Below are 57,671 nucleotides of genomic sequence, written 5' to 3'. Positions count from 1 at the left end.
TGAACCCTATCAGGACCGCCTGGCCAGTCTGCGTGAAAGCCAGCAGAAGGGCCTGCTGTCCGAGGCGCAATACAAGACGCAGTCCGAAGACCTGGGTGCTCAACTGCAAATTGAAGAGGCTGCACTGATCGAGCAATTCACTCGTGAGGCGTTGGCCAAACACCCGTACTGACGGACAGTAATGTCTGACAAACCATAAAAAGAAAGGCCTGGATCTGCGCGAGCATCCAGGCCTTTTTTGTGCGGCTCAACTCATCAGAACAGGAAATACCGCTGGGCCATCGGCAGCACATCGGCGGGTTCGCACCACAGCAAAACGCCGTCGGCCTTGACCTGATACGTCTGCGGATCGACATCAATGTTCGGCAGATAGTCGTTGTGGATCAGGTCGGTTTTCTGCACCTCGCGACAGCCTTTGACCACGGCGATTTTCTTCTTCAGGCCCAAGGCTTCGGGCAACCCGGCGTCCGAAGCAGCCTGGCTGATGAAGGTCAGGCTGGTAGCGTGCAGCGAGCCGCCATAACTGGCGAACATTGGACGGTAGTGCACCGGTTGCGGTGTCGGGATCGAGGCATTGGCATCGCCCATCAGGCTGGCCGCGATGGCGCCGCCCTTGAGGATCAGCGTCGGCTTGACCCCGAAAAACGCCGGGCGCCACAGCACCAGGTCGGCCCATTTACCCACTTCGACCGAGCCCACTTCATGGCTGATGCCATGGGTGATCGCCGGGTTGATGGTGTACTTGGCGATGTAGCGTTTGGCGCGGAAGTTGTCGTTGCCCTCGCCATCACCGGGCAACGGGCCGCGCTGCTTTTTCATCTTGTCGGCGGTTTGCCAGGTGCGCGTGATGACTTCGCCAACGCGGCCCATGGCCTGGCTGTCGGAGCTGATCATCGAGAACGCACCGAGGTCGTGGAGGATGTCTTCGGCGGCAATCGTTTCGCGACGGATGCGGCTTTCGGCGAAGGCCACGTCTTCGGCAATGCTCGGGTCCAGGTGGTGGCAGACCATCAGCATGTCGAGGTGTTCGTCGATGGTGTTGCGGGTGAACGGCCGGGTCGGGTTGGTCGAACTCGGCAGCACGTTGGCAAAGCCGCACGCCTTGATGATGTCCGGTGCATGACCGCCGCCCGCGCCTTCGGTGTGATAGGTGTGGATGGTGCGGCCCTTGAACGCGGCGAGGGTGGTTTCGACGAAGCCGGATTCGTTGAGCGTGTCGGTGTGGATCGCCACCTGAACGTCGTATTGGTCGGCAACGCTCAGGCAGTTGTCGATGCTCGCCGGGGTCGTGCCCCAGTCCTCGTGCAGCTTGAGGCCGATGGCGCCGGCCTTGACCTGTTCGATCAACGGTTCCGGCAGGCTGGCGTTGCCCTTGCCGGTGAGGCCGATGTTCATCGGGAACGCGTCGGCGGCCTGAAGCATGCGCGCCAGGTGCCACGGCCCGGAGGTGCAGGTTGTCGCGTTGGTGCCCGTCGCCGGGCCGGTGCCGCCGCCGATCATGGTGGTGACGCCGCTCATCAGGGCTTCTTCGATCTGCTGCGGGCAGATGAAGTGGATGTGCGTGTCGATGCCGCCAGCGGTGAGGATCATGCCTTCACCGGCGATGACTTCGGTGCCGGCGCCGATGGCGATGGTGACGTTGGGTTGCACGTCCGGGTTGCCGGCCTTGCCGATTCCCGCGACGCGGCCGTCCTTGAGACCGACGTCAGCTTTGACGATGCCCCAGTGGTCGATGATCAGTGCGTTGGTGATCACGGTGTCGACGACGTCCGCGGCCAGCAGTTGRCTCTGGCCCTGACCGTCACGGATGACTTTGCCGCCACCGAACTTCACTTCTTCGCCGTAGGTGGTGAAGTCTTTTTCGACCTCGATCCACAGTTCGGTATCGGCCAGGCGGACCTTGTCGCCGACGGTGGGGCCGAACATGTCGGCGTAGGCCTGTTTAGAAATTTTCATGGGCTTGCCTTGGGATTCAATTGTTTTTGAGACCGCTTGCATAGCTCGCTATCGCAGCCTCGCTGCGCTCGACAGCTCCTACAGGTGTTCACGCAGCCTGTGCGCACGCGGTCCCTGTAGGAGCTGTCGAGCGAAGCGAGGCTGCGATCTTTTGAAAGCACTGCAAATGTCAGTCGAGATCACCCATGATCCGCCCGGCAAACCCGAACACCCGGCGATGCCCGGCCAGGTCGACCAGTTCGACGTCGCGACTCTGCCCCGGTTCGAAGCGCACGGCGGTGCCGGCCGGGATGTTCAGGCGCATGCCGCGACTGGCGGCGCGGTCAAAGGTCAGGGCGTCGTTGGTTTCGAAAAAATGGTAATGCGAGCCGACCTGGATCGGCCGGTCACCGCTGTTAGCCACTTTCAAACTGACGGTGCGACGACCCGCGTTGAGTTCGATGTCGCCGGACTGGATCTGGTATTCACCGGGGATCATCAATGGGCTCCTTGGAGAATCTTGTAGTAGAGGGCGGTGGGTTTGTAGCGCCCGCTCGGATCGCAGGCGTAGTCGGGGATTTCCCCCGCCCGGGTGTAACCCAGCGCCTTGTAGAAATCTTCCGCCGGCGACCCCGCTTCGGTGTCGAGGTAAAGCATGCCGCGCTTGTGCTGCAAGGCCGCCGCCTCAAGCGCGCTCATCAATTGCTGACCCAAGCCGCGACGGCGCGCGTGCTCACGCACCAGCAGTTTTTGCACTTCGGCGCGGTTCAGGCCATTGGCTTTCTGACACAAGGTCAGCTGCACGCTGGCCTGCACTTGTTCGTCCTTGACCACCACCCACAGCAGCACGTTGTCCTTGTTCAGGTTCTCCTGAACGTCATCGAAATAGGCGCGTGCCTGGGTGGCATCCAGATTYGCCATGAAGCCGACGCTGGCGCCATAACCGACGGCGTCGAGCAGCAGATCAATCAAACCCTGGCGGTAGTGCGCAAAGCTTTCAACATTGACGCGTCGCAGTTGGGCGGCGTTCATCGGGCGTTACTCCTTGCTGGCGACAGGCGGCTCCGCGCCAGGATTGAGGGTCAGTTGCATGAAGGTCAGGTCCAGCCAGCGACCGAACTTGGTACCAACTTGCGGCATCTGCCCGGTGGTGATGAAACCGGCGCGTTCGTGCAGGCGAATGGACGCCGCGTTACCGCTTTCGATGGCCGCAACCATCACGTGTTTGTCGCAGCCCTTGGCGCGCTCGATCAGTACGCTCATCAATTGCGGACCGAGGCCGTTGCCACGCTGGTCGCTGCGCACATAAACCGAGTGCTCGACGGTGTGGCGGAAGCCGTCGAATGGCCGCCAGTCACCAAAGGAAGCGTAGCCGAGCACGTTGTTTTCAGCGTCGACGACCACCAGGATCGGGTAATTCTGGACTTGCCGGGCGCTGAACCAGGCCTGACGGTTGCCCAGGTCGACGGCTTGTTCGTTCCAGATCGCCGTGGTGTTGAGCACGGCATCGTTGTAGATATCGCGGATCGCCGGCAGGTCGGCGTATACCGCATCGCGGATGTGGTAAGTCATGGCGGCTCCTCAGGCGATGGGTTGGTGGACGGTGACCAGTTTGGTGCCGTCGGGGAACGTCGCTTCCACCTGGATTTCCGGAATCATTTCCGGGATGCCTTCCATGACTTGTTCGCGGCTGAGCAGCGTGGTGCCGAAGTGCATCAGCTCGGCCACGGTCTGGCCGTCACGGGCGCCTTCGAGCAGGGCCGCGGAGATGTAGGCCATGGCTTCCGGGTAATTGAGTTTCACGCCGCGCGCCAAACGCCGCTCGGCCACGAGGCCGGCGGTGAAGATCAGCAGCTTGTCTTTTTCGCGTGGGGTCAGGTCCATCGTTGGAATCCATATCGGCAGTTAAAAGGTCACTCAACCTGTAGGAGCAAGGCTTGCCCGCGATTGATACGCTGCGGTGTATCAGATGCACCGCGTTATCGTTCATCGCGGGCAAGCCATGCTCCTACAGGGGGATTGTGTTTCAGGTGCTCCATATTCTCGGTGGGACCGCTTCCCGGCCAAGCAAGGCAGGCCGGAGCAGTCGCCACAAATCAATCAACCAACCGCGCGCCAACAGCGCTTCACTGGCCAGGCACCGAGCCACCAAAAGCCCCGGCAACTGGGTCAAATCCCCGCGCACGGCATTGGGCAGCGAGCGACAGGATTCCAGCAGCTCACTGTCGATCTCCCCCGTCACCAGCAACGTCGCAAACACCGGTTGCCCGTCCAGCCCGATCGGTGAATCCAGCAAGCCGTCATTGCCGACAATGCGCTGGCGTTCGTGCCAGAGCAACTGACCGTCGCGACGGATGTCCAGCTGTGCCTGGAAATGCCCAAGGTCAAAACGCTCGCCGCTGGCCGGACGACCCAGCGCCACCACGTCCCAGTAGAACAACCGGGCGTCGCCTTGCAGGTCAATCGAGGTGCTGAGTTCGGCCTGTGCATCGCTGAAGATAATCGTCTCTTGCGGCAACCATTCCAGTGTCGCGCCAGCGCCTACTTTCAAGTCGAGCGTCTGATAGGCGGCCCCCGCCGCGCGATACCACTTGGCCGCGCCGGGGCTGGTGATTTGCGCCCAGGCATCGGTGCCGACACTGGCCGAAATGTCCAGCCGATCACCGCCGGCAATCCCGCCCGGCGGATGAACGATAATGTGCTGGCACACCTCGGGACCTTCGGCATACAGGTGCTTTTGCACTCGCAGCGGGCCTTTGTGGCGGCGCTGAACCGGGCGCGTGCTGTCGCCGAATCGGGCGTAACCCAACTCCAGTTCGGCGTGCCAGCTCGGGGTAAACGGGGCAGTGGGAAGAGGTGAATTCATGATGTCTAATTATCGTTAGGACGCTACAGATTAGATTGTAACCAGACCGCGTACACCCTCGGCTTCCATATTTTCGCCGCGACCTTGTTGCACGATCTCGCCCCGGGACATCACCAAATATTGATCGGCCAGTTCAGCGGCGAAATCGTAAAACTGCTCCACCAGCAAAATCGCCATGTCGCCGCGGGCCGCGAGTTTCTTGATCACCGCGCCAATCTCCTTGATCACCGACGGCTGGATGCCTTCGGTGGGCTCGTCGAGAATCAGTAACCGTGGGCGGCTGGCCAAGGCCCTGCCGATAGCCAGCTGCTGCTGTTGCCCGCCGGACAAGTCGCCGCCGCGACGCTGTTTCATTTGCAGCAGCACCGGGAACAGCTCGTAGATGAACGCCGGGACTTCCTTGGCTTCGCTGCCGGGAAAACGCGACAGCCCCATCAACAGGTTTTCTTCCACGGTCAGCCGGCCGAAGATTTCACGGCCCTGCGGCACGTAGGCGATGCCGGCATGCACGCGTTGGTGCGGCTTGAAGGAGGTGATCGGTTTGCCTTCCCAATTCACCGCACCTTCCTTGGCTGGCAGCAGACCCATCAGGCACTTGAGCAGCGTGGTCTTGCCCACCCCGTTGCGGCCGAGCAGGCAGGTGACTTCGCCGACCTTCACCTCAAACGTCAGGCCCCGCAGGATGTGACTACCGCCGTAATACTGGTGCAGCTTGTCGACTTGCAACATTCTCAAATTCTCCTCAGTGATCGTTCCCACGCTCTGCGTGGGAATGCATCCCGTGACGCTCCGCGTCACATAACGGCGGACGCGGAGCGTCCATGGCGGCATTCCCACGCGGAGCGTGGGAACGATCAAGGTGTTTGCAGGTTCAGCGACCGAGATACACTTCAATCACCCGCTCATTCTCCTGCACCTGTTCCAGCGACCCTTCGGCCAGCACGCTGCCCTGGTGCAACACGGTGACGTGGTCGGCAATCGAGCCGACGAAACCCATATCGTGCTCCACCACCATCAGCGAATGCTTGCCGGCCAGGCTTTTGAACAACTCGGCGGTGAATTCGGTTTCGGCGTCGGTCATGCCCGCCACCGGTTCGTCGAGCAGCAGCAGTTGCGGGTCTTGCATCAGCAGCATGCCGATTTCCAGAAACTGCTTCTGACCATGGGACAACAAACCCGCCGGACGATTGACCGACGTCGTCAGGCGAATGGTTTCCAGCACGTCAGTGATGCGATCTTTCTGTTCGCCACTCAGGCGCGCGCGCAGGCTGGCCCACACCGACTTGTCGGTTTTCTGCGCCAGCTCCAGGTTCTCGAACACGCTCAAAGCCTCGAACACCGTTGGCTTCTGAAACTTGCGCCCGATGCCGGCCTGGGCGATCTGCACTTCGCTCATCTGCGTCAGGTCCAGGGTTTCACCAAACCAGGCCTTGCCGTGACTCGGGCGGGTCTTGCCAGTAATCACGTCCATCAGCGTGGTTTTGCCCGCGCCGTTGGGGCCGATGATGCAGCGCAGTTCACCGACGCCGATGTACAGGTTCAGCGCGTTCAGCGCTTTAAAGCCGTCGAAGCTGACGCTGATGTCTTCCAGGGTCAGGATCGTGCCGTGGCGGGTATCGAGGCCCGGACCGACGCGTTGGCCAAGACCAATGGAATCGCGGCTGGTGCCGGCATCCTTATTCGGTTCCACAGGAAAAAARGCAGGTTCGAGCATGAATTCCGCCGTCGGTGTGATTCTCATTGTTCGCCCCTTTTCTTCAGCAGACCGATCACGCCTTTAGGCAGATACAAGGTCACGACGATGAACAGCGCGCCGAGGAAAAACAGCCAGTATTCCGGGAACGCCACGGTGAACCAGCTCTTCATACTGTTGACCACGCCGGCGCCCAGCAGCGGGCCGATCAAGGTTCCGCGACCACCCAAAGCGACCCACACCGCTGCTTCGATGGAGTTGGTCGGCGACATTTCACTCGGGTTGATGATCCCGACCTGCGGCACGTACAGCGCCCCGGCCAAGCCGCACAACACTGCGCTCAACACCCAGACAAACAACTTGAAACCGCGCGGGTCGTAGCCGCAGAACATCAGGCGGTTTTCCGCATCGCGCAGCGCCGTCAGCACCCGGCCGAACTTGCTCTGCGCCAGGCGCCAGCCGATGAACAAACTGGCGACCAGCAACACCACCGTGGCGAAAAACAACACGGCGCGGGTGCCCGGTTCAGTAATGCCGAAGCCGAGAATGGTGCGGAAATTGGTGAAGCCGTTGTTGCCGCCAAACCCGGTTTCGTTGCGGAAGAACAGCAGCATCCCGGCGAAGGTCAGGGCCTGGGTCATGATCGAGAAATACACGCCCTTGATCCGCGAGCGGAAGGCGAAGAAGCCGAACACCAACGCCAGCAACCCCGGGGCCAACACCACCAGGCACATCGCCCAGAGGAAGCTGCTGGTGCCGGTCCAGTACCACGGCAATTCAGTCCACGACAGGAACGTCATGAACGCCGGCAAACCATCGCCCGAGGCCTGGCGCATCAGGTACATGCCCATCGCGTAACCGCCGAGGGCGAAGAACAGGCCGTGGCCGAGGGACAGCAGTCCGGCGTATCCCCAGACCAGATCGAGTGCGAGGGCGACGATGGCGTAGCAGAGGATTTTGCCCACCAGCGTCAGCGTGTAAGCCGACACGTGAAATGCACTGTCCGCCGGCAACAACGACAGCAGTGGCAATGCCAGCAACAGAACGAGGACGACCGCACCGACGGCAATCGTGGCGGTGGGGCCGGCTTTTTGTGTGGCAGTAACGAGCAGGGGCTGGTTCATCAGTCGATCACCCGTCCTTTCAGTGCGAAGAGGCCTTGCGGACGCTTCTGGATGAACAAAATGATCAGCGCGAGGATGAGGATTTTGCCGAGTACGGCGCCGATTTGCGGTTCGAGAATCTTGTTGGCAATCCCCAGGCCGAACGCGGCCAATACGCTACCGGCCAACTGACCGACACCGCCGAGCACCACCACCAGGAACGAGTCGATGATGTAGCTCTGGCCGAGGTCCGGGCCGACGTTGCCGATCTGGCTGAGGGCCACGCCACCAAGGCCTGCAATGCCCGAGCCGAGGCCGAAGGCGAGCATGTCCACGCGCCCGGTGGGTACGCCGCAGCACGCGGCCATGTTGCGATTCTGGGTGACGGCGCGCACGTTCAGGCCCAGTCGTGTCTTGTTCAACAACAGCCAGGTCAGCACCACCACAAACAGCGCGAAGGCGATGATGACGATGCGGTTGTACGGCAGCACCAGATTCGGCAGCACTTGAATCCCGCCCGACAACCACGCCGGGTTGGCCACTTCAACGTTCTGCGCACCGAACACCAGGCGCACCAGTTGAATCAACATCAGGCTGATGCCCCACGTGGCGAGTAGCGTTTCCAATGGGCGGCCGTAGAGGTGACGAATCACCGTACGCTCCAGCGCCATGCCGATGGCGGCGGTGACGAAAAACGCCACCGGCAAGGCAATCAACGGGTAGAACTCGATGGCCTGCGGAGCGAAGCGCTGGAGCAGCATCTGCACGACGTACGTCGAGTACGCGCCGAGCATCAGCATCTCGCCGTGCGCCATGTTGATCACGCCGAGCAGGCCGAAGGTGATCGCCAGGCCCAGGGCGGCGAGCAGCAAAATCGAACCGAGGGACATGCCGCTGAACGCCTGACCGAGCATCTCGCCGATCAGCAGTTTGCGTTTGACTTGGGCGAGGCTGGTTTCGGCGGCGGTGCGCACCGTGGCGTCGGCTTCGACACCCGGTTCCAGCAGGCTTTCGAGGCGAGTGCGGGCCAACGGGTCGCCGGTTTCACCCAGCAGCCGGATGGCGGCGAGGCGTACAGCCGGGTCGGTGTCGACCAGTTGAAGGTTGGCCAGCGCCAGGCTGAGAGCGGCATGGACGCTTTCGTCCTGTTCGCCCGCCAGTTGCTGACCGAGGAATTTCAGCTGTGCGGGTTTGGCACTTTTCTGCAGTTGTTGCGCAGCGGTCAGACGGGTTTTGGCGTCGGCGGCGAGCAATTGGTGGCTGGCCAGTGCGGTGTCGATCAGACCCCGCAGGCGATTATTCAGGCGCAGGGTTTTGGCTTGGCCGTCGACGGTCAACTCACCTTGTTGCAGGGCGTTGATCAGTTCGATACGGGCCGAATCGGGCTGCGCGGCCCAGGCTTCCAGCAGTTTGGCTTGCTGCACGGGGTTGGCGGCGACGAAGTCTTCGGCGTCGCTGGCGTGGGAAACCATCGGCAACAGCAAAAAAGTTATGGTGAGAAGCAGGCGATAAAGGGACATAGCTACGTCCTGAAAGGCGACGATGGACCCTGTAGGAGCCGAGATTGCTCGCGATGGCGGTGTGTCTGACGTACCGCAATCGCGAGCAAGCTCGGCTCCTACAGGGTTAGGGGCTTATTCCCGGGAATCAGTTGCTCTTCATCGCATAGTCAGGCTTTTTGTCGTTGCCATCGATAAACGGGCTCCACGGCTGGGCGCGGATCGGCCCTTCGGTCTGCCACACCACGTTGAACTGACCGTCGGCTTGGATCTCGCCGATCATCACCGGTTTGTGCAGGTGGTGATTGGTCTTGTCCATGGTCAGGGTGTAGCCGGACGGCGCGGCAAAAGTCTGGCCGGCGAGGGCCTCGCGGACTTTGTCGACGTCGGTGGACTTGGCTTTCTCAGCCGCTTGCGCCCACATATGAATGCCGACGTAGGTGGCTTCCATCGGGTCGTTGGTCACCGCTTTGTCGGCGCCCGGCAGGTTGTGTTTCTTGGCGTAGGCTTTCCAGTCGGCGACGAATTTCTTGTTCTGCGGGTTCTCGACGGACTCGAAGTAGTTCCACGCCGCGAGGTTGCCCACCAACGGCTTGGTGTCGATGCCGCGCAGTTCTTCTTCACCCACCGAGAACGCCACGACCGGCACGTCGGTGGCTTTCAGGCCCTGGTTGGCCAGTTCTTTATAGAACGGCACGTTGGAGTCGCCGTTGACGGTCGAGATGACGGCAGTCTTGCCACCGGCCGAGAATTTTTTGATGTTGGCAACGATGGTCTGGTAATCGGCGTGACCGAACGGGGTGTAGACCTCTTCGATGTCCTTGTCGGCCACACCTTTGGAGTGCAGGAACGAACGCAGGATTTTGTTGGTGGTGCGCGGGTAGACGTAGTCAGTGCCCAGCAAGAAGTAGCGCTTGGCGCTGCCGCCTTCTTCGCTCATCAGGTATTCAACGGCGGGGATCGCCTGCTGGTTCGGTGCGGCGCCGGTGTAGAACACGTTCGGCGACATCTCTTCGCCTTCGTATTGCACCGGGTAGAACAGCAAGCCGTTGAGTTCTTCGAACACTGGCAATACCGATTTACGCGACACGGAAGTCCAGCAACCAAACACCACGGCCACTTTGTCTTGAGTCAGCAACTGTCGGCCCTTTTCGGCAAACAGCGGCCAGTTCGACGCCGGGTCCACGACCACTGGCTCCAGCATCTTGCCGTTCACGCCGCCCTTGGCGTTGATCTCGTCGATGGTCATCAACGCCATGTCTTTGAGCGATGTTTCAGAGATCGCCATGGTGCCGGACAACGAATGCAGAATACCGACCTTGATGGTCTCGGCGGCCTGGACGGTCCAGGTCATGCCCATCGCGGCAATGGATGCCGAGAGTGTGAAAGCCTTGATCAAGCTACGACGCTTCATTGTGCGATCTCCATGAACTTATGAATTTTCTTGGTTGGCAGATGCGGACTACTGAAGGGTGTTTTGCAAGGGCTGTGCCCGGTCGGCGAAAGGCAGGGAAATGTCGGTTTAGAGCGGTTGCGCGAGTTGGCGGCGCACCAGGAAGGGACGAGGGCGGGGCGGTGGTGCGACGAGGTGCGCCACATTGGGGCGTAGTCCTTGCAAGCAACATCGATCAAATGTGGGAGCGGGCTTGCTCGCGAAAGCGGTGTGTCAGTCACATTGATGCTGGATGTGCCGCCGTCTTCGCGAGCAGGCTCGCTCCTACATTTTTTTGCGGTGTTTCTAAGTGGGGACGACGTTATCCACCGCGCGGTTCACGGCCAGTTCCGCGAGCATGATGATCTGCTGGATCGCCATCGCCTTGTGGCGTTGCGGGCCGATCAGGTCGGTGGCGAAATCGCTGGCCATGACGCTGGCGGATGCCAGGGATTCACAGGCGTTGACCAACAGGCTTTCGGTGTCGTTGTTCGGGGCGATCATGAACATGGTGCTGGGGCGGCGGGGTTTTTCGGTGTAGTGCGCCGGGGGATCGAGGTAGTAGTCGAGGGCGCGTTTGATGGCGTCGCGGTCCCTGAGCAGATCTTCGTCGCGAGATGTTTCGGGATCGGAGATGGTGGTGTCGATGGGTGGATCTGGTACGAGCTTCTTATTCATGTGAATACCTTGGTTTCAAGTTGGAGCCACCAATTGCCGTTTCTCACGCGGCGAAGAGGGAGGCAGCTATGTGCAGGGTGAGAAACCGGGAAGCCAAGAAACCGGCCGGACCGAAGTCCGCCCACACACAGCCGCCATAACGCATTTGCAGGCAGCGGATAAGCTGACGGCAATTATGCTGATACGAGTACTGCGTGGCTATATTTCCCGGGTTCTCACGCCCGATCACTGATGTGCAGTGACGGCCCCAGACTAGACAGCTCACGTCCGACGAACAACCTGAAAAACCCGTGGGAAACGTCCTGACTTTTTGCGTCCGTATAAACACACATAAACAAGCCCAGAATCACAACTCCCCTGCGAGAGCGGGTTTGTGCGTATTTGCATGGACTTGAGCACCCATTTGCATTGCCCCTGACCGGTCAATTGCATCCGTGCTGACCAATTGTTTGTATTCGACTTGACCAGCACACGCCGTAGTGACGACCGGCAGAGAGCGCCCCATTGCTGCCCTCCGCTAAGGGCAGCCAGGGACTGTGGATTCAGCAGGTCGATGCAACACAACTAAATTCTGTGTAAGTAGAAGGCGTGTTGCAGATGAAAGAGATCTCGGATCTATTACACCGAAAGCCAGAAAAAACTGATGTGGGATCACTGGCAGTAAGGCGACTGCTCTCCAGCAGATCGCCCAACTATTTGATCGAAACCATTCATCGATACAGCGCATCTTGGCGCAAACAGGGGGTGTCAGTTCAACTAAGCCCCTCCGGTACGCAGGACATGCTGGTTAGCGACTGAGCTTGGTAATTTTTGAACCCTGCAATCCCAGCCCGGCCATTAAGCCCTTTTGATCAAAGATGAACGCATAGACATCGGACTGAGCCGTTGAGGTAGTCATCGACTTGGCCATGCCTGAATCTACGACCACGATGCTTGGGCCCACGCCGACCTCAAATCCATTAACATTTTTCAGATCGTTCATCGCTGAATAGGTCATGAAGAACATCACGTAACCAAACCTCTGCACGCCCGCCTGAAGGCCGTATGAGGCTGCTGTGGTGGCGTAGTATCCCGTGACTTTTCCGTTCTCGATCAATTCGCCTTCGCCATGATGTGCGCCGGCGATGAGGCCCGCTTTCAGCACATCAGGGAAAACGAGGATACCCTTGGCTCGCTGCGCGAGGGCGCGCGCTTGCGGCGTTTTGGTATACAAACTCTGTAACGCCGCCTTCGCGTCGCGGTCCATTTCCGCGTTAGCAGCCTTCGCACTAGAGGCGGAAGTTGATTGATTCATTTGGCAGCCCGCAGCGATCGCGAAGATTGAAATCATTGCGATCATTCGAAGGTATTTGATCATGAGCAATACTCCGTTTTTGTACCTGCCGTTGAGGAACCTGCGTGGCGACAGCCGTTGCGGCTCAAAGACCGACGGGGTCGACCTTTCACTTAGACTGTAATCCTATTAAGCGGTTGGTCAAATGCTATGCGAATTGATAACAGGGCCATCCGGTGGACTGATGGCTTTTTATTGCTTGATGCAAAAAAACACCGGTAAACGAAACTGAGGTGCCGGTGGTTTTCAGCGCTGTAAACAGCTGTCGCCCCATGCCGGGATGACTCCGATGGCACTCGGACAGCGCGGGTTGAACCGGTGACGAGGCCAACACCAAACAACATTCAAACCCGCAAACCGACGAGACCCGCCTTAGTGGCGTTGTGGTCAATGGCGAACTAGGCTCAGCCAGCAGTCATGTGAATAGGGTGTTGTTTCACATCAACGTCGAGCCAGGAGTGGGATGTATGAAAGCCAGCACGCGTGTTTTCTGCCTGATGTTCTCCGTGGCCCTGGCATCCGTGGCCCATGCAGAGGATCCGCCCGCGACGCCGAGCAACCCGCTAATCAACACACGTGTTGTCGACAAGCTCATTGATATGGGCAATTACCTGCGCAGTTTGCCGAAGTTTCAGGTGGACGCCGAAGTGACGCGGGACTCGGTTCTTGAGTCTGGGCAGAAGATCAAAACCCAATCCACCAATACGCTGAAAGTCCTCGACCACAATCGGTTTTACGCTAAGGCAGACGGCGACGTGCGCAACCGGGAGCTGTTCTACAACGGCAAGCAGCTGACCCAATACGCCCCATTCCTCAAGTACTACACAACAGTAGACGCGCCGCCAACACTGTCCGAAGCCCTGCACCTGTTCGAGGAACATTACGGTATTCAAGTGCCCATGGAGGACCTGTTCCTGTTCGGCAGCGATCAGTCGCAAATTGATGCACTCAAGGAAGCGGCCTACGTTGGGCCTTCGACGATCGACGGCAAGCTGTGTGACCATTTGGCGTTCAGGCAGGAGGGCGTCGACTGGCAGCTGTGGATCACTCGTTCGCAAACACCGCTACCGTGCAAGCTGGTGATTACCACCACCGATGCACCCAGTTTTCCGGAATACAGCGCGGTATATCGCTGGAATCTGAAACCGCAGTTGAAGGAGTCAATGTTCACCTTCAAACCGGGCAAAGGCGATGCAGCTATTCCGTTGAAAAAAGTGGCTGAGCAGGGAGGGCAATGACATGAAACGCACATTGGCGTGGAACCTGTTGTTTGCGTTCGCAACCGCATCGGTACTCACCGTCGGTACAATCCCCATGGCCGATGCCAGACCTCAACGTGCTCAAGGGCAGGCCAAGACTTCGGTGAACCGGCCACCGCCAGCCAACGCGCAAAGGGCTCAACGGGTCAATCCGCCACAGCAACGCGCGAACACTGCCAAACCGAGTAATCGCGCCAACGCAGGGGACAAAGCCAATACGGGTCAACGCGCCAATGCGGGGAATAACGTCAAGGCCGAGAACCGTGCCAATGCGGGGAATAACGTCAAGGCCGAGAACCGTGCCAATGCGGGGAAAAACGTTAACGCCGAGAACCGTGCCAATGCGGGGGAAAACGTCAAGGCCGAGAACCGTGCCAATGCGGGGAAAAACGTCAACGCCGAGAACCGCGCCAATACGGCGAACAACCTCAATGCGACCAACCGTACTGGCAATAATGTGAATGCCGGCAACCGCACCGCTGCCGGGAACAACGTAGGCAACCGGGCCAACGTCAACAATGGCAACGTCAACCGCAACGTCAACAATGGCAACATCAACCGTAACGTCAACGTCAATGCGGATGGTTACGGCCACTATGACGACGATGATGACTTCGATAATCCGCTCGCGGCGGCATTAGTGGTAGGCGCTACGGTAGCGGTTACCGCAGCGGCTATCGGGTCAATCATGGAGCCTGACGAAATGCCCAACGATTGCTCGCAGGTCATGCGCAACAACACGACGTATTTACAGTGCGGGTCAACCTGGTATCAGCCACAGTATCAAGGGAGCAACGTGAACTACGTTGTGGTTCCAGCGCCCTGAAGCAAAGCGCGGGCCGTTGGGGTACTGATGGTCGAGGAGGTTCTTGAGTGTCATCCGCTCGGCGAACATCGCATCGGCCTTGCCTTTGGCCGCCAGCTTGAGGCCTGCGGTGGTGGAGTCGACGGTGATCAAGGTGGCGACCACGCCCAGCAGTCGCATCTGCTGTCGGATCCACTCCTCGGTCACGCCTCCCGCTACGGAGACATACGTCTGGTTGGCCAGTCCCCGATTGATGTGCCGTCGTCTTCGCGAGCAGGCTCGCTCCCACAGAGTTCAGTGGTGTTCTTGTGAGCGTCAACGGCGGCGCATCAGGCCGATGAAGAACAACCCGCCGATGGCCGCCGTGGCGACGCCGATGGGCAAGTCCTCGGGGGCGATGAGGGTGCGGGCGGCGACGTCGACCCAGACCAGAAACACGCTGCCGAGCAACACGCACACCGGCAACAATCGCCGGTGTTCCGCCCCGACCAGGCGCCGCGCAATGTGCGGCACCATCAGCCCGACAAAGCCGATGGACCCGCTGATCGACACCAGCACCCCGGTCATCAGTGATGCAATCAAAAACACCCGCAACCGCACGGTGCGCGCATTGAGCCCCAGGGTCACCGCCGTCTGTTCGCCGGCCATCAACGCATTCAGCGGTCGGGCCATGCCCAGCAGCAACACCAACCCCAGCAACACGCTGGCTGCCGGCACCGCCAGTAATTCCCAACGCGCCAGCCCGAGCCCGCCGAGCATCCAGAACATCACCGCGGAACTGGCACGGTGATCGCCGAGAAACAGCAGCAGATTGGCAATCGCCATCATCACGAACGACACCGCCACGCCACACAGCAGCAACCGGTCACTGTCCAGTCGCCCATTGCGGTTGGCGATCATCAGTACCAGCAACATGCTCACCAGCGCGCCGATAAACGCGGCCATCGGTAAGGTCAGCAGGCCGACGATTTCACCGACATGCAGCACCACGATCACCGCGCCGAGGGTGGCACCCGAGGTCACGCCGAGCAGGTGCGGGTCGGCCAGTGGATTGCGCGTCACCGCTTGCAACACCGCGCCAATCAACGCCAACCCAGCGCCGACCAATGCACCGAGCAACATGCGCGGCACGCGGATCAGCCACACAATGTGCTCCTGCCCGGCGCTCCAGTTCACGTCGCCAACACCCAATGCCTTGTGCAGCAAAATCCGCCACACCACGTCCACCGGCACCCGCGCCGGGCCGAAGCCCAGCGACACCACGCACGAGACCAGTAACAACGCGCCGAGGGCCAGCAGCCACAACGCGTAACGATGGTTGATCATTCGCCGTGGAAACCTTTGGCCAGGGTTGCGACCGCCAACACGTTGTCGATGCCCGGCGTCGCCTGCACGTAGGGAATGATGATGAAGCGCTGGTGCTTGATCGCGTCCACTGATTGCAGCGCTTGATTGTTGAGCAGGAATTGCACCTTCTGTTCGGCGGTGACTTCGCCGTAGTCGACGATCACGATCACCTGCGGATTGCGCTCGACCACGTTCTCCCAGTTGACCCGGGTCCAGCTCGCGTCGACGTCATCGAGAATGTTGCGCCCGCCCGCCGCATCGATCAGCGCTTGCGGCATGCCGAGGCGGCCGGAGGTCATGGCGCGGTCTTCACCGCTGTCGTAAAGGAACACGCGCGGTTTGTCCGCCGGCAGGTCCTGGCGCACCTCGTCGACTTGCGCCTGCATCTGCGCGATCAAGGCGTTGGCGCGGTCCTGCACGTCGAAGATTTTGCCGAGGTTGCGCAGGTCGTTGTAGGTGTCTTCCAGGCTGGCGGCGGGGCGCCTCATCACGAACGCGCAGGACTCGGTCAGTTCATAGACGTTGATGCCCAGCGGTTGCAGGGTTTGCGGCGTCAGGTCTCCGCCCACGCGCATGCCGTAATCCCAACCGGCGAAGAAGAAATCGACGTTGGCGTTGAGCAGGGTTTCCACCGACGGGTACTTGGCCGCCAGCTCTGGCAAGCCGTCGAGGATGCTCTGCATCTCGGGCGTCACCGACTTCCAGCCAGTCACGCCGCTGTAACCGGCCATGCTCGGCTTGAGGCCGAGGGCGAGCATCATCTGGGTCATGTTGATGTCGTGGCTGACCGCGTGTTTCGGCGCGTGCTGGAAGGTGACTTCGCGATTGCAGCTTTGAATCGTCAACGGGTAATGAGTGGCCTCGGCCAATGCCTGGGCGCTGCCCAGCAACAGGGCGGCGCACAGCAGGGAACGCAAAGTCATGGTTGGGTTATCCAGGTGATTCGTGGGTAGCCGTGCAGGGGGTGTTCATCGATCAAGGCGTCGACGCCGAAGACGTTGCGCAGCAATGCCTCGGTGAGCACTTCCCGGGGTGTGCCGCTGGCGACGATGCGGCCGTGATTGATCACGTACAAGCGGTCACAGAAAGCAGCGGCGAGGTTGAGGTCGTGGATGCTCGCCAGGGTGCCGATTTGCAGGCGTTTGACCAGTTGCAGCAATTGGAGCTGATAGCGCGGGTCGAGGTGATTGGTCGGCTCGTCGAGGATCAGCAGTTGCGGTTGCTGGGCCAGGGCGCGGGCGAGGATCACGCGTTGTTTTTCGCCGCCGGAGAGGGTGGCGAAGGCGTGGTCTTCGAAGCCTTTTAGGCCTACCGATTCCAGCGCCTGGGTCACGAGGTTCCGGTCATCCAGGGTGTCGCCATCGAACAGGCCTTTGTGTGGCGTGCGGCCCATGGCGACAACTTCGTCGACGGTCAGGCCGAACGCGTCCGGGAATTCTTGCAGCACCACGGCGATGCGTTGCGCGCACCAGCGCGAGGACTGTTTCCAGACGTTTTGATGGTCGAGCCGGACCTCGCCGCTTTCGGGTTTGCTGAAGCGCCAGGCACACCGCAACAGGCTGGTCTTGCCGCTGCCATTGGGGCCGATCAACCCGACGAACTCACCGGCGGCCACGTGCAAGGAGGCATCACGCAGCTGCTACAGGGTCACGCAGCGCCATCGCGATACGGGTTCATGCAATTCCTGTAGGAGCCGAGCTTGCTCGCGATGGGGTCTTAGGGTCAGAGCGTCATTTTGCGTTACACAGTAACACTAAAAATGACCGCAAGATAAGCGCGGGGAGTCTACAGACCTCTCTAATCCGCGCATCTCGCCTGTTTCATGATGAAGATGAGACCGATTCAGTTTGCTGGTTTGAGATTCATTCAATCGCCAAAAGTTATGCCGGACTGTCATTTGTGACAGTAGACCGTGGTCCTCGCGAGCGTTAGCGTTAAATCTCTTCATGGGCAGAGAGATACTGATCATGCCGATCTTCACCATCACAACATTGGCCTGTGTGCTGGTTCTATGGAGCGCTGCCGCGGCCACTGCCGGACAAGACTGCATCAGCGCCTGGAAGCAGAATCCTGTTAGCCAAAGCTGCAAGGAGTACTCAAATGCTACCTCGCCAGATCAGGTCGTGCCGATGGTCATCGACCTGCAGAATGGCCAGTGTCGAATGACCGTTACTTGCGAGAATCAGTACGGTGGTGGCGTACCCAATCTGTCCCGGGACATCGACATGGACGCATTGAGTAGTGTCCACAATTGCAACGGCTACCTTCAGGTTGATCCTTGCTGAGGCGGGTAACTTGAACGGGGCCAGAGCGAGCACCAGCCCCTATTCCTCATGTTGCTTGCACGGTTCGGTATCCGTTCATTACTCAGACAACCGGGCCCGTTTCAGTTTGTCGAGTCAGGCGTGCCAGCAGCACCCGGTCCAGCGCCCAGACCACCACCATGGAAGCCCCCACCAGCGGAAACATCACGCCCAGTGCGAGCATGATGACCGTCGCGGTTTTCCACTTCGGCAGGTCGTGGCGCAGCGGTGGAACGCCGAACTTGCCTTGCGGACGGCGCTTCCACCAGATCACCACGCCGCTGACGGCGCTGAGCAGAATCATCAGGCAAATCAGCAGGACGATGATCTGGTTGACCACGCCGAACATCTTGCCTTCATGCAGCATCAYGCCGATTTCGGTGGCGCGGGCGACGGTGCCGTACTGTTCGAAACGCACATCGGCGAGGACTTCACCGCTGTATTGATCGACATGCAGCGTGGCGTCGTTGCGCGGGTCGTCGGCGAACACGGCGATGGTGAACACGCCCGTCGCGGTTTTCGGGAAGGTGATGCTGTAACCCGGCTCGACGTTGCGTTGCTCGGCGATGTCCTGCACGTCTTGCAGGCTGATGGTCGGTGCGGCGGGGCCGGCTTGCGTGCCGCCGTGGGCCATGTGTTGGGCGTGGTCGCCAGACATCGGCATCGGCGTGTTTTCCATCGCCCACGGCACGGTCTGGCGCGTGGCGGTGTTGAGGCTGCGGGCCTGTTCATCGGATTTGGGCACGTTGTCCCACATGGCGGCCGGGAACACGTTCCAGACGCCTGCGTATTTCTCTCCCCAGAAACCGGTCCAGGTCATGCCGCTGAGCAACATCACCAACAGCAACGACGCGCCCCAGAAACCGGTCACGGCGTGCAGGTCACGCCACAGCACACGACCGCGACTGCTCAGGCGCGGCCACAAAATGCCCGCTGCCTGGCCGCGCGGCCACCACAGGAACACACCAGACACCACCAGCACGATGCCCCAACCGGCGGCCATTTCGATCAGTCGATCACCGACGGTGCCGATCATCAGCTCGCCGTGAATCGCCCGTGCGATGGCTTGCAGGTTCTTCTTGGCGTCTTGCTCACCGAGGATGTCGCCGTGGTACGGATCAATGAACACGTTCAATTCGGTGCCGCCGTTGATCACGACGAATTGCGCACTGCGTTCGGCGTTGACCGGCGGCAGGTACTGTTTGATCGTTGCCTGTGGATAAGCCTCTTTCACGCGCTTGAGCAGGTCATCGGCGGACACGGTGTGGTGGCCGGCCGGGACGTTCATCAGGCTGCCGTACATCAACGGATCGAGTTGCGGTTTGAACAGGTAGAGAGTGCCGGTCAGGGCCAGCATCACCATAAAAGGCGCCACGAACAGACCGGCATAGAAATGCCAGCGCCAGGCCAGGTTGTAGAAATTCACTTTGGGCTGTTTCATCGGTTGTGCTCCGCTTGGCGTTTTAATTGTTTGTGAAAGATCGCAGCCTCGTTTCACTCGACAGCTCCTACAGGGGGTGCGCGTGGCGTAGCCTGCGATCTTTTACTTTTCTTGTTAGAAGCTCATGTCCACCTTGGTCCAGAGCGTTCGCCCCGGTTCTTTAATGGCTTGCGGGTCATTGGCCGGGTAGCCAAAACCGGCGTTGCCGGCCAGGTTCAAATGCTCGGCGTAGGCCTTGCCGAACAGGTTGTCGACGCCCGTGCTGACCTTCCAGTTCTGGTTGATCCGGTAGGCACCGTTGAGCGAGAACACGCCAAAACCCGGGGTCTTGCCGAAGTCCTTGCCGACCACATTGCCCTTGTTCAGGTCGATGCGGTTTTGCGCCGCGACCACGCGCCACAAGGCCCCGGCGCTCCAGTTGTCTTCGCTGTAGGTCAGGCCGAAACGCGCATCCAGTGGCGGCATTTGCGGCAGCGCGTTGCCGTCGCTGCTGTTCTTGCCCCAGGCGTAGGCCAGGGTGGCGTCGGTTTTCCAGTTGGACGTCAGTTGATACGCCGCACCGAGCTCGCCGCCCATGATTCGCGCGTCGATGTTCTGTGCCTGGGAGGTGGTGCCCATCATGGTCGGGGTGTAGTTGAACAGGATGTAGTCGTGCACTTTGCCGATGTAACCCGAGGCCCAGGCTTCGAGGTCTTGGTTTTTGTATTGCAGGCCGAAGTCGATCTGCGTGGTTTTCTCGGGCTTGATCGAATCGAAGGCATTCACCGAGCCGGCGGGGCCGTTCTTGGGTGAAAAGAGTTCCCAGTAATCCGGGAAACGCTCGGTGTGGCCGAGGCCCGCATACAGGGTGGTTGGGCTGTCAGCCAGGTCATGTTCATAACGCACGAAGCCGCTGGGCAGGGTGTCAGCGCGGGTGTCGTCGGCAGTCGGGTTGGGGCGCGTCATCATCCCCGAGCCGATGGTTTGCCGGTAATCCTTGACCGTCGCGCGATCCAGGCGTGCGCCGGTAATCAGCCGGTCACGGTCGGCGGCGTACCAGGTCAGTTCGCCGAAGACGCCGTAGTTGTGGAAGTCGGCGTCCTCGGTGTATGGCAGGTTTTTGTAGGTGTCGATGCCCATGCTGCCGCGCTGGCGGTGTTCGCTGGTTTGCGCGTCGATGCCGCTGATCAGCTGAATGTCGGCCCAGCGCCAGGTGCCTTTGATTCGTGCGCCGAGGGTTCGGCGGTCCACGTTCGACGCCATCGGCCCGGACATCATCCCGGTGCCGGAGGGCGTGCGCAGGGTGTAGTTGTCCATCACGTGGTCGGCGTAGTTGTAGTAAATCTGCGCCTCGACCTTGTCCAGCACGTCGCCGATGTTCGACTTCTCGAAACGCAGGCCCAGGCTTTCGCGCCTGAACTGCGAACCGTCCATGCCGCGCCCGGCGTAACGCGCTTCACCGTCGCCTTTGCCGGCGGTCAATTCCAGCAGTGTGTCGGCGTCCGGGGTCCAGCCGAGCACGACGTCACCGTTCCACTTGTCGTAGCGCGACGGCACGGTGTCGTTGTTGCCGTCGCGGTAGTCGTCGGAATGCGCGGTGTTGCCGATCACCCGCACGTACCCCAGCGAGCCACCGGCAGCGGCGTCCACTACTTTGTCGAAACGACCGTTGGAACCGCCCAATACGCTGGCGTTCACCCGCGAGCCGAGTTCGCCGAAGCTTTCCGGTTCACGGTCGAACAGGATGGTCCCGGCCGAAGCACCCGGGCCCCAGAGCACGGTTTGCGGGCCTTTGATGACGGTGAGTTTGTCATAGGTTTCCGGCGAAAGGTAGGAGGTGGGGGCATCCATCCGGCCGGGGCAGGCGCCGAGTAACTGGCCGCCGTTGGTGAGGATGTTCATCCGCGAGCCGAACATGCCGCGCAGCACCGGGTCGCCATTGGTGCCGCCGTTACGCACGAGGGCGAAGCCGGGGATGGTTTTCAGGTAGTCGGCACCGTCGCTGGCCGGCACGGGTTGGCGCGGGTCCTTGGGGTTGGTGACGATGGTCAGCGGTGAACTCGGGGCGATCGCGGTGATCACCGTCGGGCTCAGTTCTTCAGCGTGGCCGGCGTGTTCATTAGCCATCGCCATCGGGGTCAATAAGGCGCCACACAGCAATGCGGTGGCGTGCCTGAAACGAACACTGGATTCGTTCAGGGCGAAAGTTGCTTGGGCAGCGCTCAAGCGTGAGTCAGCAGAAAACCTGGACATGACAATTTCCATCGAACAGTCGTAAACGACACGGCCGGCAGCCTTTGGCTGTCTTCTAAACCGTGTGAAATCAGCGGTGGGGTGTTTACGCGACGACGGGTGGGGCGCGGGTTCGGGCGCCGGGGAAGACGGTTTGCCGGGCGTGGCCCAGGCGGGTGGACGGGGTGGTGAACGTGGGGGCTGGCGGGGTATCGAAGGCGGTAAACGAAACACCGCCGGTCAGCGCCGGGCAATTGAACAGCAGGCTGCAATAGCCGCATTTTTCCCAGATCGCGTGGTGCGACGTGGTAGGCGGGCAATGCTCGGCAGTGGGTTGCGCGCCGTGGTCGGCGTGCTCCATTGCCGACATATCCATGTCCATGCTCATGTCCATCGACATGTTCATGGTCATTGAAGAGGCGCGTTGATCCATCGGCATCGACTGAGAAATCAGCGGTCCGATAAAGATCATCAGCATGGCGAACAGGCTGATCCAGCTGCCGCGCGTCAGGCTCAAGGACTGACGACGTGACGCGGATGACTTGGCGCTAAGCGGGCGCATGGGCGTGTTCAGCTCAGTCGATTACTGGGCGTGGGCGTGCATCTGCGTATCTTCCTGTGGCTTCTTCTGCACCGCGACTTCGACGGTCACGTCACCGGCTTTTTCGAAGTGCATTGTCAGCGGGAAGTGTTTGCCATCGCTCAGCAGGCTGCGGTCTTTCAGGTTTACCAGCATCACGTGATAGGCCATCGGCGCAAACGTGACGTTGCCGCCGGCAGGGATGTCGACGCTCGGCACCTGCTGCATTTTCATCAGATCCTTTTGCATGATGTGTTCATGCAACTGGGCTTCGCCGGCAATGGGCGAGTCAACGCTGAGCAGTCGGTCAGCCGTTTTGCCTTTGTTGTCGATCACAAAATACGCAGCAACGGTCGGCGCGTTGGGCGGCAATTCTTGCGACCACGGATGAGCGATTTCCAGTTCGCCGACTTTATATTCGTGGGCATTGGCAAAGCAGGCAGGCAGCAGCAACGCGGCCAGAACGATGAGTTTGTTCAACATGGCAGTTCTCCAGAGCGATTCAAAACGCAGGTCAATTGCGAGAAGGAATCACACCAGAGGGGAAGCGCGGGGGTTGAGGCTGGGCCATTGCTGGCGCGGTGTAGGGGTATCGAGTGTGGTGGCGGGCAGGCTTCGATTGGATTCGAACTGCGCGAAGTACAACTGTGGTTCGTGCCCCGGCAACGCCACCAGTGGCGCGGAGCCCGAGCAGCACCAGCAATGCTGCATGTTGGAATGATCGTCGCCTTGTGGTGCTTTCTGCTCCAGCGTGCCTAGGGAAATCGCCACCATTTTGGTGCCGCTGGACGTGCAGAAACTGCCCCACAACAACTGCTCGGCCGGCGACTTCGCCGTTTGTGCCATCGCGTTGCTCATCGGCATGGCGAGCATGTTGAACAGCACTGCGAAGCAGGCGATCCAGGCAATTGCAAGCCGATGTCGGGACATGGGACAAATCCGGTTGAGTGGGCGATCAAGCGCGGCTATTTAGCCTGATCAGGGGCGATAAGTAAAAAAGCGGCGTGCGGTGTGGTGTCGCAGTGCCATGCATTTATAAATTTATGATAGTCGCGAATTTCAGATTGCCAGTGCCGTCCAGCGCCGATCACGAACTTTTTGTAGCAGCTGCCGAAGGCTGCGTCCGGCTGCGAAGCAGTCGTAAAATCAGGCACCTCGATTTTTCAGGTTAACCGTGGATGCAGGATTTACGACTGCTTCGCAGCCGGACGCAGGCTTCGCCAGCTGCTACGGGTCATGTGTTGATCTCAGCTGTCAGGGCGGCCAGCACGTCTGCCACCGCCCCAAACTCCCGATCAACCCCCGGCAACACCGGTCGCTTCAACACAATCACCGGCACCCCGCGCTCCCGTGCCACGTCCAGCTTCGGCTCGGTGGCGGTGCTGCCGCTGTTTTTGCTGATCAGCACATCGATCTGCCGACGTTCGAAGAGCTCGCGTTCATCGCCAAGCAGAAACGGCCCGCGTGCGCCGATCACTTCGCAGCGCTCGTTGCCGGGGTAAACGTCCAGCGCACGCAAGGTCCAGAATTGCTCCGGCGGGATTTCGTGCAGGTGCTGCAAGGGTTCGCGGCCGAGGGTGAACAGGGGGCGGTGGAAGGGTTTCAGGGCGTCGATCAGTTCGGCCCAGTCGCCGACTTCGCGCCAGTCATCCCCGGCCTGAGGTTGCCAGGCCGGACGGCGCAGTGCCCAGCAGGCGATGCCGGTCAACTGCGCGGCAGTGGCGGCGTTCTGGCTGATTTGTGCGGCGTAGGGATGGGTGGCGTCCAGCAGCAGGTCAATGCCTTCATCGCGAATGAACTGCGCCAGACCCTCCGCGCCGCCGTAGCCGCCGACGCGCACCTGGCAGGTCAAATCGCTCGGCACGCGACCCACGCCGGCCAGGCTATAGAGGTGTTGCGCCCCGAGGGTTCGAGCGATGGCCAGGGCTTCCGTCACGCCGCCGAGCAGCAAAATGCGCTTCATTGAAAAGCCCCCGCATGACCGACGATCCCGCCCTGGCGGTCGATGGCAAACACTTCGACCTGAACCTGCGCCGGCACCACGCTGCGAGCAAAATCCAGGGCGTGCTGGCACACCGCATCACCCAGCGCGATGCCTGCCGCGCTGGCCATGGCCAAGGCCTGCTGGCTGGTGTTGGCCTCGCGAATGGCCTGTTGCAGCGTTTCATCAGCGCCAACCGCCGCTGCCCATTCCGCCAGTTGCGGCAGGTCGATGCTGGAGTGCCGGCTGTGCAAATCCATGTGCCCGGCCGCCAGTTTGCTGATCTTGCCGAAGCCGCCGCACAGGCTGAGTTTATCCACAGGCACTTTGCGCAGGTGTTTGAGCACGGCGCCCACGAAGTCGCCCATTTCGATCAGGGCGATTTCCGGCAGGTCGTAGACCCGGCGCATGGTGTCTTCGCTGGCGTTGCCGGTGCACGCGGCGATGTGCAGGTAACCATTGGTTTTGGCGACGTCGATGCCTTGGTGGATCGAGGCGATATACGCCGCACAGGAGAACGGCCGGACGATGCCGCTGGTACCGAGAATCGAAAGCCCGCCAAGAATCCCCAGTCGTGGGTTCATGGTTTTCAGCGCCAGGGCTTCGCCGTCCTCGACATTAACGGTGACCTCGAAACCGCCGCTGTAACCGAACTCTTCGGCCAACAACCTCAGGTGATCGCTGATCATCTTGCGTGGCACTGGGTTGATCGCCGGCTCGCCGACGCCGAGCACCAGCCCAGGCCGAGTCACCGTGCCGACGCCGCGACCGGCGTTGAAGCGTATGCCCGGCTCGGCGCTCAGGCGCACTTGCGTAAACAGCAGGGCGCCGTGGGTCACGTCAGGGTCATCGCCGGCATCCTTGATCGTCCCGGCTTCGGCGCCGTCGTCCGTCAGGCGACAAAACTCCAGGCGCATCTGCACCTGCTTGCCCKTGGGCAAAACGATCTCTACCGCGTCAGCACTCATCCCGGCCAACAACAAGCGTGCGGCCGCCAGGCTGGTGGCGGTGGCGCAGCTGCCGGTGGTCAGGCCGCTGCGCAGCGGGGCGGGTTGCTCGGCGGTTTCGTCACGCATCGCAGGGCTTCGTCACGTCCAGCAAGGTAATCGGCAACGCCTGACGCCAGGTGTCGAACTCTCCCAGCGGCTGGGCCTGAGCAATGTGGATGCGGGTCAATTCACCGCCGTGCTGTTCGCGCCAGGCCATCAGGGTCATTTCACTTTGCAGCGTCACGGCGTTGGCAATCAGTCGCCCACCGGGTTTGAGTTGTGCCCAGCAGGTGTCGAGCACGCCTTCGCGGGTGACACCGCCACCGATGAAAATCGCGTCCGGGCGTTCGAGCCCGGCGAGCGCCTGTGGCGCACTGCCACGGATCAGCTGCAAGCCGGGAACGCCAAGGGCGTCGCGGTTCAATTCGATCAACTGTTGGCGGCCCGCATCGGCTTCGATCGCCAGTGCACGACAACCGGGGTGCGCGCGCATCCACTCGATGCCAATCGAGCCGCTGCCCGCGCCGACATCCCACAGCAGTTCACCGGGCACCGGCGCCAGGCGCGCGAGGGTGATGGCGCGAACGTCGCGCTTGGTCAGTTGCCCATCGTGCTTGAACGCAGAGTCTGGCAGCCCGGCCAGGCGCGAAAGACGCGGAGTGTTCGGTTCGGCGATGCACTCGATGGCGATCAGGTTCAGATCGGCGACCGTCGGATCATTCCAGTCATTGGCAACGCCTTCGATGCGCCGCTCGGCCTCACCGCCCAGATGCTCCAGCACCGTGAGGCGGCTCGGACCGAAACCGCGTTCACGCAGTAACCGGGCAATTACGGCAGGGCTGTGGCCGTCGTTGCTCAAGACCAGCAGGCGCACGCCGCTGGACAGATGGGCGTTCAGTGCGGCGACCGGGCGGGCCACCACCGACAGCGTCACGACCTCTTGCAARGGCCAGYCCATTCGCGCCGCCGCCAGCGAGCAGGAGGAGGGGGCGGGCAGAATCTGCATTTCAGCTGCCGGCACTTGCCGCGCCAGGCTGGCGCCGACGCCAAAGAACATCGGATCGCCGCTGGCCAGCACGCACACCGGCTCGCCTCGATGGGCCAACATCGGCTCCAGGGAAAAAGGACTCGGCCACAACTGCCGCTCGCCACGAATGCACACGGGCAACAAATCCAGTTGACGCTGACCGCCAATAATCCGCGAAGCACGCAGCAGCACGTGCCGGGCATTTCTGCCCAGGCCTTTGAAGCCGTCTTCACCGATTCCCACTACTGTCAGCCAGGGTGACATCTGCAGCCCTCAAAAATAGTTCGCAATCGGACAGTTCCGACGGGCAGGCTTTTCATGCCGCCTGACAAAGCAGGCATAATACCGCGCCTTCGCCCGCGAAGCGCCTTTCCCACAGAGCCGGTCGCCCCTTTGAACGAACGTCCGATGTCCACTGCCTTACGCCCCTCGGCTTGCCCGGGGTTGCTACGTATCGTTCAGGCATTGGATGGCGGTATCTGCCGGATCAAATTGAATGGCGGTTCGATCAGTGCCGCTCAGGCTGAGGCGGTGGCTTGTGCAGCCGAGCGCTTTGCTGGCGGTGTGATCGAGGCGACCAACCGCGCCAACCTGCAAATTCGCGGGATCGGTACGCAGCACGGGGCGTTGATCGACAGCCTGATGGCGGCCGGGCTGGGCCCGAGCACTGTCGCTGGCGATGATGTGCGCAACCTGATGCTCAGCCCGAGCGCCGGGATCGATCAGCACATGTTGATCGACACACGTCCGTTGGCCGGGCAGATTCTCGCCTCCCTGCAAAACCACGAACCCTTCCATGACCTCAGCGCCAAATTCGCCGTGCAACTCGATGGCGGCGAAGCCTTGGCCATGCTCGAACATCCGCATGACCTGTGGCTTTCTGCGGTCGAGTGGAACGGCGAACAGCGCTGGGCGTTTGGTCTGGCCGGTTGCCAGACAGACGTGCCCGTCAGTTCGGTGGCGCTGGATCAGGGCCATGCGCTGGTCGTTGCGGTGCTTGAAGTGTTTCTGGAGCGGGCGCGCCCGGATCAGACGCGCATGCGTCATTTGCTGGCCGAATGTCCGCTCGACGAGTTTCTCGCTTATCTGGCCGAACGCGTTCCGCTGATGCCCGTCACCGATTGGCAGCGCGACGCGAGTGCCGGCATCCTGCACATCGGCGCTCATCCGCAGCGTGACGCCGGGCAGGTGTATGTCGGCGCCGTACCGCCGCTGGGACGCCTCGACCCCGCCATGCTCCGGGGCGTCGCCCGACTGGCTCGGGAGAAGGGCGATGGCAGCGTGCGCTTTACCCCGTGGCAAAGCCTGTTGCTGCCCGCTGTCCAGCGCGTCGATGCGCCGTACGTTATCCACAGTCTTGAACAACTGGGCCTGCAATGCTCGGCCGATGATGCCTTGGCCCGACTGATTGCCTGCACCGGTTCGACCGGGTGCGGCAAAGGCCTGGCCGACACCAAGGGCGATGCCCGGCAACTGGCGGCGCTGCTGCAACGTCACGGGCATGCGTTGAACGTTCATCTGTCCGGTTGCACGCGTTCCTGCGCGGCGGCGCACCGGGCGCCGATCACCTTGCTGGCGGTTTCTGCCGGTCGCTACGACCTCTATTTTCGCGATGCAGCACAGCCCGGTTTCGGCGCGCTGCACGCCCGCAGTCTTACTATTGAAGCGGTCGCAGCCTTGCTCGACGACCGCTCACGGAGCCCCCTGGATGCTTGATTACATACGCGACGGTCAGGAGATCTATCGCAACTCCTTCGCGATCATTCGCGCCGAGGCCAACCTGGCACGAATCCCTGCCGACCTGGAGAAACTCGCGGTGCGCGTGATCCACGCCTGCGGCATGGTCGATGCCATCGACGGCTTGCAGTTTTCCGAAGGCGCGGGCAAGGCCGGGCGCGATGCGCTGGCGGCCGGTGCGCCGATTCTGTGCGACGCGCGGATGGTCAGCGAAGGCGTGACCCGCGCGCGCCTGCCAGCCAACAATCAGGTGATTTGCACACTGCGCGACGACAGCGTTCCAGAGCTTGCCCGCGAGTTGGGCAACACCCGCTCCGCCGCCGCGCTGGAACTGTGGCGCCCGCACCTGGAAGGCAGCGTCGTGGTCATCGGCAATGCGCCGACCGCGCTGTTCTATCTGCTGGAAATGCTCGACGCCGGCGCGCCAAAACCGGCCCTGATCCTCGGCTTCCCGGTGGGCTTCGTCGGCGCCGCCGAATCCAAGGCTGCGCTCGCCGCCGACAGTCGCGGCGTGCCGTTTGTCATCATGCAAGGCCGACTGGGTGGCAGTGCCATGGCCGCCGCCGCTGTTAATGCCCTCGCCACGGAGATCGAATGATGCAGCAACCTGGACGCTTGATTGGCCTGGGCGTCGGCCCCGGTGATCCGGAGTTGATTACCGTCAAAGCCCTGCGCCTGTTGCGCGAATCCCCGGTGGTGGCGTACTTCGTCGCCAAGGGCAAAAAGGGCAATGCCTTCGGCATCATCGAAGCGCATCTGCAAGACGCACAAACGCTGCTGCCGTTGGTGTACCCGGTAACCACCGAGGCATTGCCGGCACCGCTGTCCTATGAGCAAGTGATCAGCGATTTCTATGATGCGGCCGGCGAAGAACTCGCCGCGCATCTGGACGCGGGCCGTGACGTCGCGGTGATCTGCGAAGGTGATCCGTTCTTCTACGGCTCTTACATGTACCTGCACGATCGACTGGCCGAGCGCTATGAAGCCGAAGTCGTGCCGGGTGTCTGCTCGATGCTCGGCGGCGCTTCGGTGCTGGGCGCGCCGCTGGTGTACCGCAATCAGAGTTTGTCGGTGCTGTCCGGTGTGCTGCCTCACGACGACCTCAAGCGTCGGCTGGCCGATGCCGATGCGGCGGTGATCATGAAGCTGGGGCGCAATTTCCCCAAGGTCCGTCAGGTGCTCGAAGAACTCGGTCTGGCAGACCGCGCGCTGTACGTCGAACGCGCGACCATGGCCAATCAGAAAATAGTGCCGCTCAATGAGGTCGAGCCGATGTCCTCGCCGTACTTCTCGCTGATTATCGTGCCCGGCGAACGGTGGCAAGGCTGATGGCCCGTCCCGTTCCGGCGATTGTCATTCTGGGCAACGGCAGCCTTGCGACCGCGCGCAAGATTCAGCAGGTTTACCCCGGCGCATTGATCCACGGCCTGGCTGAACGGGTTGAAGGCGCAGACCGTGTCTATCACGAGTTCGGCGCAACCTTGCGTGAGTTCTATCAACAGGACACGCCGATCATCGCCCTGTGTGCGGCGGGCATTGTCATTCGCACGCTCGCACCGTTGTTGCTCGAAAAAGGCGCCGAGCCGCCGGTGCTGGCGGTGGCCGAAGACGGCAGCGCCGTGGTGCCGCTGCTCGGCGGGCTCGGTGGTGTGAACGTCATGGCCCGGGAGATCGCTGACGGTCTCGACGTTGCGGCAGCGATTACCACCAGCGGTGAATTGCGCTTTGGCACCTGCCTGCTCAATCCGCCAAGTGGTTACGCGTTGGGTGATCTGGAACTGGGTAAACGCTTTGTCTCGGATTTACTCGCCGGCCAGAGCGTGCGCATCGAAGGCGCGGCGCCATGGTTGGCGCAGGCGCAATTGCCCGAGGATCCGCAGGCGCAGTTGTCGATTCACGTTGGCAGTGCCGAGCGCCTGCCTGCGGCTAATGAATTGCTGATCTACCCGCGCAGCGTGCTGGTGGCGGTGAATGGCGATGTGGCGGAGCTGCCGAATGCGATTCGCGCGGCGCTGCATCAGGCGAACATCGCCGTGCAATCGCTGGCGTGCCTGGTGGCCAGCGAGCGGCACATGGCCAACCCGGCCTTGCGTGAAGCGGCGCTTGAACTGGGCGTGCCGCTGCGTTTTGCGACGTTCAGCGGCAGCGTCGGCGAACTGGCCCGCCACAGCGTGCCGGACGCTGCCGTCGTTTCGGCGGACTTGGGTCTTGCTATTGCAGTGGCCAGCCAACCGCTGGACCCCGCCCGCATCGGTCGTGCGCGCGGTCGTCTGGCGGTGATCGGCCTGGGCCCTGGCGCCGCCGAACTGATGGTGCCGGCGGTCAAGGCCGAACTGGCGCGTGCCAATGATGTGCTCGGTTATGAAACCTACGTGCGCATGGCCGGCCGGTTTCGCGACGATCAGGTGCTGCACTGCACCGATAACCGTGAGGAAATGCAGCGCGCTCGCCATGCGTTTGAACTGGCAGCCCAGGGGCGTTCGGTGGTGGTCGTCTCGTCCGGCGATCCCGGCGTGTTCGCCATGGCGGCCGCGGTGCTCGAAGCGCTACACGAATCGAATGAGCCCACATGGCACAGCGTTGATCTGGAGATCCTTCCGGGTGTTTCTGCTTCCCTGGCAACCGCGGCTCAGGCCGGCGCGCCGTTGGGGCACGACTTCTGCGTGATGTCCCTGTCGGACAACCTCAAGCCTTGGGCAATCATCGAGAAACGTCTGGACCTGGCGTCTCAGGCGGACCTGGCGCTGGCGTTCTACAACCCGATCTCCCGTTCGCGTCCCTGGCAGTTGGGGCGGGCACTGGAGATCGTCGCGCAACACCGCACCGCGCAAACGCCGGTGGTGTTGGGACGAGACATCGGGCGTCCGGGCCAGACCTTGCGCGTCACCACGCTGGGGCTATTGACCCCGGATCAAGTGGACATGCGCACGATGGTGCTGATCGGCTCCTCCACCACCTGTGTGTTCCCGCGTGCCGAGGGTGGCGAGTGGGTGTATACGCCGCGCTGGTATGGCGACAAGCCAACTTCATAACAGTCAGCGGCCTCATCCTGAGGCCGCACTCTATCGGCTGCTGTTTAATCAATATCAATCTCTTGCAACACTGTTATTAAAAGTGCGGCTGTAAGTTAATGTTTTTAATTGCCGGTGCGGCGGGTTGTTGTTGCGGTTTTCGCATTTCTGAATGTTTTGTTGGTAATCAATTGTCTGTTTTGTTTTTTGAGGCGAAAAATCAATTCGGTTAGTGTTGATTTAACGTTTTAATAAAATCGTCAATTGTTACTCTACAAGGAAGTGTGTTTATGCATGAGCAAGATAAGCGTCGTACTGATGGGTATGTAAGTTTCATCGATCTTTTCAAGTTGTCTGATCTTGAACAGGCATTACATGATCATAAAGGGACTGATGAATACGACGCGGTATTTCGCTATTACTTCGGTTGTATTGGTCAACTCGATTTTCCACGGATGCGTGCGCCACTCGGGCTGCTGATCCAGGCATTGGGGTCGTTTGCAAAACCCTCGAGGCGACGCCGACGTTCGGCGGAAGTAAAGGTGCCGGCGGAACCTGGTGAAGGTCAGTCCCCCACCCTGACGAACATTCTCAACCGCGTTGAAAGTTTTCAGGCGCGTTTGTCCAACAGTGTTAAACAATTAACGGTCGCCGCCACCGAAGTGCCGAAAAACCTGCACTTTGTATGGCTAGGCGGTGGCATTGGGGATATTCAGCGCGATTACATCAATGTCTGGAAACAGGCCCTCGCGGGGGAAGGCTATAACCTCAAACTCTGGTATGACAGTGACGCGTTGCTGGCCTACGAGACCAACCGGATTATTGTCGAGGCCGCCAAGGCTGATGCGATGATTAAGGGTGGGGCGACCAGCGAGACCGCGCTTGAACTGGGTGACAAGTACGAAGAGCGAGCGATTGTCCTCAAGCAACAGATGAGCGCGCATATCACCAACGCTGTAAGTCGCGGCGAGAAAGCCGACGATGCTCGCATTGATCTGCTGGTCCGCGCTTATGGGCAGCACGAAGCGCACTTGAAAGCCTTGAAGGTCAAAAACAGTGAGAGTCTTTCGGCACTGGTCGAGGGTGCTCTTGAACTTCGTGACCTGGCCAGCAAGGCCACACCGCTGCGCTTGCAGGCTATCTACGATCGAGAGATCAGCCTGCGCGGCAACTTTGCCGCGGCTTCCGATGTGGTCCGCGTCGAGGCCTTGATGGCTGAAGGAGGCAGTTACGCGGATGTCGATAACCTGCCGCCTCTTCCGAACATCCTGGGCGAGGTGGACATCAGCCAATTTGCCCCCGATGCGCGTCTGGGCGTCCTGCAATTGTTGCTGGATCACAATCCCGAATGGATGCCGGGTCGCCAGGCGCTGCGTAGCAGGTACACAAACTATGCCCAGGTGATTCCCGAGGAGCATCTTCCGGCGCTGGAACGTTTTGCCAAAAGTCATCCGGCGTTGAACAGCGTTTTTCGCCCGCCGGCAGAGCGTCTGGTGCGTCCGGACGGACTGCGAGCCGTCGCCGAACAAAGCAGTTTGAGTAATGCATTCATCATGGCTCATCCCGGGTCGGCGATGCTGAGCGCCGTGATCGAACGTTTCAGGCTCAACTATGAAATAGTCGATGCCACGACCCGGTTGGCCTTGCAGAGAAAGGTAGCGTTTATCGACGCCGAGGCCATGAGCGGTGTTGCGCGAGAGGTCGTCGAGAACAGATTCGGTTCCTTGGGCGAACTTCCGATGGAAGAAGAGTTGTCGCTCGCTTTTCTGACAGAAGCAGCCGCCACCTATTACAGCGACGGGATTCGCCCCCAGAGCGAAGTGACGATCTACCTGACCGGGCCGGCTGCGATACGTGATGCGGTCACCGCCTACGTCAGAATGCACTTCACCCCACAGGCGGCTGTAGCCTGGCGAGGCGACGTTGCCATTGCCCCCATCGCGACCGTCAACCGGTCGACCGAGGAGGAGCTGGATCACTCCTGGAAAGAGAACACGAGTGACACCTCCCAATGGCTCGCCAGTGAGCAAAAGCGCTGGCAGGAGGGGCGATTCAAAAACCGTTTCATGGGTGACATGGGGGAACTGCTCAAGTACCAGACCATTGATTTCGAGGAAGGCTGGCCGGTCATCGAGGGGCGCCATGTGTTGTCGACCGACCTGTTACAGCGCTTGGCTGATGAACTGGGTGAGCCGTTTCTGCAGGCGATGAATGAACAGCGCAGCGATGAGCTGACGTTTGAAAAGGCCGTGCCGTTGAGCTTTGATGACCGGCAATCGATCATCGCCCAGGACGGAAAAGCGCTGCCTCCGGCTTCGCTGAGCGACACAAAGACGCAACGTTTATCCATCGATGAAGCCTTGACCGCCATTGCCAGCGGCTCGCTCCTGACGGCGCAATTGAGCCCCGCGCAGCGACTCTTGCTCGGTGCTTTATTGGGCGCCAAGGCACTGGATAACCGTAGCTTCGAGGCGCTGAGTGCCGAACTCGATAACCTGGCCAACACCGTTCGCGAACTGGGCGTTTCGGGACGTTATGCGGCCATTGAGCGTCAACTCTTCAAACACAATTCGCCGGCCTTCCTGGCGGGAATGAATAGCGCTCCCGGCGAACCGCCAGCGTTCTTTGAGCACGCACTGGAACTCAAGAAAAATGCCCTCGCGCAACCGTTGACCTTGCGCCAATGGGGGCAGAACGTCGCCCGAATCCAAGAGGTCGCGAAGCTTGAATTTCGTGACCGGGTTGTCGAGCGAGTGGGGATTGTTCTGGAAAGTTTCCAGGCGGGTACGACGAAACTGGTGCCACAGGATTTGTTGTTACAGGGGGCCGGTGAGCGGGTGGGTGGCCGTTGTTATCCATTGGCACTGGCGATGGCCGCGGCGCTGGTACACAGCCCTGCCGCCGCCAATACCCTGCGCGAACGTTTCTACCTTGGGGTCATTGATCCAAAGGAAAACGACTCCGCGGTCTTTCTGAACGCGGTGGAAGAAATGCGCGGCGTGCAACTCAACGAGGTGGGTACCTCCCTCGCTCGTTCTGACGTGGCGCAGGTGGTGGCGCTACTGGAAACCAAGACGTCCACCAGCACCTTGATGCTCAACTCCAATAACCACTCGATGCTGGTGGCGAAAACCTTTGTCGGCGAGCGCGGCCTCTATCACTTCTACGATCCGAACTTCGGTGTGTTCGAGTTTGAGCAACCACTGCTGTTTCGCGAAGCGTTGGAGCAGTTCTTTCTGGAACATGAAATGGCCAAACAGTACGCCGCCTATGGCGACGCCTTGCGGCCAACGTTTGACCTGATCGAGGTGGACGGTACACGCCTGTCCGAAACGGCGTTGCCTTCCGGTATTCGTGTGTCGGAATTGCTGCAACCCGGCCCGTTGAAGGAGCAGACATTGCCTGCACTCAGGCAGCGCCTGGCCAGTGCTCACGGCGACTCGCTGATGAGTAATCCGCGTCTGGGCAGCAGTCTGTTGGAACTCGACAGCTATGGCTGGAGCCAGCAGATACGCGAGGCGACCACTGAGCTTCTGGAAAAAAATCAGCTGGCGCAGAGGCTTGTCCCGTTATTCGAGACGTTGGAAATTACCCCGGTCGGCGAGTATCGCTTGAGCCTGATCGATCCCGAAAAGCCCGAGCACCTGGTACAAGTCATCACTAACGATCAGCGCTTGCTGCGCATCAAAACCTATTTGTCAGAGCAATTCTCGACGCTGGCGACAAAACCCCGGGCGCCGGTCAATGAGCTGGACCCGACGGGCGCCGGCAGCGTCCATACCTTGAACGCAGGGTTCACCATCCAGGCGCTGATGAACGCGTTGCGCAACCAGGAAGGTGCTGGAAAACCGTTGACGATGGCCGTTCGGTTGCACGCTTACGTCAATTACGCGCAGTTGGTACATGGCAATGCGGTCGATGTTCTTGGGCTGGTCAAACTGGTGCGACAAGCGCTGGCTGAAGAGAAGGTGATCGCTCAAACCTGTGCGCCGGTGGTGAGCGAGGCCTTGGGCCATGTCGCCAATGAAGGCGTGGGTGCGGTGTTGGGCCTGGCCAACGCAGGTTTCGATATCTATCAGTTATCCACGGCCGAAAACGACGTCGAGCGCGCGCAATACGGTACTCAACTGGCATTCGATTCCGCCAGCGTAATGCTGGCAGGGGCCGGAATTGGTGCCGGGGTGGTGGGGGCGAGTACAGCGGCCGCGGTGCTGGGTGGTGCCGGTGTGATTCTGGGTGGCCTGGCGATTGGTGCGGCAGCGCTCGCACAAGGTTTTGCCGTGATTGCCGAAGAGGTCAAACAAGTCGGATTGTTTTTTGACGGGTTGGAACGTGCGCATCGCGAAGGCGGTTATCGGTTCGATGAGGCCGCCAGCGCGTGGCTGCCTCAATCGGCCCTGGTCTTCCAGACGTTGGACCTGAAGGCCCGCACCCTGGCGTTCGGCAGCCCTGAACTGTTCCCCCTGCGTGATCATTTCGGGGTCCCTGACTTTGATGTGGATTACGAGCGAACGATTGATATTCGTCGTGAACTCGGTTTGCCAGGGCGCGCCGCGTTTGCACCCGCTGCGGGTCAGGCCATCGTGCTGCCGTGCACGCCTAAAACGGTTTACGGCTATGAATACAAATGGCTGCCCTTTTCGACACTGCGCCACAGCGTCGGGTTTGATACGGCGCGTCGCCTCGAGAAGAGGACACCGGATGGCACGCGTCTGTTTCTGTTCTCGTTCTATTCGTTTCCCGGTGACTACATTGTCTATCGCCTGAGCCCGGTCTATCAGCCCACGATGATCAATGTTCGGCTGGACGCAATCGCACGCACGCTGGTGGTGCCTGCGCTGCCGACATCGTGGCACGACAAGATCACTTATAAAATCGAAGGCGCAGGGGCGAACTGCTCGCTGGTGCTCAATCCCGGGGTGAAGATCGAACTGGAGTCGCCGAGCCAGGAGGCCTCGCGTTGGTTGCTGCAAGCCTCGTGGGCGAAGGAAAGCGATGTTCGAGTGGAGCGTTTTGGCGAACTCTTTATTGGTTCAATCAACGTTGAGTTGAGCGGCAGGGGACGCAATGAAGTCCTGATAAAAATCGGCAAGGATCAAGTGTTCAAGGTCGACTTCACCCAGTTGACGTTGATGGTTATCGAGCAGGACGCGACCCCGGGCATGGATGCCCAGGCATTGCAGGATCACTTCAAGACGTTGGCCCGAGCGCATCGCCTGGGCATGCCCTACACGCCGGTACATCAGTTTCCGGTCCCGTTCGAAAAACCCGATGAACCCAGGTTTACGACCGCCTGGTATGACTCGGCTGTCGATCGCTTTCTGTATTTTCGTGATGATGATCCGGGGGAGGCCGATGGGGCATTATTGGGCGCGGTGGTCGATGGGTATGCGTATTTCTATCACCCGCTGAATTACCTTGTCTGGCAAGTCAACGCAGTGACTGGCCTGCTCCACCGACGTTACCGGCTGTTGCTCGCCGAGGCTGCCGATAGCCTCATTACCCACTGCCAGGAAGCGACACATGGGGTAATCACTATCGTGCAGACGGTCACTCGTATAGACCGGACGGTGGATGAGTTTGTCTACCAGCTGCATGACGGCGAACTGTTCTTGAGTTCGATGACGCGCGACCTGGACCCGACGCTGGCAGCGGTCGTGAGCAAGTGCGAGACACTCGGCGACTGGGCTCAGGTATTGGGAGGGCATGTTGTGTTTGCGCCTGTGCCGGCAAACGGTGTGGTAACCACTGTCGACTGGCAGCCAGCGGCGTACGTCTCGATTTGCTGGAAGGTGGATTCGACGCTGCGCGACCTGGCCTGGATTCGCCGCAGTGACCGCCTGATTGTCCGCCCTGCCGCGCCGCGACACCGGGAGCGAGGCTGGCCGGATTCCATCAAAAATCTCAAAGAGCTCACGCTTGTCCCGCCCACGAATAATGAGGGGGATGTGTTCGTCGTCTACGACAAGGCTGCCGGGCATCTGTCACGCCAGCAACGAATCAACGGGGCCTGGTCTGTTGAACAGATTGAACCCGAAGGGCTGGTGAATGTGGTTGCCATTGAAGAGGAATATCTGGCGCTGACAGATAAAGGTCTGTTTTTCAATGTGACTACCGACGGTCGCCTGCAGTTGGGTGGGGTGACCGATGACTGGCTCAAGGATCGAGCACGTTGGTGGCTGGCGCTGGACAGCGTGGCCGACCAATACCCCGTCGCGAGTTTTGCCATCGTGGGCTTGAGCCACTTGCACGACCATGCCCGGTTAAGCGCCTGGTACGTGAACGATCGGCTGCTGTTATCCGATCTGGGACGTGGCGAGGAAGTACGCTTGCTGAGCGTTACGCCGGACAGCAGCGCAGCCTGGTTGCTGGCGCTGTCCACCGGTGAAATTTACCGTCAGGGCTTTATCGATCCTGTGCAACTCGACAGTGCATTTGGCCAGGATTTGCAATTGTTGCAGGCCGGCGTGATACCGGCACCGGTGCGAGAGTGGGGGCCCTGGCGGTTTGCCGAAGTAACAGCAGCAGGCGCAGGACTTCGCGCTACGACGCTTGAAGGGATCAACGTGGAGTTGCGCTATCAGGAGTCGGTGTTGATCACGGGCGTTGATAGCCAATGGGTGGCTGTTCAGACCGCGCCGTTGCAAGACGGTCTCAAGAGGCTGGTCGAAAACCACCGGCACGCGGCGTTCCTTGCGGTTGAGGCACCCGACAGCCTGCAATGGTATGTGTCTGAAACCGGCCGATTGATTCGGGTTTCGAAAGCTTCGAATACCGACGACTTCGAACTGTTGGGGACACAGCAGCAAATCAATGTGTTGCTTCATGAGCGCAAGGACGGGCTGCTGCATACCTACCCGGGCAAGGAGCAGGCCGGCCCCGTGCGTTATGTTCAGCGCAATGCTGAAGTGCTGACCCTCGAAGGGCAGATGACCGTCAGTGACCTGATGCCGTTGATTCCCGACGACGTGCACACGTTGGTCCTTCGACTGGGCCAGGGGGCCGTTACTTACTGCTTGTCGAAGGCTGTGTGGTTCAGGTTGGAGTCGGTCGTTGTCGATTGCCGGGCACTACCGGGACGTGAGGCGTCAATTCCCGGCAAGTTGATCTGGGCGCTGGACAACACGGAGAAACTGACGCTGAGCAAGGTTCAGGAACACTTGGTCATTGTCGATCCCGACTGTGGGCACAGCCTGATCTTTCGCGACGTGTTCTCGGCGGACGTCACCTTGCAGGGCGAAGTGTTCCTGGCCGTAGAAGGGTATCGATCCTTTGCCGTGTCCGCGTTGGTGAAAGCGTTGCTGATCAAGCTCGGTAACGAGGACAACGTCTTGTTGAGCGAGGTTGTACCGGATCAGCGAATCGATCTGCCGACCGCAGAGGAGGTTTCGGGCAACGGGTTGAGCTGAGTCCGGTTGACACAAGGCCGCAGGTTTTTTCGACTCTGCGGCCTTGAAGGTCAGGGCACCAGGTAGCCCTTCACCCCGGTAAAGATGATTTGCGCGGCCAGTGCGCAGACGAACAACCCCATTAGCCGGCTGACGATCTGCAACCCCTGATCGCCAAGAATCCTCTCGATGTGGTTGGACAGATAAAGCACGACGCCCACGGTGAAACTGGCCAGGGCAATACTGAGAATCGCCGTGAGTTTGTCGTCCCAATGCGGCTGGCCGATGCCCATCACCAGCAATGCACCGATGGTACCGGGGCCGACTGTCAGGGGAATGGTCAGCGGGACGATGGTCACGTCCTGCTGCACGTTGTCGGTTTGCACCGCCGACTTGCCTTGGGCCATGCCCAGCGCCGAAATGAACAACACGCTGCCGGCACCGATGCGGAACGCGTCCACGGTGATGCCGAACACAGTGAAAATCACCCGCCCGAACAAGTACAGCAAGACGCTCGACACCAGCGTGGCGATGGCCACTTTCCAGGCCAGGCGTCGTTGTTCTTTGCGCGAGTAACCGCGAGTCAAGCTGATGAAGCAGGACAACACGAAGAATGGGCTGTAGAGCACCAGCATCTTCAGGTAAACGCTGAATAACTCTTGGAGCATGGTGCGAGCTCACTGGCTAGGGACGTCGAGGGAGTCTATCAGGCGATGCGCAGTCTGTCGGCTCAGGAAGGCTGGACTGTTGCCCGATTCTGCTGATCACGCTGGGCAACCCAATGCTCGATCAGGTCACGCAACTGCGACAGTTCGACCGGCTTGGCCATATGCCCGTCCATACCGGCCTGGCGCGCACGCTCTTTGTGCTCGGCGAGGATATGCGCGGTCAATGCCACCACGGGGGTGCGTGTGCGTTGATTGCCGACTTCCCAGGCGCGTAGTTGCTGGGTGGCAGAGAAACCATCGAGAATCGGCATTTCGCAGTCCATCAACACCAGGTCGTAGCGTTGGGCTTTCATCGCCTGCAACGCCTCTTCACCATTGCTGGCGGTGTCTGGTTGCAGGTTGAGCTTGCCGAGCATGCCGCGAATTACCTTGGTCGAGATCGTGTTGTCCTCGGCCACCAGGATGCGGAAATCGCTCGGAACCTTGACCGGAAGCGCCGAGCCGGGCGACAGGTGATGCGAAGCGGCCGGGCCTTTGTTGCRCTGACTCAGTTCGTCCGCGAGGGTGGTCTTGAGGGTATAGCCGGCCACGGGCTTGGCGAGGATGCGTTTGATCCCGCTGTTGCGTGCAATGATCTTGCTCGGTGCATTGCTGATGCCGGTCAGCATGATCAGCAGAATGTCGTGATTGAGGCTCGGGTCTTCCTTGATCTTGGCCGCCAGTTGCATGCCGGTCATGCCAGGCATGTTCTGGTCCAGCAGGACCACGTCGAAGTAATCGCGCAAGTGAGCCTTGGTGCGCAGTAGTGCCAGGGCTTCCTTGCCGGACGGCACGGCGCTGACGTTCAGGCCCCAGGCACTGCATTGCTGCACCAGCACCTTGCGGCAAGTGTCGTTATCGTCCACCACCAGCACGCGCGCGCCTTGCAGCGGTCCGTCGAGGTCAGAGGTCGGGTGTTCAAGCCGGTCCGGGTCCAGGGGCAGCGTCAGCCACAAGGTGCTGCCCTGGTTGGCGCCGGTCTTGATGCCGAACTCGCCCTGCATCAGGCGGATCAGTTGACGGGCGATCACCAGCCCCAAATTGCCGCCCAGACTCGTTGCCGAAAGGAAGTGCTTGCTGTGCAGTTCGGCGTGCATCAGGGCATCGCGCTCTTCTGCCTCCATCGGCACACCGCTGTCCTGCACCGCAATGCGCAGTCGCGGTTTTGCACTGCGTTCATCGAGGGCGACAACGATCAGGATTTCGCCTTCGTCGGTTTTCTTCAGCGCGTTTTCCAGCAGGCTCAGCAGGGTCTGACGCAGGCGTGTAGGGTCGCCACTGATGACGCGCGGTACTTGCGGCTGGATAAAGCTGATCAGCTCGACATTCTGCTGCTCGGCCTTGGCGCGGAAGATACTCATGCAGTCTTCGATCAAGGCGTTGAGGTCGAACTGCACGTCGTCCAGTTCGATCTGCCCTGACTCGAGCTTGGAGATGTCGAGTATCTCGTTGATCAAGGTCAGCAGCTCATTGCCGGCGCTGTGGATGGTTTGCACATAGTCGCGTTGCTTGACCGACAGGGGCGTGCCCAACAACAGTTCGGTCATGCCCAGTACACCGTTCATGGGGGTGCGGATTTCATGGCTGATTTTCGCCAGGAACTCGGCTTTTGCATTGATTTCGGCGTTGCTGGCGGCCAGGTCACGGCTGACGCTGAAGCGGTCTTCGGTGATGCGGCGCTGACGTTCACTCAGGGCGATGCTCATCAGCAGGCCGCTGATACAGATAACCACCAACAGGGTGATGATCAGATCTTGCGGTGCGAGCTGAGTCAGTCCCAGCAGCGCGGGCAGGATGACCAGTGCGCCAATGTTGAACACCACCATGGCCGCGACGAAAAAGCGTGCCGGRCGATAACCTTTTTGCCAGTGATAGGCGCTGACGAACAACATGCTCAAGCCGGCCAGAGCCACCAAGACGTAGGTGATGATGTTCAGCGGCAGTGTGTTGACGAACAACAGCAACAAGCCGCAGACGACAATGAACAGAATGTCCGCCAGCAACAATTTGTTCAGCGGGTGCGGGCCGAGCGGGGTAAAGAAGCGGTAGGCGAACATCAGGCCGCTCGGCGCGGTCAGCAGTAACGCGAGGTAGGCGCCCGGCGTCTGGATGGCGTGCCAGTCGGGTAACCATGGGCCGGCCAGGTTCAGCAGCAACAGCAGGCTGAGCATCAACAACCCTTCACACCAGGCCAGCCAAAGGCTGCTGCGCGAGCGTGTGTAGGCGTAGCGGACGAAGTTGTGCAGGATCAGCATGCTGATGCAGCCGAACAGCAGGCCGTAGATCAACGTCTGGTTCTGATCGGCCGCGGTCATGACCGCCGATTGCAGGGTGATATAAGGTCGTAACTGGTGTTCAGAGACCAGCCGCAGGTAGACGTCGAGGGTGTTGTCACTTTKCGGCAGCGGCAACATGAAGTCGCTGTTGGGCAGGGGGCGATTAGCCTGGGGTTGCCTGGTGCCGGTGTTCAATTGATCGATCAGCTTGTCGCCGTCGAGTACATACAGATTGAGTGCCGACAGATCGGGGGCGAACAACCGCAGCAATTGTTCATGCTTGCCGGGGGCCAGCCTGAAACGCAGCCACAACGCACCATCGGGCTCGGCCGCCGTGAGGCGCTCGAGTTCGATGGGACTGAATTGATTGGTGTAGCGAGCGGAACGGATGTCGCTAAGCTGCAGGTCGCCCTGTTCGTCGAGCAATACCGCCCAACCACTGCCTTGCGCGGCCTGGGCCGGGAGCATGCAGAGCAGGGTCAGCAGCGTGACGGTAAGACTTATGGCAATCCTGAGCCAGCGCACGGCGAAATCCCTTCGTAGGTTGATGCCAGATTATAACTATGCGCGGTGCCGGAATAGTGCGGCAAGGACCAGCGGCCCTTGCCCGGCCAAATGAATGGCCTTATTCCTGGCTTTCGCCACGTTCACGGGCAATGGCTCGGTAGCCAATGTCCTTGCGGTAGAAGCAGCCTTCCCAATCGATTTTAGCCGCCAGTTTGTAAGCCTGCTGTTGAGCCGCATCGACGCTGGCGCCCATGGCGGTTGCGCAGAGCACCCGGCCACCGGCTGTCACGACTTGACCGTCCTTGAGTGCAGTGCCCGCGTGGAAGACTTTACCTTCCAGGGCGGCGGCTGCATCCAGACCGTTGATGGCCACGCCTTTGGCGTAATCACCCGGATAACCGCCAGCGGCGAGCACGATACCGACGCTCGGACGTGGATCCCACTGCGCTTCGACCTTGTCCAGCGCTTGTGCCAGAGCGGCCTCAACCAGCAAGACCAGGCTCGACTGCAAGCGCAGCATTACCGGCTGGGTCTCAGGATCGCCGAAACGGCAGTTGAACTCGATGACTTTTGGATTACCAGCCTTGTCGATCATCAGGCCTGCATACAGGAAGCCTGTGTAGACGTTGCCTTCATCGGCCATGCCGCGAACGGTCGGCCAGATCACCAGGTCCATGACGCGCTGATGCACCTCGCTGGTCACGACCGGGGCAGGGGAGTAAGCGCCCATGCCGCCGGTGTTCGGACCGGTGTCGCCGTCGCCGACGCGCTTGTGGTCCTGGCTGGTGGCCATTGGCAGTACGTTCTTGCCGTCGACCATGACGATGAAGCTGGCTTCTTCGCCATCCAGGAATTCTTCGATCACGACGCGCGAGCCCGCTTCGCCAAACGCGTTGCCTGCGAGCATGTCGCGCACGGCGTCTTCGGCTTCGGCCAGGGTCATGGCAACGATGACGCCTTTACCGGCGGCCAGGCCGTCGGCCTTGATCACGATCGGTGCGCCTTTTTCACGCAGATAAGCCAGGGCTGGCTCGATCTCGGTGAAGTTCTGGTAGTCGGCGGTCGGGATCTTGTGGCGCGCCAGGAAGTCTTTGGTGAAGGCTTTCGAACCTTCCAGCTGAGCGGCGCCAGCGGTCGGGCCGAAGCAGTCAAGGCCACGGCTGCGGAACAGATCGACCACGCCTGCCACCAGCGGCACTTCCGGGCCGACGATGGTCAGGGAAACGTTTTTCTCGGCAAAGTCGGCCAGTTGCTCAAGGGCCAGAACATCGATAGCGACGTTTTCGCACTTGGCTTCGATGGCGGTGCCGGCGTTGCCGGGCGCGACGAATACTTTCTGCACGCGCGGATCCTGAGCCACTTTCCAGGCCAGGGCGTGTTCACGGCCACCGCTGCCAATGATCAAAACATTCATTTCAAAAACCTCGGATGACGCTAATTCTGTGAAGGGTTGGCACTAGAGAGCGGCACAACCCCTGTAGCAGCTGCCGAAGGCTGCGTTAAGGTCGGAACGACCTTCCGGCGATAAATCGATTACGACCGTTTCGCGGCCGGACGCAGCCTGACGGCAGCTGCTACACCGACCGCGTTTCGCTTAGTGACGGAAGTGGCGCATGCCAGTAAAGACCATCGCGATGCCAGCCTCGTCGGCTGCTGCAATCACTTCGTTGTCACGCATCGAGCCGCCTGGCTGGATCACCGCAGTGATACCCACCTTGGCCGCGTTGTCCAGACCGTCGCGGAACGGGAAGAAAGCGTCCGATGCCATGACCGAACCGGCGACTTGCAAGCCGGCATGCTCAGCCTTGATCGCAGCGATTCGGGCGGAGTTCACACGGCTCATCTGGCCAGCGCCGACACCGATGGTCTGGCGGTTCTTGGCGTAGACGATGGCGTTGGACTTGACGTACTTGGCGACTTTCCAGGCGAAGATCAGGTCGTGGATTTCCTGTTCGGTSGGTGCGCGTTTGGTCACGACTTTCAGGTCGTCGGCGCCGATCATGCCGATGTCGCGGCTCTGTACCAACAGGCCACCGTTGACGCGCTTGTAGTCCCAGGCAGCGGCGCGATCAGCCGACCATTCGCCGCAGGCCAGCAGGCGCACGTTGGCCTTGGCGGCGACAATGGCGCGAGCTTCTTCGCTGACGCTCGGGGCGATGATCACTTCGACGAACTGACGCTCGACGATGGCTTTGGCGGTCTCGGCATCCAGTTCACGGTTGAAGGCGATGATGCCGCCGAAGGCCGATTCGGTGTCGGTGGCGTAAGCCAGTTCGTAGGCCTGACGGATACCGCCTTCAGCGTCCGGGCTTACGGCAACGCCGCACGGGTTGGCGTGCTTGACGATCACGCAGGCTGGCTTGACGAAGCTCTTCACGCATTCCAGCGCGGCGTCGGTGTCGGCCACGTTGTTGTACGACAATTCTTTGCCTTGCAGTTGGGTCGCGGTGGCGATGCCCACTTCGGCAGGCTTGGCTTCCACGTAGAACGCCGCGCTCTGGTGCGGGTTCTCGCCGTAGCGCATTTCCTGAGCCTTGATGAACTGGCTGTTGAAGGTGCGCGGGAATTCGCTACGACCTTCTGTGCTGAGGGTGTCAGCCGCCTGGTTCACAGTGCCCATGTAGTTGGCGATCATGCCGTCGTAGGCGGCGGTGTGTTCGAACGCCTTGAGCATCAGGTCGAAACGCTGAGCGTAGGTCAGGCCGCCTGCTTTCAGGCTTTCCAGGACATTGGCGTAATCGCTGGCATTCACCACGATGGCCACGTCTTTGTGGTTTTTTGCTGCCGAGCGGACCATGGTCGGACCGCCAATGTCGATGTTCTCGATCGCCGTCGGCAGGTCGCAGCCTGGCTTGTTGATGGTGGCTTCGAACGGGTACAGGTTGACCGCGACCAGATCGATCGGCTTGATGCCGTGCTCGTTCATGATCGCGTCGTCGATACCGCGACGACCGAGGATCCCGCCGTGGATTTTCGGGTGCAGGGTTTTCACCCGACCGTCCATCATTTCTGCGAAACCGGTGTAGTCCGCGACTTCCACTGCGGCAACGCCGTTGTCACGCAGCAGCTTGAACGTCCCGCCGGTAGAAAGGATCTCAACGCCCAGGGTTTCAAGCTCTTTGGCGAATTCGAGGATCCCGGTCTTGTCGGAAACGCTGATCAAGGCGCGGCGGATCGGCAGGCGGGTAGTCTGGTCGGTCATTTCAATTTCCATCAAAAGCAAAGGAGTCAGCAAAAAAGGCGACCGGTTTTACGCGGGCGCCTTTCTGGTTTGATTGAATGCTTACAGCAAATCGTACTGCTTGAGTTTCTTGCGCAGCGTGCCTCGATTGAGCCCGAGCAGCTCGCTGGCCTTGGTCTGGTTGCCCTTGACGTAGTTCATCACGCACTCGAGCAGGGGAGCCTCGACTTCGGAGAGCACCAGGTTGTACACATCCGTGACGGCAGCGCCCTCAAGGTGGGCGAAATAATTGTGCAGCGCCTTCTCGACACTCCCGCGAAGGGTCTGACCTTCTTCGCTGGGCGTATTGAGGTGCTGTTTCAAATTCACGTTGTCGCTCACGGGTGTTGTTCCACTCACTAAAGTCTCGGTCATCATCGTCATGCGGCCACCCCTTCTCCGTCCCCTGTCAGGCTCTTGTAACGTTCGGCGAAGAACTCCCGAACGTTGGCGCATTGTGTTTCCGTACCATCCAAACGATTGAAGTGGGCGCGAAACTCCCTGGCGCCCGGCAAGGTTGCGAGATACCAGCCCACATGCTTTCGAGCGATACGGACACCCATGACATCGCCATAGAAGACGTGCAGGGCAGCCAGATGCTCTAGCAGAATGCGTTCCACCTCGATCAATTCAAGCGCCGGGAGTTTCTCGCCGGTACGCAGGAAATGCTCGATCTCGCGAAAAATCCACGGCCGCCCCTGGGCAGCCCGACCAATCAACAAGCCATCGGCACCGGTCGCGTCGAGCACGTACCGGGCCTTCTCGGGCGAGTCGATATCGCCGTTGGCGAAGACCGGCATCGACACCGCCTGCTTGATCGCGGCAATGGTGTCGTACTCGGCTTCACCGGTGTACAAATCGGCACGGGTGCGGCCATGGACCGCCAGCGCCGTAATGCCTGCCTGTTCGGCAATCTTCGCCACCGTCAGGCCGTTCTTGTTGTCCCGGTCCCAGCCAGTGCGGATCTTCAGGGTCACCGGCACATCCACCGCAGCCACGACGGCCTGCAGGATCTCGGTAACCAATGCTTCATCCTTCAACAGCGCGGAACCGGCAGCCTTGTTGCAGACCTTCTTCGCCGGACAGCCCATGTTGATATCAATAATCTGAGCACCCAGCTCGACGTTGGCCCGGGCTGCGTCTGCCAGCATCTGCGCATCACCACCGGCGATCTGTACCGAGCGTGGCTCGGGATCACCTTCGTGGATCATGCGCATCCGCGACTTGCGGGTGTTCCACAAACTCATGTCGCTGGTGACCATTTCCGAGACTACTAGCCCCGCACCCAATCGCTTGCACAGCTGACGAAAGGGTTGGTCGGTGACTCCCGCCATCGGGGCGAGAATCAAGCCGTTTTGCAATGTGTATGGACCGATGCGTACCGCCGACATAGGACTTCCCTGTTGTGGGGCCGGATCATTAGAGTTCGAAAAAGGGTTGGCATGATACCCGCTCTCGATGACTGGATAAAGGCTGAATTGAACAAAATCTGAACAGTTATTTTGTTATTACCCGCAGTTTGGTGTGAGCGGTCCCAGTCAGAAATATGCCGTCAAGCCTGTAGCGGTGATGCGATTCACTCGGGGGAGTGGAAACTCAGGCTGTAGTTCACCGCTTTGGCGCCTGGGTCGAGAATGTCCAGCGCGATGTGGATCGGTGTTTGCGGCGGCATTTCGGCCATGCCTTCGAGATCGCCGTTGAGGTATTCGCCGGGTTTGAAGCGACGGCTGGCGATCAAGTGGCCATTGAGGTCGGCAAAGCGCAACTCTAGCAGCGGGAACGGCTGGGAGAACGGGGCGCGGTTGTAGATGATCGCGTCGACCACCAGTGCGCCGTTGAAGTCCGGGTGGCTGCGGACCACCAGGTTGCTGCTTTTGATTTTGGCGATGTCGACTTTGGAGGGCACCGTGCAGCCGATTTGCGGGCACAGTTGCTGGAACCAGGGGCGGTATTGGTCCTGACGCGCCAGTTCGTCGAAGTGGTAGGCAATGTATTGGCCCGCCAGCGCGGCGGCGCCGAGCAGGACCAGCAGCAACCAGAACAGCCGTCGGCCCCAGGGCGATCGACGTTTTTGCCAATCCAGTTGCAGCGGGTCGTCGGTCAGGTCCTGCAGGACTTCGGCGCGCACACCCGGTTCGCTGCGCTCACGACGTTTGCGCAACGGTTCGACTGAGGGCAGGTCGTCGTCGAGCGTCTCGGTCGCCGACAGGCGGTCGCGGTTAAGAGGGGGGTCGAGTGGGTCGTGCAGGCGCAGATGGGGCACCTGGTTCTCATCGTCCAGATCCACCGGTTCCAGCGAAAACGAAGGCTCGGTTCGCGAGTGTTTGCCCGGTTCGGCGTCTGTTTGTGGCTGTTCGGTTTCTACGGGTGGTGCTCGGTCGGCCGCCGACTCACTGAAGAGGCTGTCGGACCAGGGTTCTTCATCGTGCTCGATAGAATCGCGTCGAGCGCTGAGGCCGTCTTCGCGGTGCCGGCCAAATTCGGTGGTCGGCTGGATTTCCCGTTGTTCGAGCCGGGCGAGCTCTTCGTCGAGGTCCAGGCTGTCCAGGTCCAGGCTGTCCAGATCCAGTTCCGAGGCGGTCCATTGCTTTTGGCTGATGGCACGCTGTACCGGCGGCTCGACGATGGCTGGGGCTACCGGTTTGACGGCTTCTTTGTCGGCCCGTTGGTCCAGCAATTGTTTGGCGGCGTTGAACACCTGCAAGCAGGAGCCACAACGAACCACCCCTCGGGCCACGCTCAACTGAGCATGGCTGACGCGGAAGCTGGTTTGGCAATGCGGGCACTGGGTGACGAAGCTGTCGGTCATGCGGCGATCCGGTCTATGCAGGCGTTCATTCTAGCGCCGACGGCCGGTGATGCGCACCCAGCCATCGCGATTGGCAATCGGGTCCAGATCGAAGTCTTGAGCGTAGGCGGCGGCAACGTCCTCGCCTTGTTCGGCGAGAATGCCCGACAGCGCCAGGCGACCACCGGACTTGACCAGGCTGGACAACTGCGGCGCCAGGGAAACCAGCGGGCCGGCAAGGATGTTGGCGACCAAGACGTCAGCCTTCACCTGCGGCAGATCTTGCGGCAGGTACAGCGGGAACAGCGCGTCGTCGATGTTGTTGCGACCGGCGTTGTCGCGCGAGGCTTCCAGGGCCTGCACGTCGATGTCGGTACCAACGGCTTCCTTGGCGCCCAGCAGCAGGGCGGCAATCGCCAGAATCCCCGAGCCGCAGCCAAAGTCCAGCACGTTGCAGTCTTTGAGGTCCTGGCCATCGAGCCATTCCAGGCACAACGCGGTGGTCGGATGGGTGCCGGTGCCGAACGCCAGGCCCGGGTCCAGCAGCAGATTGACGGCGTCAGGCTCCGGCGCGGCATGCCAGCTTGGAACGATCCACAGGCGCTGGCCGAAACGCATTGGCTGGAAACCGTCCATCCAGCTGCGTTCCCAGTCCTGGTCTTCGATCACTTCGCTGTGATGCTCGGGCAGCGGGCTACCGGTCAGCAGCTCAAGGTGGGCCAGTACCGGGCCGGCTTCGGTGCCGCCTTCGAACAGGGCCAGCAGGTGCGTGTGCGACCACAACGGGGTGGTGTTGAGTTCTGGCTCGAAGATCGGCTGATCTTCGGCGTCCATGAAGGTCACCGAGACGGCGCCCACTTCAAGGAAAGCGTCTTCGTAGGTTTCGGCTTGTTCTGGGCTGATGGCGAGACGGACTTGCAGCCAAGGCATGGCGGGCACCTTTGAAAAATATTGATTGCAGCCTAGCGGGCTGCGAGAAGCGCGCAAGTTTACGCGAGCGCGGGGCTTTTGTGGGAGTGAGGTAGCTCCGAACGCAGCAGCGATGTTGCAACGCGCACCTGTAGCAGCTGACGGAGCCTGCGTTCGGCTGCGAAGCAGTCGTAAAACCTGAGTGCGCGGTCTTCCAGAAACACCGCATCGCTTGATTTCACGACTGCTTCGCAGTCGAACGCAGGCTTCGCCAGCTGCTACAGGGCTGTTGCAATGCCCAGAATCAACAAAGCCGCCCGAAGGCGGCTTTGTTGATCGGGTCGAAGCTTAGTGCTTCTCGCCAGCCAGCTTGTGCTCGAGGTAGTGAATGTTCACGCCCCCTTTGCAGAAGCCTTCATCACGGACCAGGTCGCGGTGCAGCGGGATGTTGGTCTTGATCCCGTCGACAACGATTTCGTCCAGCGCATTGCGCATCCGCGCCATGGCTTCGTCACGGGTTGCGCCGTAGGTGATCAGCTTGCCGATCAACGAATCGTAGTTCGGCGGAACGGCATAACCACTGTACAGGTGCGAATCGACGCGAACGCCGTTGCCGCCTGGTGCGTGGAAGTGCTTGACCGTGCCCGGGCTAGGCATGAACGTTTTCGGGTCTTCGGCGTTGATTCGGCATTCCAGGGCGTGACCGCGGATCACCACGTCGTCCTGGGTGTACGACAACTTGTTGCCAGCGGCGATGCTGAGCATCTCCTTGACGATGTCGATGCCGGTGACCATTTCCGAAACCGGGTGTTCTACCTGGACACGAGTGTTCATCTCGATGAAGTAGAAGTGGCCGTTCTCGTAAAGGAACTCGAAGGTGCCGGCGCCACGGTAGCCGATGTCGATGCAGGCCTTGACGCAGCGAGCGAGGACTTCCTGGCGTGCTTTCTCGTCGATGCCCGGTGCCGGCGCTTCTTCGAGAACCTTCTGGTGACGACGTTGCAGCGAGCAATCGCGGTCGCCCAGATGGATGGCGTGGCCCTGGCCGTCGGAAAGTACCTGGACTTCCACGTGACGTGGGTTGGTCAGGAATTTTTCCAGATAGACCATCGGGTTGCCGAACGCCGCGCCAGCTTCGGTGCGGGTCAGTTTTGCGAAAGAAATCAGGTCTTCTTCTTTATGCACAACGCGCATGCCGCGACCACCACCGCCGCCAGCGGCCTTGATGATCACCGGGTAACCGACTTCGCGACCAATGCGCAGAGCAGTTTCTTCGTCTTCAGGCAGTGGGCCATCGGAACCCGGAACGGTTGGAACGCCCGCAGCGATCATGGCGTGCTTGGCCGATACCTTGTCGCCCATCAGGCGAATGGTGTCGGCTTTCGGGCCAATGAAGGCGAAGCCGGAGTTCTCGACCTGTTCAGCAAAATCAGCGTTTTCCGCAAGGAAACCGTAGCCCGGGTGAATGGCGGTAGCGCCAGTCACTTCGGCCGCGGCGATGATTGCCGGAATGTGCAGGTAAGAGTGCGCGGCAGAGGCCGGACCGATGCAGACGGATTCGTCTGCCAGGCCCAGGTGCATCAATTCTTTGTCAGCCTTGGAGTAAACGGCGACAGTCTTGATGCCCATCTCTTTGCAGGCCCGCAGGATCCGCAGGGCAATCTCACCGCGGTTGGCGATCAGAACTTTTTCCAACTTCGCAGTCATCAAAGTTTCTCCGCGGTTCAAACGATGGTGAACAGCGGTTGGTCGTACTCAACCGGCTGGCCGTCTTCGACGAGGATGGATTCGATCACACCGCTGGTTTCAGCTTCGATGTGGTTCATCATCTTCATGGCTTCGACGATGCACAGGGTGTCGCCTTTCTTCACGGTCTGGCCGACTTCAACGAACGAAGGCGAGGATGGCGAAGATTTGCGATAGAAGGTGCCGACCATCGGCGAACGGGCAACGGTGCCGTTCAGGACGGGGGCGGCCGGTGCTGCCGGAGCAGCGGCTGCGGCAACCGGAGCAGCAGCGGCAGGCGCGGCAGCCGGAGCGTGCATTGGAGCAGGTGCGTAGTACTGCTGAGCCGGCGTCTTGCTGTGACGGCTGATACGTACGGACTCTTCGCCTTCCTTGATCTCGAGCTCGTCGATGCCGGACTCTTCCAGCAGTTCGATCAGTTTCTTAACTTTACGGATATCCATGAATCATCAACTCCCAAGGGTCGGTCAGGGGCGTTTAACGCTTGTAGTTCAAGTCGTTGCCTGTGTTTCAAGCTGTTCTAGTGCAGCCTCCAGGGCCAGTCGATAACCGCTGGCGCCAAGGCCGCAGATCACTCCCACCGCTACGTCGGAGAAGTAAGAGTGATGGCGGAAAGGTTCGCGTTTGTGCACGTTAGACAAATGCACTTCGATGAATGGGATGCTCACCGCCAGCAGCGCGTCACGTAATGCGACACTTGTATGCGTAAAAGCTGCTGGATTGATCAGAATGAAGTCCACACCTTCGCCGCGGGCAGCGTGGATGCGGTCGATCAATTCGTACTCGGCGTTGCTTTGCAGGTGCAGCAAATGATGGCCGGCTTCACGGGCGCGGCGTTCCAGGTCCTGGTTGATCTGCGCCAGTGTCGTCGCGCCGTAGGTGCCCGGTTCACGGGTGCCGAGCAAGTTCAGGTTGGGGCCGTGCAGCACCAGTAGAGTCGCCATTTGCTGTTCCTTGGTTATCTGTGTGCAGTTGTCAGAACCCGGCGACTATGCCGCAAAGCCTTTGTGACTGTCCAGTTCTATGCAATAGCCAGCACGATAGCCGATGTTTGCGCGAAATATGTGACCAAGTAATTAAATCTGGTCATTTGCTTTCGCGGCACGTTCGGCGAAGTCTTTGGCGTTGATCTCTCCGATCACTCGAATGGAGGTGCGTTCAACGCCGTCCTTGCCAAAAAACATCAGGGCCGGAGGGCCGAACAGTGTGTAGCGGTCGAGCAGGGCGCGTTGTTCGGCATTGCTGGCGGTGATGTCGAAGCGGATCAGTCGATAACCTTTCAGGCGTTCAACGACGTTGGGGTCGTTGAGGACTTCGCGTTCGATGACTTTGCAGCTGATGCACCAGTCGGCATACCAGTCGAGCAGCAGGGGAGTGCCGGAGGATTTGGCGTCGGCGAGCGTGCGATCCAGTTCTGCGGGCGTGCTGATTGTTTGCCAGCCATCGGTGAGCTGCGGTTGGCTGCTACTGGCCGCGACGGGCGTTCGAGCGAGGGGGTTCAACAGGTCGCCCTGGCCGCTGAAGGCGCCGTACCAGCAGGCCATGGCATAAAACAGCAGAAACAGGCCGAGCAGTTGTGCCAGGCGTTTTCGAGGGGGTTTGTAGACGAACTCCAGCGCGCCAAGAAACAAGCCGACCCCGGCCCACAGCAAGCCCACCAGGACCAGCGTCATCGGCCCGGGGATCACGCGGCTCAGCAGGCCGATGGCAGTACCCAGCAGCAGGACACCGATGATGTTTTTGACCATGACCATCCACGGGCCGCTTTTCGGCAGCAGGGCGGCGCCACCGGTCGCCACCAGTATCAGCGGCAGGCCCATGCCCAGGCCGAGTACAAACAGTTTCAGTGCGCCCCCCAGTGCATCGCCGCTGGCGCTGATGTACAGCAAGGCGCCGGCCAATGGCGCGGACACGCAAGGCGAAACGATCAGGCTCGATACCGTCCCGAGAACTGCCGCGCCCCACAGCGAACCGCCTTGAGTGCGGCCGGCAATGCGATGCAGGTGATTGTTGATGAACTGCGGGAGTTTCAGTTCGAAGATGCCGAACATCGCCAGTGCAAATACGGCAAAAAACATGGCGAACGGCACCAGCACCCAGGCTGATTGCAGTCGTGCCTGGAGATTGAGCTGCGCACCGAACATGCCCATCAAGGCGCCGAGCAGGGCAAAGCAGACGGCCATTGGCAGCACATAGGCCAGCGACAGATTGAAACCCCGCAGCCCGCCGACCTGATCGCGCAACACCACGCCGGAAAGGATCGGCAACATCGGCAGCACGCACGGCGTGAAGGTCAAGCCCAGGCCTGCGAGGAAGAACAGGGCGAGTTCGCGCCAGCTCCAGTCTTGCACCGTTGCCTGCGTGCCAATGCCATCAATGCTCAATCGCTCGGTTTCTGGCGGATAGCACAGGCCTTTATCGGCGCACCCCTGATAAGTCACGGCCAGGGTGAAAGCGCGCGGATCGGTGCGCGGCAGCTCGACCTCGATAATTCCGTGATAGACCTCGACATCGCCGAAGAACTCGTCGTGCTTCTGCTCGCCCTTGGGCAGTTGTGCAGCGCCCAGGCTTATCTCGGCTGGATCAGCGTGAAACTGGAAACGATGGCGATAGAGGTAATACCCCTCGGTGGCGACGAGTCGCAGCTTGATCGATTGCGCTGTGCTGTCTACCAGGCTCAGCTGAAAGGCTTCGCGCACCGGCAGGAAGTCGGCGCTGTTGTTGATCGAGCCCAGGGTGGGACTGGGCCTTGTGTCCAGCAACCCGGCGGCGGTGGCCGGCAGGGCGAGCACTAAAAGCAGCAGGCAGAGCAAGCGGCGCATGACAATCTCGCGTATCGGAATTGGGGGCATGATAGCGGACGGCGAGCCAGCGTGCAGGGCGGGGAGTTCTGTTGATCGTTCCCACGCTCCGCGTGGGAATGCAGCCCGGGACGCTCCGCGTCCCAAAAGCGGACGCAGAGCGTCCGTTGAGGCATTCCCACGCAGAGCGTGGGAACGATCAGCAGGAAGGAGAAGTCTTCAGACGCGAAAGGCCTGAACGGCGGTACGCAATTGCCCACCCAGCACCAGCAAGTTCTCCCCTTGCTCGCGCCCTTCACCAATGCGCAGCAAATTATCCCCGCCCAATTGGTGAATTCGCTCGCTGTGGTTGCGAATCTCGCTGACGGCGCCGCTCTGCTGAGCGGTGACATCGGCGATGCGCACGGCGGTGTCGGCAATGGTCTGGATGGCCCCGACGATTTTATCCAGTGCGCCGTCGGCCGCTTGCGCCTGATTGGCCGTGGCTTCGGCGTGTTCGACCTGGGCGCGCATGCCTTCCACCGATTGGCGCGCGGCGGTTTGCAGGCCGGCAATCAGCGTTTGAATTTCGGCTGTGGCCCCGGCGGTGCGTTGCGCCAGCGAGCGAACCTCTTCAGCCACTACCGCAAACCCGCGACCCAATTCTCCGGCGCGGGCCGCTTCGATGGCGGCGTTCAGGGCCAGCAGGTTGGTCTGGTCGGCAATCGAGCGGATCACCGTCAACACACCGCCGATGGTCGCCGACTCTTCCGCCAGGTGCTCGATCATTTGCGCGTTGCCCTGTACTTCACCCACCAGTGCGTGCAGGCCCGTCAGGCTAAGCCCGATGACTTTCTGCCCATGCTCGACCGCCAGACCGGCATTGCGACTGGCGTCGGCCGCTTGGCTGGCATCGTCGGCGACTTGTTGAATGGTCGCCTCCAGTTCGCCGAGGGAATCGCGGATCAGCGCCGTGTCGCCGGCCTGATGCTCGGCGCCGCTGTGCAGGTCGCTACTCAAATCGGCCAGGGTTCGGCTGCTGCCAGCGACCTGCTCGGCGTTGAGGCGAATGGTCCCGACCAGGTCCACCAGGTAGGCGCGCAAGCGATTGAGCGACGCTTGAATGTCATGCAGTTCGCGATTGGTATTGCCCAGTTCGATGTCGCGGCTGAAGTCGCCTTCTGCCCAGGTGGACAGCGCCGGCGCCAGGTTCGTCAGGGTTCGGGCCAGGCGTCGTTGCAGGGTGTCGATGAGCAAGGCGATCAACAGGATGAGTCCGATCATCACTCCCTGCATCAACCTCACTTCGCTCTGGATCTGCCCGTGCTGGGCGCGGACCACCGGTTCGAGCCCGGCAATGGCTTGCTGCACGGCGGCGATTTTCAAGTGAGTGGCGGCACTGAGGTCAGTACGTTTCTGAATCTGGTCGCGCGTGCGCGCCAGCTCGGCCGGGTAGCGCGTCAGCAGGCTGTTGAGTTCACGCTTGAGGCCGACACCGGCATCTTCGGCGGCGGTTTTTTCGTTGTTCTCCAGGCCCATCATCGACGCGAAATCATCGGTGTTCGATTCGCTTTTGGCGGCGACGCCGAGCAGCGGCAGGGTGCCCAGCAGCTCCGCTTGCGCACGGATGTTGGCCACTTCGCGCTCGACGTCCGCAGCCAGTTCGCTGCGGCCACTGCTGACCAGTTTGTCCCGGGCCAGAGACAGTTTGCCCAAGTGTTGAGCGGCGGCGAGCAGCGGCGTCAGGTAGGCTGCGTCAGCGCTGGCGTATTGGCTGAGCTGGTCGAGGCTGGCGCCCAGTTCGCGCTCGGCTTGCAGCAACAATGCTTGCGGGTCACCCGCGAGTTTGCCGGCGGCCAACAGGTCGGTTTTGCTGAATTCATCCAGGCCCGACAAGCTCGGGCGCAAGGTGTCGGCCAGCGCCGGGGGCAGTTCACCGAGCTCCTTTTGCAAGGCATCAATGGCCTGGCTGGCGCTACTAAGGCGCAGGGCATCGCCACTGCCAAGGTAGTCCTCGATGTTGCGCGCAACTTCATTCTGAAATTGTTGGGACAGGCCGAGGTAACGCTCCATCAAAAGATAGGGACGCTCCAGGGCCTTTTGCGACCACCACAGTGTGGCGCCAAGGGCCACGCACACGGCGACTAAAAGGAGGGTGTTGAGATTGGTCAGCAACTTCAGGCGCATAGCAGGTCTACCAGCGGCAGAATGGTAAGCGCCTGAATTTATTGCGTTTGTGTTACAGGGTTATGACCGAATCGGTAGATTCCGATGAAAAAGTGGCACTTTGCTGTGACGTTCGCGCCGCCTGGACACGGTTACGTCCGGCGTCCTTGGCGCGGTACAGCGCCTCGTCTGCCTGGCTGGCCATCATCAGGCTGTCGGAGTGTTCGCACAGCTCCACCACGCCCGCGCTGAACGTGCACCACAGATCCTGTGGTTGGGCCGGGTAGTGGATTTCGGCAAAGCGCTGACGAATTTCATCCAACACTGTGTAAGCGGATTCGAGATCGGTGTCCGGCATGACGATCGCAAACTCTTCACCGCCGTAACGGCCGATGAAATCAGTCTTGCGCAACCGTTGCTTGAGGAACAGCGCCAGGCTTTTGATCACCCGGTCGCCCATGGGGTGGCCGTGGCTGTCGTTGACTCGCTTGAAGTGGTCGATGTCGAGCATCGCAAAGCTCAACGGCTTGCTCTCGCGGCGAGAGCGGAAGCTGCAGTCTTCGAGCAATTGCAAAATGTGCGTGTGGTTGTACAAGCCGGTCAGGCTGTCGCGGACCATTCGGGCTTTCAGATTGCGCGCCCGTGCTGCGCGGTTGCGTACAGTGGTGATCAGGTGGCGCGGCTTGATCGGTTTGGTCAGGAAGTCATCGCCGCCTTCGCTCATGGCATCGAGCTGCTTGTCCAGATCGTCTTCTGCCGACAGGTAAATGATCGGGACGCTGACGTAACGGTCGTTGTGTCGGATCACCTTGGCCAGCTCGGTACCGGTGCAGGTCGGCATGTACATGTCGAGGATGATCAGGTCAGGCTGGAAGTCCGACAGTTCGGCCATGGCCTGAATCGGATCAATCAGTGTGCGTGTGACGATCCCGGCGCTGTTCAACAGGCGTTCGGTGTGCAGGGCCTGGGCGCGCGAATCGTCGATGATCAGCACTTTGTAAGGCTCGTACTGAGCGACGCAGGTCAGGACTTCGATTTTCTCCAGCAGGCTCGAAGCCTCCAGCGTGCCGGTGAGAAACTCCTGGCCACCGGCGCGCACGGCGGCGAGGCGGGTCGGGGTGTCGGTTTCGTGCAGGCTGAAGAACAACAGCGGCAGCCGATGATCGAGACCTTCCTGGGCTTCGGCCGCCAGTTTCAGGCCAATGCCGGGGCCGCTGAAGTCCACGTCCATGACGATCGCCGCCGGCAAGCGCTCGACCATCGAGGAGCGAAACGCTGCAACGCTGTCCAGGGACTGGGCGCTGAGTCCGAAAAATTCCAGTTGCTTGGCCAGGCGCTCGGCGCGGTCGTGATCCTGCAGCATCACGTAGATGGGCTTGCGCAAGGGCGGCAGGAAGGTTTGTTCGAACTGATCGCCATGGCGCAGGCCGGTGCGCGACAGACGCTGCATCAAGCGATTGAGGTCAGTGATCAGACCGCTGCTCAGGCGTCCGCGATTGGCGTCGACAGCTTCCAGCGACTGGCCGATATGGCGCGCCAGTTGAGTGTGTTCCGGTTGTTCGAAGCGCTCGGCAAAGCGCAGCAGGCGAAGGTTGGCTTCGCTCAGTTCCGACAGGTCGGTAATGGACCACTCGCTGCGTTGCAGGCGCTGCCAGATCTCAAGAATTTGACGTGCCTGATGAATTACCCGCTGGGCAAAGTGGTGCTTGAGGCGCTCACGGCTGGGGTCTTCTGGCTCGGTCATAACCTGACTACTAGTTAGGGTAAATGCTGAGATCGACTGGTGGCTCTATGCTAGCACCTCTTTTCAGTTGCATGAGTGTCGCACGTCAATAATCTGTATTGCGACGTCATTCAGTTTGTGACCCGTCAGTCGGATCGGCGCATGTAGCAGCTGGCGGAGCCTGCGTTCGGCTGCGCAGCAGTCGTGAAATCAGTCGATGTGGTGTTTCAG

47 protein-coding genes and 1 pseudogene (1 of these 48 running past the window's edge) are annotated in these 57,671 nt (G+C 60.6%); 9 read left to right on the top strand and 39 right to left on the bottom strand.

What is annotated here, in order from left to right; all coding sequences use genetic code 11:
* Nucleotides 1–172, top strand: the end of a protein-coding gene (locus tag AC1D2P_RS17270; protein ID WP_477758039.1) for an NEL-type E3 ubiquitin ligase domain-containing protein. The gene continues 5,882 nt to the left of window position 1, outside the view; 172 of the gene's 6,054 nt are visible here — the last part of the coding sequence; its start codon lies off the left edge, out of view; it ends in the stop codon at nucleotides 170–172.
* Between the two features lie 83 nt (nucleotides 173–255).
* Here the strand turns inward: AC1D2P_RS17270 and ureC are convergent, their stop codons facing one another.
* The 13 genes from ureC to AC1D2P_RS17205 form a co-directional block, all read right to left on the bottom strand.
* A complete protein-coding gene (gene ureC / locus AC1D2P_RS17265; RefSeq protein ID WP_046033035.1) occupies nucleotides 256–1,956 on the bottom strand; it encodes an urease subunit alpha in 1,701 nt (566 codons plus the stop codon).
* A 169-nt stretch (nucleotides 1,957–2,125) separates the two neighbouring features.
* Entirely contained in the window at nucleotides 2,126–2,434 is a 309-nt protein-coding gene (locus AC1D2P_RS17260) for an urease subunit beta (RefSeq protein WP_046033034.1), read from the bottom strand.
* Nucleotides 2,434–2,967, bottom strand: coding sequence for a GNAT family N-acetyltransferase (locus AC1D2P_RS17255; RefSeq protein ID WP_109785473.1), 534 nt, complete (start codon nucleotides 2,965–2,967; stop codon nucleotides 2,434–2,436). Before AC1D2P_RS17255 ends, AC1D2P_RS17260 begins: the two co-directional genes overlap by 1 nt.
* A gap of 6 nt (nucleotides 2,968–2,973) precedes the next feature.
* Nucleotides 2,974–3,507, bottom strand: coding sequence for a GNAT family N-acetyltransferase (locus AC1D2P_RS17250; protein ID WP_109785474.1), 534 nt, complete (start codon nucleotides 3,505–3,507; stop codon nucleotides 2,974–2,976).
* Nucleotides 3,508–3,516: 9 nt separating this feature from the next.
* Nucleotides 3,517–3,819: an urease subunit gamma gene (gene ureA, locus AC1D2P_RS17245; RefSeq protein ID WP_007907366.1), complete on the bottom strand. Its 303-nt coding sequence runs from the start codon at nucleotides 3,817–3,819 to the stop codon at nucleotides 3,517–3,519.
* 142 nt (nucleotides 3,820–3,961) lie between these two features.
* The gene (locus AC1D2P_RS17240) at nucleotides 3,962–4,801 is read right to left on the bottom strand and encodes an urease accessory protein UreD (protein ID WP_109785475.1); all 840 of its coding nucleotides are present in this window, start codon (nucleotides 4,799–4,801) and stop codon (nucleotides 3,962–3,964) included.
* Between the two features lie 30 nt (nucleotides 4,802–4,831).
* Complete coding sequence (gene urtE, locus AC1D2P_RS17235) at nucleotides 4,832–5,530, bottom strand: urea ABC transporter ATP-binding subunit UrtE (RefSeq protein ID WP_046033030.1); 699 nt, start codon at nucleotides 5,528–5,530, stop codon at nucleotides 4,832–4,834.
* 142 nt (nucleotides 5,531–5,672) lie between these two features.
* Nucleotides 5,673–6,542 carry an urea ABC transporter ATP-binding protein UrtD gene (gene urtD, locus AC1D2P_RS17230; RefSeq protein WP_046033029.1) on the bottom strand — a complete coding sequence of 290 codons (870 nt, stop codon included), beginning with the start codon at nucleotides 6,540–6,542 and terminating at the stop codon, nucleotides 5,673–5,675.
* Nucleotides 6,539–7,618, bottom strand: a complete 1,080-nt coding sequence (gene urtC / locus AC1D2P_RS17225) for an urea ABC transporter permease subunit UrtC (protein WP_109785476.1) — start codon at nucleotides 7,616–7,618, stop codon at nucleotides 6,539–6,541. Before urtC ends, urtD begins: the two co-directional genes overlap by 4 nt.
* A complete protein-coding gene (urtB, locus tag AC1D2P_RS17220) occupies nucleotides 7,618–9,117 on the bottom strand; it encodes an urea ABC transporter permease subunit UrtB (protein ID WP_109785477.1) in 1,500 nt (499 codons plus the stop codon). The genes urtC and urtB overlap by 1 nt, the downstream gene beginning before the upstream one ends.
* A gap of 127 nt (nucleotides 9,118–9,244) precedes the next feature.
* A complete protein-coding gene (urtA, locus tag AC1D2P_RS17215) occupies nucleotides 9,245–10,510 on the bottom strand; it encodes an urea ABC transporter substrate-binding protein (protein WP_046033026.1) in 1,266 nt (421 codons plus the stop codon).
* Nucleotides 10,511–10,834: 324 nt separating this feature from the next.
* Nucleotides 10,835–11,206 carry a DUF6124 family protein gene (locus AC1D2P_RS17210; protein ID WP_109785478.1) on the bottom strand — a complete coding sequence of 124 codons (372 nt, stop codon included), beginning with the start codon at nucleotides 11,204–11,206 and terminating at the stop codon, nucleotides 10,835–10,837.
* Nucleotides 11,207–11,993: 787 nt separating this feature from the next.
* The gene (locus AC1D2P_RS17205) at nucleotides 11,994–12,563 is read right to left on the bottom strand and encodes a lipid-binding SYLF domain-containing protein (RefSeq protein WP_077432405.1); all 570 of its coding nucleotides are present in this window, start codon (nucleotides 12,561–12,563) and stop codon (nucleotides 11,994–11,996) included.
* Between the two features lie 443 nt (nucleotides 12,564–13,006).
* Between AC1D2P_RS17205 and AC1D2P_RS17200 the strand changes: the two genes are divergently transcribed.
* Together AC1D2P_RS17200 and AC1D2P_RS17195 are read left to right on the top strand one after the other, a co-directional pair.
* On the top strand, nucleotides 13,007–13,777 hold the full coding sequence (locus AC1D2P_RS17200) for a DUF2092 domain-containing protein (protein ID WP_046033022.1): 771 nt from the start codon (nucleotides 13,007–13,009) through the stop codon (nucleotides 13,775–13,777).
* A 1-nt stretch (nucleotide 13,778) separates the two neighbouring features.
* A complete protein-coding gene (locus AC1D2P_RS17195) occupies nucleotides 13,779–14,624 on the top strand; it encodes a hypothetical protein (RefSeq protein ID WP_109785479.1) in 846 nt (281 codons plus the stop codon).
* A gap of 33 nt (nucleotides 14,625–14,657) precedes the next feature.
* Here AC1D2P_RS17195 and AC1D2P_RS17190 read toward each other — a convergent pair.
* The 4 genes and pseudogenes from AC1D2P_RS17190 to AC1D2P_RS17175 all read right to left on the bottom strand — a co-directional run.
* Nucleotides 14,658–14,867: pseudogene (locus AC1D2P_RS17190) on the bottom strand (amino acid ABC transporter substrate-binding protein); the annotation flags it as partial.
* A gap of 51 nt (nucleotides 14,868–14,918) precedes the next feature.
* On the bottom strand, nucleotides 14,919–15,929 hold the full coding sequence (locus AC1D2P_RS17185) for a FecCD family ABC transporter permease (RefSeq protein WP_109785480.1): 1,011 nt from the start codon (nucleotides 15,927–15,929) through the stop codon (nucleotides 14,919–14,921).
* Nucleotides 15,926–16,873, bottom strand: a complete 948-nt coding sequence (locus tag AC1D2P_RS17180; protein WP_109785481.1) for an ABC transporter substrate-binding protein — start codon at nucleotides 16,871–16,873, stop codon at nucleotides 15,926–15,928. Before AC1D2P_RS17180 ends, AC1D2P_RS17185 begins: the two co-directional genes overlap by 4 nt.
* Nucleotides 16,870–17,586: an ABC transporter ATP-binding protein gene (locus AC1D2P_RS17175; protein WP_477811524.1), complete on the bottom strand. Its 717-nt coding sequence runs from the start codon at nucleotides 17,584–17,586 to the stop codon at nucleotides 16,870–16,872. Before AC1D2P_RS17175 ends, AC1D2P_RS17180 begins: the two co-directional genes overlap by 4 nt.
* A 331-nt stretch (nucleotides 17,587–17,917) precedes the next feature.
* On the opposite strand from AC1D2P_RS17175, the gene AC1D2P_RS17170 reads away from it, so the two are divergent.
* A complete protein-coding gene (locus AC1D2P_RS17170; protein WP_077432408.1) occupies nucleotides 17,918–18,235 on the top strand; it encodes a hypothetical protein in 318 nt (105 codons plus the stop codon).
* 82 nt (nucleotides 18,236–18,317) lie between these two features.
* On the opposite strand, the gene AC1D2P_RS17165 is transcribed toward AC1D2P_RS17170, so the two are convergent.
* From AC1D2P_RS17165 to cbiE, 8 genes are all read right to left on the bottom strand, one after another.
* Nucleotides 18,318–19,694 (bottom strand): PepSY-associated TM helix domain-containing protein, encoded by a 1,377-nt coding sequence (locus AC1D2P_RS17165; RefSeq protein ID WP_477811522.1) that lies wholly within the window; start codon nucleotides 19,692–19,694, stop codon nucleotides 18,318–18,320.
* 114 nt (nucleotides 19,695–19,808) lie between these two features.
* Nucleotides 19,809–21,926, bottom strand: coding sequence for a TonB-dependent copper receptor (locus AC1D2P_RS17160; RefSeq protein ID WP_109785484.1), 2,118 nt, complete (start codon nucleotides 21,924–21,926; stop codon nucleotides 19,809–19,811).
* 85 nt (nucleotides 21,927–22,011) lie between these two features.
* On the bottom strand, nucleotides 22,012–22,467 hold the full coding sequence (locus AC1D2P_RS17155; RefSeq protein WP_109785485.1) for a DUF2946 domain-containing protein: 456 nt from the start codon (nucleotides 22,465–22,467) through the stop codon (nucleotides 22,012–22,014).
* Nucleotides 22,468–22,488: 21 nt separating this feature from the next.
* Complete coding sequence (locus tag AC1D2P_RS17150) at nucleotides 22,489–22,968, bottom strand: copper chaperone PCu(A)C (protein WP_077432412.1); 480 nt, start codon at nucleotides 22,966–22,968, stop codon at nucleotides 22,489–22,491.
* 48 nt (nucleotides 22,969–23,016) lie between these two features.
* Nucleotides 23,017–23,415, bottom strand: coding sequence for a DUF2946 domain-containing protein (locus AC1D2P_RS17145; protein ID WP_109785486.1), 399 nt, complete (start codon nucleotides 23,413–23,415; stop codon nucleotides 23,017–23,019).
* Between the two features lie 304 nt (nucleotides 23,416–23,719).
* On the bottom strand, nucleotides 23,720–24,448 hold the full coding sequence (locus tag AC1D2P_RS17140; RefSeq protein ID WP_109785487.1) for a cobalt-precorrin-6A reductase: 729 nt from the start codon (nucleotides 24,446–24,448) through the stop codon (nucleotides 23,720–23,722).
* Nucleotides 24,445–25,542, bottom strand: coding sequence for a cobalt-precorrin-5B (C(1))-methyltransferase (locus AC1D2P_RS17135; RefSeq protein WP_477811521.1), 1,098 nt, complete (start codon nucleotides 25,540–25,542; stop codon nucleotides 24,445–24,447). Before AC1D2P_RS17135 ends, AC1D2P_RS17140 begins: the two co-directional genes overlap by 4 nt.
* Nucleotides 25,535–26,746: a precorrin-6y C5,15-methyltransferase (decarboxylating) subunit CbiE gene (cbiE, locus tag AC1D2P_RS17130; RefSeq protein ID WP_477811520.1), complete on the bottom strand. Its 1,212-nt coding sequence runs from the start codon at nucleotides 26,744–26,746 to the stop codon at nucleotides 25,535–25,537. The genes AC1D2P_RS17135 and cbiE overlap by 8 nt, the downstream gene beginning before the upstream one ends.
* A gap of 144 nt (nucleotides 26,747–26,890) precedes the next feature.
* Between cbiE and cobG the strand changes: the two genes are divergently transcribed.
* The 5 genes from cobG to AC1D2P_RS17105 all read left to right on the top strand — a co-directional run bounded on the left by cobG (nucleotide 26,891) and on the right by AC1D2P_RS17105 (nucleotide 38,639).
* Nucleotides 26,891–28,198, top strand: a complete 1,308-nt coding sequence (cobG, locus tag AC1D2P_RS17125) for a precorrin-3B synthase (protein WP_477758040.1) — start codon at nucleotides 26,891–26,893, stop codon at nucleotides 28,196–28,198.
* Entirely contained in the window at nucleotides 28,191–28,817 is a 627-nt protein-coding gene (locus AC1D2P_RS17120; protein WP_046033007.1) for a precorrin-8X methylmutase, read from the top strand. Before cobG ends, AC1D2P_RS17120 begins: the two co-directional genes overlap by 8 nt.
* Nucleotides 28,817–29,548 (top strand): precorrin-2 C(20)-methyltransferase, encoded by a 732-nt coding sequence (locus AC1D2P_RS17115; RefSeq protein WP_046033006.1) that lies wholly within the window; start codon nucleotides 28,817–28,819, stop codon nucleotides 29,546–29,548. Before AC1D2P_RS17120 ends, AC1D2P_RS17115 begins: the two co-directional genes overlap by 1 nt.
* Nucleotides 29,548–31,251 carry a precorrin-3B C(17)-methyltransferase gene (gene cobJ / locus AC1D2P_RS17110; protein WP_477758041.1) on the top strand — a complete coding sequence of 568 codons (1,704 nt, stop codon included), beginning with the start codon at nucleotides 29,548–29,550 and terminating at the stop codon, nucleotides 31,249–31,251. The genes AC1D2P_RS17115 and cobJ overlap by 1 nt, the downstream gene beginning before the upstream one ends.
* A 269-nt stretch (nucleotides 31,252–31,520) precedes the next feature.
* On the top strand, nucleotides 31,521–38,639 hold the full coding sequence (locus tag AC1D2P_RS17105; RefSeq protein ID WP_477758042.1) for a TcdA/TcdB pore-forming domain-containing protein: 7,119 nt from the start codon (nucleotides 31,521–31,523) through the stop codon (nucleotides 38,637–38,639).
* 50 nt (nucleotides 38,640–38,689) lie between these two features.
* On the opposite strand, the gene AC1D2P_RS17100 is transcribed toward AC1D2P_RS17105, so the two are convergent.
* The 14 genes from AC1D2P_RS17100 to AC1D2P_RS17035 form a co-directional block, all read right to left on the bottom strand.
* Nucleotides 38,690–39,286 carry a MarC family protein gene (locus AC1D2P_RS17100; protein ID WP_046033003.1) on the bottom strand — a complete coding sequence of 199 codons (597 nt, stop codon included), beginning with the start codon at nucleotides 39,284–39,286 and terminating at the stop codon, nucleotides 38,690–38,692.
* Nucleotides 39,287–39,348: 62 nt separating this feature from the next.
* Nucleotides 39,349–42,126, bottom strand: a complete 2,778-nt coding sequence (locus AC1D2P_RS17095; protein ID WP_477811519.1) for a hybrid sensor histidine kinase/response regulator — start codon at nucleotides 42,124–42,126, stop codon at nucleotides 39,349–39,351.
* Between the two features lie 100 nt (nucleotides 42,127–42,226).
* The gene (gene purD / locus AC1D2P_RS17090; RefSeq protein WP_109785494.1) at nucleotides 42,227–43,522 is read right to left on the bottom strand and encodes a phosphoribosylamine--glycine ligase; all 1,296 of its coding nucleotides are present in this window, start codon (nucleotides 43,520–43,522) and stop codon (nucleotides 42,227–42,229) included.
* Nucleotides 43,523–43,702: 180 nt separating this feature from the next.
* Complete coding sequence (gene purH / locus AC1D2P_RS17085) at nucleotides 43,703–45,310, bottom strand: bifunctional phosphoribosylaminoimidazolecarboxamide formyltransferase/IMP cyclohydrolase (RefSeq protein WP_477758044.1); 1,608 nt, start codon at nucleotides 45,308–45,310, stop codon at nucleotides 43,703–43,705.
* An 81-nt stretch (nucleotides 45,311–45,391) separates the two neighbouring features.
* Entirely contained in the window at nucleotides 45,392–45,712 is a 321-nt protein-coding gene (gene fis, locus AC1D2P_RS17080) for a DNA-binding transcriptional regulator Fis (protein ID WP_007907419.1), read from the bottom strand.
* On the bottom strand, nucleotides 45,709–46,719 hold the full coding sequence (dusB, locus tag AC1D2P_RS17075; RefSeq protein WP_046032996.1) for a tRNA dihydrouridine synthase DusB: 1,011 nt from the start codon (nucleotides 46,717–46,719) through the stop codon (nucleotides 45,709–45,711). The genes fis and dusB overlap by 4 nt, the downstream gene beginning before the upstream one ends.
* Before the next feature lie 185 nt (nucleotides 46,720–46,904).
* Nucleotides 46,905–48,137 carry a DUF3426 domain-containing protein gene (locus AC1D2P_RS17070; RefSeq protein ID WP_477758045.1) on the bottom strand — a complete coding sequence of 411 codons (1,233 nt, stop codon included), beginning with the start codon at nucleotides 48,135–48,137 and terminating at the stop codon, nucleotides 46,905–46,907.
* A 30-nt stretch (nucleotides 48,138–48,167) separates the two neighbouring features.
* Nucleotides 48,168–49,046: a 50S ribosomal protein L11 methyltransferase gene (prmA, locus tag AC1D2P_RS17065; protein ID WP_046032994.1), complete on the bottom strand. Its 879-nt coding sequence runs from the start codon at nucleotides 49,044–49,046 to the stop codon at nucleotides 48,168–48,170.
* 327 nt (nucleotides 49,047–49,373) lie between these two features.
* The gene (gene accC, locus AC1D2P_RS17060; protein ID WP_027921899.1) at nucleotides 49,374–50,732 is read right to left on the bottom strand and encodes an acetyl-CoA carboxylase biotin carboxylase subunit; all 1,359 of its coding nucleotides are present in this window, start codon (nucleotides 50,730–50,732) and stop codon (nucleotides 49,374–49,376) included.
* A gap of 17 nt (nucleotides 50,733–50,749) precedes the next feature.
* Nucleotides 50,750–51,214, bottom strand: a complete 465-nt coding sequence (accB, locus tag AC1D2P_RS17055; RefSeq protein WP_046032993.1) for an acetyl-CoA carboxylase biotin carboxyl carrier protein — start codon at nucleotides 51,212–51,214, stop codon at nucleotides 50,750–50,752.
* 48 nt (nucleotides 51,215–51,262) lie between these two features.
* The gene (gene aroQ, locus AC1D2P_RS17050) at nucleotides 51,263–51,715 is read right to left on the bottom strand and encodes a type II 3-dehydroquinate dehydratase (RefSeq protein WP_046032992.1); all 453 of its coding nucleotides are present in this window, start codon (nucleotides 51,713–51,715) and stop codon (nucleotides 51,263–51,265) included.
* Between the two features lie 132 nt (nucleotides 51,716–51,847).
* Nucleotides 51,848–53,593, bottom strand: coding sequence for a protein-disulfide reductase DsbD (locus AC1D2P_RS17045; RefSeq protein WP_477758046.1), 1,746 nt, complete (start codon nucleotides 53,591–53,593; stop codon nucleotides 51,848–51,850).
* A 198-nt stretch (nucleotides 53,594–53,791) separates the two neighbouring features.
* Entirely contained in the window at nucleotides 53,792–54,835 is a 1,044-nt protein-coding gene (locus tag AC1D2P_RS17040; protein ID WP_477811523.1) for a methyl-accepting chemotaxis protein, read from the bottom strand.
* Between the two features lie 955 nt (nucleotides 54,836–55,790).
* Entirely contained in the window at nucleotides 55,791–57,461 is a 1,671-nt protein-coding gene (locus AC1D2P_RS17035) for a response regulator (RefSeq protein ID WP_046032989.1), read from the bottom strand.
* Between the last annotated feature and the right edge of the window lie 210 nt (nucleotides 57,462–57,671).

Source organism: Pseudomonas sp. P1_F1_2 (assembly GCF_056405815.1).
This window is presented reverse-complemented; position numbering and strand designations above follow the sequence as displayed.

Bases quoted from the DNA above. Each gene is read 5' to 3' on its own strand.
- AC1D2P_RS17260 (WP_046033034.1), bottom strand. From the start codon at position 2,434: ATGATCCCCGGTGAATACCAGATCCAGTCCGGCGACATCGAACTCAAC.
- AC1D2P_RS17250 (WP_109785474.1), bottom strand. From the start codon at position 3,507: ATGACTTACCACATCCGCGATGCGGTATACGCCGACCTGCCGGCGATC.
- ureA (WP_007907366.1), bottom strand. From the start codon at position 3,819: ATGGACCTGACCCCACGCGAAAAAGACAAGCTGCTGATCTTCACCGCC.
- AC1D2P_RS17240 (WP_109785475.1), bottom strand. From the start codon at position 4,801: ATGAATTCACCTCTTCCCACTGCCCCGTTTACCCCGAGCTGGCACGCC.
- urtE (WP_046033030.1), bottom strand. From the start codon at position 5,530: ATGTTGCAAGTCGACAAGCTGCACCAGTATTACGGCGGTAGTCACATC.
- urtC (WP_109785476.1), bottom strand. From the start codon at position 7,618: ATGAACCAGCCCCTGCTCGTTACTGCCACACAAAAAGCCGGCCCCACC.
- urtB (WP_109785477.1), bottom strand. From the start codon at position 9,117: ATGTCCCTTTATCGCCTGCTTCTCACCATAACTTTTTTGCTGTTGCCG.
- urtA (WP_046033026.1), bottom strand. From the start codon at position 10,510: ATGAAGCGTCGTAGCTTGATCAAGGCTTTCACACTCTCGGCATCCATT.
- AC1D2P_RS17210 (WP_109785478.1), bottom strand. From the start codon at position 11,206: ATGAATAAGAAGCTCGTACCAGATCCACCCATCGACACCACCATCTCC.
- AC1D2P_RS17205 (WP_077432405.1), bottom strand. From the start codon at position 12,563: ATGATCAAATACCTTCGAATGATCGCAATGATTTCAATCTTCGCGATC.
- AC1D2P_RS17200 (WP_046033022.1), top strand. From the start codon at position 13,007: ATGAAAGCCAGCACGCGTGTTTTCTGCCTGATGTTCTCCGTGGCCCTG.
- AC1D2P_RS17195 (WP_109785479.1), top strand. From the start codon at position 13,779: ATGAAACGCACATTGGCGTGGAACCTGTTGTTTGCGTTCGCAACCGCA.
- AC1D2P_RS17185 (WP_109785480.1), bottom strand. From the start codon at position 15,929: ATGATCAACCATCGTTACGCGTTGTGGCTGCTGGCCCTCGGCGCGTTG.
- AC1D2P_RS17180 (WP_109785481.1), bottom strand. From the start codon at position 16,873: ATGACTTTGCGTTCCCTGCTGTGCGCCGCCCTGTTGCTGGGCAGCGCC.
- AC1D2P_RS17170 (WP_077432408.1), top strand. From the start codon at position 17,918: ATGCCGATCTTCACCATCACAACATTGGCCTGTGTGCTGGTTCTATGG.
- AC1D2P_RS17160 (WP_109785484.1), bottom strand. From the start codon at position 21,926: ATGTCCAGGTTTTCTGCTGACTCACGCTTGAGCGCTGCCCAAGCAACT.
- AC1D2P_RS17155 (WP_109785485.1), bottom strand. From the start codon at position 22,467: ATGCGCCCGCTTAGCGCCAAGTCATCCGCGTCACGTCGTCAGTCCTTG.
- AC1D2P_RS17150 (WP_077432412.1), bottom strand. From the start codon at position 22,968: ATGTTGAACAAACTCATCGTTCTGGCCGCGTTGCTGCTGCCTGCCTGC.
- AC1D2P_RS17145 (WP_109785486.1), bottom strand. From the start codon at position 23,415: ATGTCCCGACATCGGCTTGCAATTGCCTGGATCGCCTGCTTCGCAGTG.
- AC1D2P_RS17140 (WP_109785487.1), bottom strand. From the start codon at position 24,448: ATGAAGCGCATTTTGCTGCTCGGCGGCGTGACGGAAGCCCTGGCCATC.
- cobG (WP_477758040.1), top strand. From the start codon at position 26,891: ATGTCCACTGCCTTACGCCCCTCGGCTTGCCCGGGGTTGCTACGTATC.
- AC1D2P_RS17120 (WP_046033007.1), top strand. From the start codon at position 28,191: ATGCTTGATTACATACGCGACGGTCAGGAGATCTATCGCAACTCCTTC.
- AC1D2P_RS17115 (WP_046033006.1), top strand. From the start codon at position 28,817: ATGCAGCAACCTGGACGCTTGATTGGCCTGGGCGTCGGCCCCGGTGAT.
- cobJ (WP_477758041.1), top strand. From the start codon at position 29,548: ATGGCCCGTCCCGTTCCGGCGATTGTCATTCTGGGCAACGGCAGCCTT.
- AC1D2P_RS17105 (WP_477758042.1), top strand. From the start codon at position 31,521: ATGCATGAGCAAGATAAGCGTCGTACTGATGGGTATGTAAGTTTCATC.
- AC1D2P_RS17100 (WP_046033003.1), bottom strand. From the start codon at position 39,286: ATGCTCCAAGAGTTATTCAGCGTTTACCTGAAGATGCTGGTGCTCTAC.
- purD (WP_109785494.1), bottom strand. From the start codon at position 43,522: ATGAATGTTTTGATCATTGGCAGCGGTGGCCGTGAACACGCCCTGGCC.
- fis (WP_007907419.1), bottom strand. From the start codon at position 45,712: ATGACGATGATGACCGAGACTTTAGTGAGTGGAACAACACCCGTGAGC.
- dusB (WP_046032996.1), bottom strand. From the start codon at position 46,719: ATGTCGGCGGTACGCATCGGTCCATACACATTGCAAAACGGCTTGATT.
- AC1D2P_RS17070 (WP_477758045.1), bottom strand. From the start codon at position 48,137: ATGACCGACAGCTTCGTCACCCAGTGCCCGCATTGCCAAACCAGCTTC.
- prmA (WP_046032994.1), bottom strand. From the start codon at position 49,046: ATGCCTTGGCTGCAAGTCCGTCTCGCCATCAGCCCAGAACAAGCCGAA.
- accC (WP_027921899.1), bottom strand. From the start codon at position 50,732: ATGACTGCGAAGTTGGAAAAAGTTCTGATCGCCAACCGCGGTGAGATT.
- accB (WP_046032993.1), bottom strand. From the start codon at position 51,214: ATGGATATCCGTAAAGTTAAGAAACTGATCGAACTGCTGGAAGAGTCC.
- aroQ (WP_046032992.1), bottom strand. From the start codon at position 51,715: ATGGCGACTCTACTGGTGCTGCACGGCCCCAACCTGAACTTGCTCGGC.
- AC1D2P_RS17045 (WP_477758046.1), bottom strand. From the start codon at position 53,593: ATGCGCCGCTTGCTCTGCCTGCTGCTTTTAGTGCTCGCCCTGCCGGCC.
- AC1D2P_RS17040 (WP_477811523.1), bottom strand. From the start codon at position 54,835: ATGATCGGACTCATCCTGTTGATCGCCTTGCTCATCGACACCCTGCAA.
- AC1D2P_RS17035 (WP_046032989.1), bottom strand. From the start codon at position 57,461: ATGACCGAGCCAGAAGACCCCAGCCGTGAGCGCCTCAAGCACCACTTT.